The sequence below is a fragment of the Nitrosospira sp. Nsp18 genome, assembly GCF_900103145.1.
Lineage (GTDB): Bacteria > Pseudomonadota > Gammaproteobacteria > Burkholderiales > Nitrosomonadaceae > Nitrosospira.
In genome coordinates, this window is record NZ_FMWY01000004.1 from 57,672 (window position 1) to 115,342 (window position 57,671).

At 53.3% G+C, this 57,671-nt stretch carries 47 protein-coding genes and 2 pseudogenes (2 of these 49 cut by a window edge); 27 read left to right on the forward strand and 22 right to left on the reverse strand.

Features of this window, described 5'->3' with window-relative positions; all coding sequences use genetic code 11:
• From BLS94_RS02835 to hpnA, 4 genes are all read left to right on the forward strand, one after another.
• Positions 1 to 475, forward strand: the 3' portion of a protein-coding gene (locus BLS94_RS02835) for a protein-L-isoaspartate O-methyltransferase family protein (RefSeq protein ID WP_090957691.1). The gene continues 191 nt to the left of window position 1, outside the view; the window shows 475 of its 666 coding nt (coding positions 192-666); the start codon falls outside the window, past its left edge; the stop codon is at positions 473 to 475.
• A 111-nt stretch (positions 476 to 586) separates the two neighbouring features.
• Positions 587 to 1,948, forward strand: a complete 1,362-nt coding sequence (locus tag BLS94_RS02840; protein ID WP_072767255.1) for a TolC family outer membrane protein — start codon at positions 587 to 589, stop codon at positions 1,946 to 1,948.
• Between the two features lie 404 nt (positions 1,949 to 2,352).
• On the forward strand, positions 2,353 to 3,999 hold the full coding sequence (locus BLS94_RS02850; RefSeq protein ID WP_090957693.1) for a MutS-related protein: 1,647 nt from the start codon (positions 2,353 to 2,355) through the stop codon (positions 3,997 to 3,999).
• A gap of 215 nt (positions 4,000 to 4,214) precedes the next feature.
• Complete coding sequence (gene hpnA / locus BLS94_RS02855; RefSeq protein WP_176767771.1) at positions 4,215 to 5,207, forward strand: hopanoid-associated sugar epimerase; 993 nt, start codon at positions 4,215 to 4,217, stop codon at positions 5,205 to 5,207.
• A gap of 161 nt (positions 5,208 to 5,368) precedes the next feature.
• Here the strand turns inward: hpnA and BLS94_RS14775 are convergent, their stop codons facing one another.
• From BLS94_RS14775 to BLS94_RS02915, 12 genes are all read right to left on the reverse strand, one after another.
• A complete protein-coding gene (locus tag BLS94_RS14775) occupies positions 5,369 to 5,512 on the reverse strand; it encodes a hypothetical protein (protein WP_218124726.1) in 144 nt (47 codons plus the stop codon).
• Positions 5,513 to 5,550: 38 nt separating this feature from the next.
• On the reverse strand, positions 5,551 to 5,862 hold the full coding sequence (locus BLS94_RS02865) for a hypothetical protein (protein ID WP_090957695.1): 312 nt from the start codon (positions 5,860 to 5,862) through the stop codon (positions 5,551 to 5,553).
• Between the two features lie 100 nt (positions 5,863 to 5,962).
• Entirely contained in the window at positions 5,963 to 7,264 is a 1,302-nt protein-coding gene (locus BLS94_RS02870) for a c-type cytochrome (RefSeq protein ID WP_090957696.1), read from the reverse strand.
• A complete protein-coding gene (locus tag BLS94_RS02875; protein WP_256325259.1) occupies positions 7,261 to 7,992 on the reverse strand; it encodes a c-type cytochrome in 732 nt (243 codons plus the stop codon). Before BLS94_RS02875 ends, BLS94_RS02870 begins: the two co-directional genes overlap by 4 nt.
• 79 nt (positions 7,993 to 8,071) lie before the next feature.
• Positions 8,072 to 8,383 (reverse strand): metal-sensitive transcriptional regulator, encoded by a 312-nt coding sequence (locus BLS94_RS02880; RefSeq protein ID WP_072767250.1) that lies wholly within the window; start codon positions 8,381 to 8,383, stop codon positions 8,072 to 8,074.
• Positions 8,367 to 8,576 (reverse strand): heavy-metal-associated domain-containing protein, encoded by a 210-nt coding sequence (locus BLS94_RS02885; protein WP_072767249.1) that lies wholly within the window; start codon positions 8,574 to 8,576, stop codon positions 8,367 to 8,369. The genes BLS94_RS02880 and BLS94_RS02885 overlap by 17 nt, the downstream gene beginning before the upstream one ends.
• A gap of 51 nt (positions 8,577 to 8,627) precedes the next feature.
• The gene (locus BLS94_RS02890) at positions 8,628 to 11,027 is read right to left on the reverse strand and encodes a heavy metal translocating P-type ATPase (protein ID WP_090957697.1); all 2,400 of its coding nucleotides are present in this window, start codon (positions 11,025 to 11,027) and stop codon (positions 8,628 to 8,630) included.
• Between the two features lie 56 nt (positions 11,028 to 11,083).
• Positions 11,084 to 12,169, reverse strand: coding sequence for an urease accessory protein UreH domain-containing protein (locus BLS94_RS02895; RefSeq protein WP_090957698.1), 1,086 nt, complete (start codon positions 12,167 to 12,169; stop codon positions 11,084 to 11,086).
• A gap of 432 nt (positions 12,170 to 12,601) precedes the next feature.
• Positions 12,602 to 14,131, reverse strand: coding sequence for a lysine--tRNA ligase (gene lysS, locus BLS94_RS02900; protein ID WP_090957699.1), 1,530 nt, complete (start codon positions 14,129 to 14,131; stop codon positions 12,602 to 12,604).
• Between the two features lie 12 nt (positions 14,132 to 14,143).
• Positions 14,144 to 15,248 (reverse strand): peptide chain release factor 2 gene (gene prfB / locus BLS94_RS02905; protein WP_143021637.1). Its coding sequence is split into 2 segments (ribosomal slippage): positions 14,144 to 15,166 and positions 15,168 to 15,248, totalling 1,104 coding nucleotides; the frame shifts between segments, so codons are not numbered across the junction.
• Between the two features lie 169 nt (positions 15,249 to 15,417).
• Positions 15,418 to 16,272 (reverse strand): S-formylglutathione hydrolase, encoded by an 855-nt coding sequence (gene fghA / locus BLS94_RS02910; protein WP_176767776.1) that lies wholly within the window; start codon positions 16,270 to 16,272, stop codon positions 15,418 to 15,420.
• A 58-nt stretch (positions 16,273 to 16,330) separates the two neighbouring features.
• Positions 16,331 to 17,455, reverse strand: coding sequence for an S-(hydroxymethyl)glutathione dehydrogenase/class III alcohol dehydrogenase (locus BLS94_RS02915; RefSeq protein ID WP_090957701.1), 1,125 nt, complete (start codon positions 17,453 to 17,455; stop codon positions 16,331 to 16,333).
• Between the two features lie 242 nt (positions 17,456 to 17,697).
• Between BLS94_RS02915 and BLS94_RS02920 the strand changes: the two genes are divergently transcribed.
• Positions 17,698 to 18,207: a DUF1269 domain-containing protein gene (locus BLS94_RS02920; protein ID WP_090957702.1), complete on the forward strand. Its 510-nt coding sequence runs from the start codon at positions 17,698 to 17,700 to the stop codon at positions 18,205 to 18,207.
• A gap of 31 nt (positions 18,208 to 18,238) precedes the next feature.
• Here BLS94_RS02920 and BLS94_RS02925 read toward each other — a convergent pair whose 3' ends face one another.
• Positions 18,239 to 19,327 (reverse strand): FAD-dependent oxidoreductase, encoded by a 1,089-nt coding sequence (locus BLS94_RS02925; RefSeq protein WP_256325260.1) that lies wholly within the window; start codon positions 19,325 to 19,327, stop codon positions 18,239 to 18,241.
• 119 nt (positions 19,328 to 19,446) lie between these two features.
• On the opposite strand from BLS94_RS02925, the gene BLS94_RS02930 reads away from it, so the two are divergent.
• From BLS94_RS02930 to BLS94_RS02950, 5 genes are all read left to right on the forward strand, one after another.
• Positions 19,447 to 19,839 carry a gamma-butyrobetaine hydroxylase family protein gene (locus tag BLS94_RS02930; protein ID WP_072767240.1) on the forward strand — a complete coding sequence of 131 codons (393 nt, stop codon included), beginning with the start codon at positions 19,447 to 19,449 and terminating at the stop codon, positions 19,837 to 19,839.
• A 170-nt stretch (positions 19,840 to 20,009) separates the two neighbouring features.
• The gene (gene ubiE, locus BLS94_RS02935) at positions 20,010 to 20,744 is read left to right on the forward strand and encodes a bifunctional demethylmenaquinone methyltransferase/2-methoxy-6-polyprenyl-1,4-benzoquinol methylase UbiE (protein WP_072767239.1); all 735 of its coding nucleotides are present in this window, start codon (positions 20,010 to 20,012) and stop codon (positions 20,742 to 20,744) included.
• A 416-nt stretch (positions 20,745 to 21,160) separates the two neighbouring features.
• Positions 21,161 to 22,078, forward strand: coding sequence for a PfkB family carbohydrate kinase (locus BLS94_RS02940; protein WP_090957704.1), 918 nt, complete (start codon positions 21,161 to 21,163; stop codon positions 22,076 to 22,078).
• On the forward strand, positions 22,075 to 24,237 hold the full coding sequence (locus tag BLS94_RS02945) for an HAD-IIB family hydrolase (protein WP_090957705.1): 2,163 nt from the start codon (positions 22,075 to 22,077) through the stop codon (positions 24,235 to 24,237). The genes BLS94_RS02940 and BLS94_RS02945 overlap by 4 nt, the downstream gene beginning before the upstream one ends.
• Positions 24,227 to 26,617 (forward strand): sucrose synthase, encoded by a 2,391-nt coding sequence (locus tag BLS94_RS02950; RefSeq protein ID WP_090957706.1) that lies wholly within the window; start codon positions 24,227 to 24,229, stop codon positions 26,615 to 26,617. The genes BLS94_RS02945 and BLS94_RS02950 overlap by 11 nt, the downstream gene beginning before the upstream one ends.
• A gap of 337 nt (positions 26,618 to 26,954) precedes the next feature.
• On the opposite strand, the gene BLS94_RS14465 is transcribed toward BLS94_RS02950, so the two are convergent.
• The gene (locus tag BLS94_RS14465) at positions 26,955 to 27,140 is read right to left on the reverse strand and encodes a hypothetical protein (RefSeq protein ID WP_143021638.1); all 186 of its coding nucleotides are present in this window, start codon (positions 27,138 to 27,140) and stop codon (positions 26,955 to 26,957) included.
• 310 nt (positions 27,141 to 27,450) lie between these two features.
• On the opposite strand from BLS94_RS14465, the gene BLS94_RS02960 reads away from it, so the two are divergent.
• From BLS94_RS02960 to BLS94_RS02975, 4 genes and pseudogenes are all read left to right on the forward strand, one after another.
• On the forward strand, positions 27,451 to 27,906 hold the full coding sequence (locus tag BLS94_RS02960; RefSeq protein ID WP_072767318.1) for a hypothetical protein: 456 nt from the start codon (positions 27,451 to 27,453) through the stop codon (positions 27,904 to 27,906).
• Between the two features lie 117 nt (positions 27,907 to 28,023).
• The gene (locus BLS94_RS02965) at positions 28,024 to 28,413 is read left to right on the forward strand and encodes a RidA family protein (protein ID WP_072767234.1); all 390 of its coding nucleotides are present in this window, start codon (positions 28,024 to 28,026) and stop codon (positions 28,411 to 28,413) included.
• A 113-nt stretch (positions 28,414 to 28,526) separates the two neighbouring features.
• Positions 28,527 to 28,913, forward strand: a complete 387-nt coding sequence (locus BLS94_RS02970; protein WP_072767233.1) for an alpha/beta fold hydrolase domain-containing protein — start codon at positions 28,527 to 28,529, stop codon at positions 28,911 to 28,913.
• Positions 28,914 to 29,709: 796 nt separating this feature from the next.
• Positions 29,710 to 30,485, forward strand: a pseudogene (locus BLS94_RS02975) (SDR family oxidoreductase).
• Between the two features lie 63 nt (positions 30,486 to 30,548).
• Here the strand turns inward: BLS94_RS02975 and BLS94_RS02980 are convergent.
• The 4 genes from BLS94_RS02980 to BLS94_RS02995 all read right to left on the reverse strand — a co-directional run bounded on the left by BLS94_RS02980 (position 30,549) and on the right by BLS94_RS02995 (position 34,499).
• Entirely contained in the window at positions 30,549 to 31,799 is a 1,251-nt protein-coding gene (locus tag BLS94_RS02980) for a YfiM family lipoprotein (RefSeq protein WP_072767232.1), read from the reverse strand.
• 140 nt (positions 31,800 to 31,939) lie between these two features.
• A complete protein-coding gene (locus BLS94_RS02985) occupies positions 31,940 to 32,488 on the reverse strand; it encodes a Slp family lipoprotein (protein WP_072767317.1) in 549 nt (182 codons plus the stop codon).
• Positions 32,489 to 32,732: 244 nt separating this feature from the next.
• Positions 32,733 to 33,716 (reverse strand): alpha/beta fold hydrolase, encoded by a 984-nt coding sequence (locus BLS94_RS02990; RefSeq protein ID WP_218124727.1) that lies wholly within the window; start codon positions 33,714 to 33,716, stop codon positions 32,733 to 32,735.
• Between the two features lie 66 nt (positions 33,717 to 33,782).
• Complete coding sequence (locus BLS94_RS02995) at positions 33,783 to 34,499, reverse strand: DUF3047 domain-containing protein (RefSeq protein ID WP_256325261.1); 717 nt, start codon at positions 34,497 to 34,499, stop codon at positions 33,783 to 33,785.
• Between the two features lie 728 nt (positions 34,500 to 35,227).
• Here BLS94_RS02995 and ovoA point away from each other — a divergent pair.
• From ovoA to BLS94_RS03040, 9 genes are all read left to right on the forward strand, one after another.
• Positions 35,228 to 37,339, forward strand: coding sequence for a 5-histidylcysteine sulfoxide synthase (gene ovoA / locus BLS94_RS03000; protein WP_256325268.1), 2,112 nt, complete (start codon positions 35,228 to 35,230; stop codon positions 37,337 to 37,339).
• On the forward strand, positions 37,336 to 38,565 hold the full coding sequence (locus tag BLS94_RS03005) for a MalY/PatB family protein (RefSeq protein ID WP_256325262.1): 1,230 nt from the start codon (positions 37,336 to 37,338) through the stop codon (positions 38,563 to 38,565). Before ovoA ends, BLS94_RS03005 begins: the two co-directional genes overlap by 4 nt.
• Positions 38,566 to 38,805: 240 nt before the next feature.
• Entirely contained in the window at positions 38,806 to 39,735 is a 930-nt protein-coding gene (locus tag BLS94_RS03010; protein ID WP_256325263.1) for a DMT family transporter, read from the forward strand.
• A 288-nt stretch (positions 39,736 to 40,023) separates the two neighbouring features.
• Entirely contained in the window at positions 40,024 to 42,333 is a 2,310-nt protein-coding gene (locus BLS94_RS03015) for a cyanophycin metabolism-associated ABC transporter (protein WP_090957743.1), read from the forward strand.
• A complete protein-coding gene (locus BLS94_RS03020; protein ID WP_072767230.1) occupies positions 42,330 to 42,803 on the forward strand; it encodes a cyanophycin metabolism-associated DUF1854 family protein in 474 nt (157 codons plus the stop codon). The genes BLS94_RS03015 and BLS94_RS03020 overlap by 4 nt, the downstream gene beginning before the upstream one ends.
• A 24-nt stretch (positions 42,804 to 42,827) precedes the next feature.
• The gene (locus BLS94_RS03025; RefSeq protein WP_090957709.1) at positions 42,828 to 43,028 is read left to right on the forward strand and encodes a hypothetical protein; all 201 of its coding nucleotides are present in this window, start codon (positions 42,828 to 42,830) and stop codon (positions 43,026 to 43,028) included.
• 652 nt (positions 43,029 to 43,680) lie between these two features.
• Complete coding sequence (cphA, locus tag BLS94_RS03030; protein ID WP_090957710.1) at positions 43,681 to 45,915, forward strand: cyanophycin synthetase; 2,235 nt, start codon at positions 43,681 to 43,683, stop codon at positions 45,913 to 45,915.
• Positions 45,916 to 45,981: 66 nt separating this feature from the next.
• Positions 45,982 to 48,549, forward strand: coding sequence for a cyanophycin synthetase (cphA, locus tag BLS94_RS03035; protein ID WP_090957744.1), 2,568 nt, complete (start codon positions 45,982 to 45,984; stop codon positions 48,547 to 48,549).
• Positions 48,550 to 48,824: 275 nt separating this feature from the next.
• Positions 48,825 to 49,046, forward strand: coding sequence for a dodecin family protein (locus tag BLS94_RS03040; RefSeq protein ID WP_090957711.1), 222 nt, complete (start codon positions 48,825 to 48,827; stop codon positions 49,044 to 49,046).
• Positions 49,047 to 49,143: 97 nt separating this feature from the next.
• On the opposite strand, the gene clpA is transcribed toward BLS94_RS03040, so the two are convergent.
• Positions 49,144 to 51,402: an ATP-dependent Clp protease ATP-binding subunit ClpA gene (gene clpA / locus BLS94_RS03045; RefSeq protein WP_072767225.1), complete on the reverse strand. Its 2,259-nt coding sequence runs from the start codon at positions 51,400 to 51,402 to the stop codon at positions 49,144 to 49,146.
• A gap of 1 nt (position 51,403) precedes the next feature.
• Positions 51,404 to 51,713: pseudogene (gene clpS, locus BLS94_RS03050) on the reverse strand (ATP-dependent Clp protease adapter ClpS).
• A 291-nt stretch (positions 51,714 to 52,004) separates the two neighbouring features.
• On the opposite strand from clpS, the gene BLS94_RS03055 reads away from it, so the two are divergent.
• Positions 52,005 to 52,208, forward strand: coding sequence for a cold-shock protein (locus BLS94_RS03055; RefSeq protein WP_004174375.1), 204 nt, complete (start codon positions 52,005 to 52,007; stop codon positions 52,206 to 52,208).
• A gap of 110 nt (positions 52,209 to 52,318) precedes the next feature.
• Here BLS94_RS03055 and icd read toward each other — a convergent pair whose 3' ends face one another.
• A complete protein-coding gene (gene icd / locus BLS94_RS03060) occupies positions 52,319 to 53,572 on the reverse strand; it encodes an NADP-dependent isocitrate dehydrogenase (RefSeq protein ID WP_072767223.1) in 1,254 nt (417 codons plus the stop codon).
• 462 nt (positions 53,573 to 54,034) lie between these two features.
• Here icd and BLS94_RS03065 point away from each other — a divergent pair, with 462 nt between their 5' ends.
• Together BLS94_RS03065 and mnmA are read left to right on the forward strand one after the other, a co-directional pair.
• Positions 54,035 to 54,499: an NUDIX hydrolase gene (locus BLS94_RS03065; RefSeq protein WP_072767222.1), complete on the forward strand. Its 465-nt coding sequence runs from the start codon at positions 54,035 to 54,037 to the stop codon at positions 54,497 to 54,499.
• A 9-nt stretch (positions 54,500 to 54,508) separates the two neighbouring features.
• Positions 54,509 to 55,609 carry a tRNA 2-thiouridine(34) synthase MnmA gene (gene mnmA / locus BLS94_RS03070; RefSeq protein WP_090957712.1) on the forward strand — a complete coding sequence of 367 codons (1,101 nt, stop codon included), beginning with the start codon at positions 54,509 to 54,511 and terminating at the stop codon, positions 55,607 to 55,609.
• Between the two features lie 18 nt (positions 55,610 to 55,627).
• On the opposite strand, the gene BLS94_RS03075 is transcribed toward mnmA, so the two are convergent.
• On the reverse strand, positions 55,628 to 56,236 hold the full coding sequence (locus tag BLS94_RS03075) for a glutathione S-transferase (protein ID WP_090957713.1): 609 nt from the start codon (positions 56,234 to 56,236) through the stop codon (positions 55,628 to 55,630).
• A gap of 285 nt (positions 56,237 to 56,521) precedes the next feature.
• Here BLS94_RS03075 and purB point away from each other — a divergent pair, with 285 nt between their 5' ends.
• A protein-coding gene (purB, locus tag BLS94_RS03080; protein ID WP_090957714.1) for an adenylosuccinate lyase crosses the window boundary here: on the forward strand, positions 56,522 to 57,671 show its 5' portion. 236 nt of this gene lie beyond the right edge of the window; only the first 1,150 of its 1,386 coding nucleotides appear in the window; its start codon is at positions 56,522 to 56,524; the stop codon falls past the right edge of the window.

The following is a 57,671-nucleotide window of genomic DNA, read 5'->3' on the forward strand; positions in this document are numbered from 1 at the left end:
AATGGAAGCGCGGATTTTGCAGGAATTGCAAGTAAAAAAAACCGACAGGATTTTGGAGGTAGGCAGTGGCAGTGGATACTTGACCGCATTGCTGGCAACCAAGGGCGAATTTGTTTGCAGCGTGGAAATTGTGCCGGAACTGAAAGCCATGGCGGAAAAAAATCTCCAGGCGCACGGAATAGCCAATGTAATCCTGGAGAATGGAGATGCCGCCCGCGGCTGGCCCCGGCATGGGCCTTACGACGTGATCGTACTGACGGGATCGACTCCGGTTTTACCGGAGGCTTTCCAAAAAAGCCTCAAAACCGGTGGACGCCTGTTCGCGGTGACAGGCGATGCTCCGGTCATGCAAGCTGTGCTCGTCACTTGTGTGGTTCAAAAGGAAAAAGCGGGCGTATATAATACAGTCGGTTTGTTTGAAACCTGTATTTCCCCGCTCAGAAACGCGATGCAGCCTGAGAGATTTACATTTTGATCTTACGGCCCAATCCATGAATTACAAGTCCGCCTGGCTGATCTAGCTCAACCGCGTTCAATCGGTCGATAGCTCTTTTTTCGTCCAAGAGTTAGACAATCTGGAATCAAAGTGAAAATTCGGCAATACATTTATGCATTACTGATTGCAGGAGCAGCTTTACATACTCCAATCCACGCGGCCGACCTGATGGAAACCTATCGTCAAGCGCTGGAAGAGGACGCGCTATATAGCGCCGCGCGTGCTGCCCACATGGCGGCGCAGGAAAGGCTGCCGCAGGGTCGAGCCGGACTGCTTCCCACTCTCTCGCTTGCGTTTGTGAAGCGGAGGCAATTCATAGATATAGGCAACGTCAGCAGTATCGCGCCTGTCGGGACGGTTGGAACGGTGAGGCCGTCTGAAGTGATTATCGATAACCAGAGCCTGACTATCACGGCAACCCAGCCAATTTATCGCAAGGAAAATTTCGTAATCTATGAACAGTCCAAGCTTCAGGTTGCTCAGGCGGACTCACAGTTCATCATTGCAGCACAGGATCTGATCCTCCGGGTCGCCCAGGCATATTTGGACATCCTCACCGCCCAAGTGAATCTGGAGGTGGCAGAGGCCCAGAAGAAAGCGATCTCGGAGCAGCTTGAGCAGGCCAAGCGCAACTTTCAGGTGGGTACGACGACTATCGTCGATACTTACGAAGCCCAGGCCCGTTTCGATCTGACTACATCTCAGGAAATCGCTGCAAAGAACCAGTTGGAGGTGGCGCAGCGCACTCTGCAACAGATTATCGGACGTATGCCCGATGAACTCGTGCGCCCGAAAGACACTACTTTCGAGTTGCTCAACCTGAAGTACGCAAACATGCAGGATTGGATTACCGTAGCTGAACAGAATAACCTTGCGCTGAAAGTACAGCAATCGGTATATGAAATCGCAAAACAGGACGTGGAACGAGCCAAGGCAGGGCATTATCCCACGCTGGACCTGGTCGCCATATACAGCGACCAGAAAGGTGTGGGCGGTACAATCACCGGCCGGCCAATTGACCTGACCTCAAAAGAAATAGGGATTCAAGTCAGCTTTCCGTTGTTTCAGGGTTTCGCTGTGCAATCGCGGGTGCGTGAAGCCCTGGCTATCCAGGAAAGAGTGTTCCAGGAACTGAACAATACCCGACGCAACAGCGTTCTGCAGGTGAGCCAGCAGTACCTGAACGTTACCAACGGTATTGCCCAGGTAAAAGCGCTAAAGCAGGCGCTGCTATCCAGCCGGAGTCAGCTGGACTCCACCAAGCTCGGGCAGGAGGTTGGCGTGAGAACGGAGGTGGACGTATTAAATGCTCAGCAGCTATATTATTCGGCCCGCCGGGATCTCGCCCAGGCGAGAAATAACTTTCTCATGTCGAAATTGAGATTGGAGGCCGAGGCAGGAGAATTGGACGAGGATGACTTGAGGGAGGTAAACCAGGCATTATTGCAATAACCTCTTCAAACCCCTTTTTAAATGAGGTTCTTGAGCGCAGGACCCCTCACGGCGTTGACGCGCAAGTGGTTGAGTGTTAGATTTTCTCAAAAGGAGAGGTTGCAAGTCGTTTTTGGTTTATTGATGGATCATTGCATTGTTCTGATGCCTGAACCGGCTACCCACCAGGAACTGCATTTTTGGTTGAGGCATGGCAGTACCATGCCTTGTGGCGGTAAGCTTGCAGCAATGAACGCAGGAAAACTCCAGCTCGAATTCTCCGTAACATATCATCAACCCATTATTTTGCCTGGGCATATCGGCCTAATTCAAGCGGAACGGACGTGATCTTCCACAACGCCCGTTGTCGCGCCGTTGTACCTTCAAATTGAATATACGTAGCGTGATGGCTACCGAGGCCAACCATGAGCGAGCCAGCCGTATCTGATACATACCGGGGTCAGCCGTCTATCCTTTCGACTGGCGACAGGCCCTCGGGCATTCGAGACGCCCGCCCGACGGAAGCCGTCAAAGGCGTGCTGGATGCAAAAACTTTTGGCGCAATCGAAACGGACCAATTATTCGATTCCCTTAACCATGCTGTCACCCATGCCGGGCAATCTGTGCTTTACCGGTCCCTGGCTCAGCCGGGGACGGATGCCGAAGTGATACGCGGGAAACACGAGGCATTGCGCGAACTGGAATCGGATCCCAGCCTTTACAAAGCCTTGCGGCATTTCGTGGAGACCATGGCGGGAGGAGAACAATGTCTTTATCAATTGCTATACGGTACGTTTACCGGTGGGCTCGCCATCGCTAATTCCGGAGCCGGTAAAGATGAGATGGAATTTAGCGGTTACGGTTATCATCAATTCGTTGATGGTACCGCTTTTGTCATCGATATGGTCGATGCAATGCAAACCCTGCCACAGCCGAAGAGCGCGTATCTGCAGGGCTTATTCGATGCGATTCGCGATTTTGGAAACACGCGCACTTATTCCCTGATGCGCGGACCGGTCTATTCTGTGGACGGGAAGTTCAAGACCAGGGACGAAAAACCACCTTATCTGCCAATCCTGCGCTTTAGGCCTTCGATGATTAAACCCCTTCCGATGTTCGGGGCGTTGGGTGCGATAGGCGCAGCGCTTTATTTCTTTCAGAGCTTGCTGGCCGGCTTTGGCATTTCTTACCTAAGCTACGGAATACTTGTGCTGGCGGTACCGGTGCTGCCGGTCCTCCTGATAGCCATTGCCGCGTCCGATCGCGATTCAGTCATATATCCGCTGCGCAAGCTGTTCAAGAACAGCGCCGAGTTGGCGCGTATGCTGGAGACGCTGGGGCTGATCGATGAACTCTTGGCATTTCATCATTATTCGCACACGTTTGGCGGGAAGATGGTGCTGCCGGAGATATTGGAACGCGAACGCCATTTCCTTAGTGTTACCGAAGCCAGAAACCCGTTACTTGCCAAAGCGAATCCCGACTATGTGCCAAACGACATTCTACTGAACGATACCGGACGGCTACTGGTAATCACAGGGCCGAATAGTGGCGGTAAGACCGCTTACTGTAAAACAGTGGTCCAGATTCAGCTACTGGGGCAGATCGGTTGTTACATTCCTGCAGCAGCGGCGCAGATGGTACTGGCGGAACATATTTTTTACCAAGTGCCAGATCCGGGCCGTCTGGATGAGGGCATAGGACGCTTTGGCCATGAACTGAAGCGTACGCGCGAGATTTTCTTCAGCGCCACGCCCGACAGCCTCGTCGTGCTCGATGAGCTGTCGGAAGGGACGACGTTCGAAGAGAAAATGGAGCTTTCCGAGTATGTCCTCGCTGGTTTTTACAAACTTGGAGCAAGCACACTGCTTGTCACGCATAACCATGAATTATGCGACCGCTTGCAGGAAAGGGGAATGGGCCGCTACCTTCAAGGAGAGTTTCTTCCTGAAGGGCCCACCTATCGTTTGATTCCGGGTGTATCCACTGTAAGCCATGCCGACCGCGTGGCCGCTGCCCTAGGTTTCAGCAAGGAAGATGTGGAGAAACACCTTACGACCCGGCGTATATGAGCGCAAGGCAAAGGACTGTTTTTGTGTTAGATGTGTTGATGCAGATATGTGAGTGTGCTTTGATCTTTTCGTTGCGTTATCTATTTTTGAGTTACACCTTCAATCGCCCGATCTGAATTCGATATGGGGTGTAAAAGCTGTGGAGCTACCGCAACAATGCAGTTTCGAACGTTGTTTATAAATTTTGGACCAACTGCGCTGACTGGGTGTCAGCCATGCTGAAGTCATTGGTTACAGGCGCGAATGGATTCGTGGGTTCGGCAGTTGCGCGCTGTTTGCTTAACGCAGGCCACGAGGTGCGGTGCCTGGTCAGGCCGGGAAGTGATCGTAGAAATCTCTATCAACTACCTGTTGAGATCTCGGAAGGTGATCTGCGCTCTGCCCCATCACTAAAACGTGCGGTCGCAGGTTGTGATAATTTATTTCATGTTGCCGCCGATTATCGGCTCTGGGTTCCGAATCCTGAAACCATGTACGACATCAACGTGAAGGGAACTCAGGCGCTGATACTGGCTGCTGCTGAAGCGGGAATGAGACGCATGGTATACACCAGCAGCGTGGCGACCCTGGGAACGAGCCAGGATGGCGTCCCTGCAAACGAGGACACGCCCTCGAGCCTCCTGGCCATGAATGGGCACTACAAGCGATCCAAATTCATGGCGGAACAGGTCGTTCAGCGGATGACCGATGAGCATAAACTGCATTTACTCATAGTGAATCCGTCTACGCCGATGGGGCCGCGCGACATAAGGCCCACGCCGACAGGGCGTATAGTCGTTGACACGTTGCGCGGCCGTATGCCGGCCTATGTGAATACCGGCTTGAACGTCGCTCATGCCGATGACATTGCACGGGGCCACCTGCTGGCCTATGCGCATGGAAAACCCGGAGAGCGTTATATCCTGGGAGGCGAAAACATGACCTTGCTGCAAATATTGCAAGCAATAGACAAGATTAGCGGAAAGCGGAAAAAGCGAGTCAGCCTTCCCGTCAAACTGATTCTCCCCGCTGCCTGGTTAATGGAAAAAATGGCAATGGTCACGAATGTTGAGCCGCGCGCGACAGTGGACAGCCTGCGAATGGCCAAACAAAAGATGTTTTACTCCAGCGACAAGGCCATACGTGAATTGGGTTACCAGTACCGGCCGGCGGCGGAAGCGCTTGAAGATGCGATGAATTGGTTTCTGGCCAATGGTTATTGCGGATAGATCTTTTCAGGCATTGCAAGCTCCTCGGTACAAGTCAGTCGAATAATGCACGAATCATTATCTTCCGAGCCAAAACGCTGCATGGCTTCGGTGCCACCGAACCCTGGTTGTTTGCAGAGATGCTGCCACCATGAGCAGCACTCTGCAGGGTAAAGACAGGTTCAAAATGTGGTGGCGCTGGCGCCTTGCCCATCTGCTAAAGGTTTGCCATTGCTGGCTTTCGTCTTAGTCTTGCTTTTGAACTTGAGCGGGGTGAAGCGGGCGGCGGTTACCTCCTGTTCCGGTAGCTCAACGAATACGGTCACCACCGATTCTGGTGAAACGACGAAGTCCCCCGTTCCTTTCAATATATTATTACCCGCCGGTTCCAGCTTGACCGAGATCTTGTTTTCGTCTTGCCGGTTTGAACGGTTGCCTTGCCTGCACCCCCTTCGGTGCTGAGATTACGGTCGGCATGATCCATTACATAGAGTACGATTTCCTTATCCTTGGCGACAAGCTCCAGATGATACGGACCGGCCATGCGCGTTTGCCCGCCGTGAGCCGACTCCTTGAAATCGAAATATTCCTCGGTATGGGCGCCGGCAGGTAAGGCAATAGCAAAAGCAAAAGCAAAAGCAGATCCAAACAGAATGGTAGATATGAACTTATTCATCTTGATTCTCCTTGATAATTGAAATAAGTCGTTAATGTCCATCACTGATGCTCTGTAGCGCCAACGTATTACGGATAATAAATGCTGCCGACACGATTCTTCATTGCGCACCCTTCCTGCTCCGGTCAACCTGAGCCGCCGTAACCAGGGTGCCCCGATTACCCCATGCGTTGCGGATATATGACAAGACCAGCGCAACCTCCTCATCACGCAGGATTTGCGCAAACGGTGGCATGCCATAAGGTCGCGGATTGCTTGCGATGACGGGTGCGTAGCCACCATTGAGAATGCTGCGAATTGCATTAATCGGGGAGGCCAGTGTGATGCCGCGGTTTCCCGCCAGCGCCGGATAAGTGCCGGGGGCGCCCTGCCCCAAATTTCCATGACAATCCTGACAGTGCGTCTCGTAGATCTCGCCGCCTTGGCGGAGCAGCGTGTCGACTTCTTCCGTCAGCGCAGGGGCTATGCCTCTGGAGCGGGGACCGGTCTCAGGTAGCGACTTCAGGTAGGTCGCCATGGCATAGGCGTCCTCCTTCGTCAGATATTGAAGACTTTGGCTGATGACATCCGCCATCGGCCCTGTTGTGATTGCGCGGCTAGACGAACCTGTCCTCAGTAATTCAACGATGTCCTCGACCGCCCAGTCGGAAGTGCTGGCCTCCTGGAGAGATGTCAGAGAGGGCGCGTACCAGTTCGAGCCCATGAGCTGTCCTCCTCCGAATAGTTCGCCCGTGCTTGCGCCGAACGGGTTCCGGGTTGTATGGCAAGCATTGCAGTGGCCGAGTCCTTGCACCAGATAGGCGCCCCGGTTCCATTCATCGCTCTTTGCGTTATCAGCCCGATAAACGCCTTGCTCGAAATAAATGGCGCGCCAGATATAAATGAGTGGACGGAGGTTGAAAGGAAAACGGATCTGGTTCGGCCGATTGCGCTGCTGAGCAGGTGGAAGCGATTGAAGATAGGCAAAGATCGCATTGGAGTCCTCACGCGTGATCTTCGTATATTCCGTATAGGGAAAGGCGGGGTATAAAGGGCTGCCGTCGCGTGCCTTGCCATCGTGGAGCGCTCGCCAGAAGTTCTCCTCATTCCAGAGGCCAATACCCGTTTCCGGATCGGGGGTAATATTAGGCGTGATGAAGGTCCCGATAGACGTATCGAGGACATGTCCCCCCGCATAGGGTCGCCCACCCTGTGCCGTGTGGCAACCCATGCAATTGCCGGCCTGCGCGAGATAGGCGCCTCGCGCCTGCTGTTGCTGTTGTGCTTGCCGCCCGGTAATGCCATCTGTTTTTGCCGGTGGCGATTCCACGCCGGCAAAAACAGAGGAGGAGCTTACCGGTACCATGAAAATGCCGAGGCCTGTTAGCCCGGCAAGCGCCGCAGCCAATAGGATAAGTTTCATTGCAACCCTCCTGGTTGGAGGACGATGCTGCTGCAACGCTCAGCCAGTTTACCAGGGAGAGTTGCCGCCGGGTTTGCGCGCGTTGAGAGGGCTTCGGAAACGGGTTGCGCGGCCAGCCACGCCGCAATGGCGCTCGCCTCGTTGGTCGTGAGCTGTTTTGCGATTTCGGACATGCAGTCGGGCGTTTCCCCGCGCATTGCTCCTCCATTCTGCCAGTTACCGAACTGGGCGATGATATAGACGCGCGGCAGGCCCAGCAGGCCGGGAATAAAAGGCTCCGTGCCCATCAGGTCTTTGCCGTGGCAATCGGTGCATGCGGGAATCTTACGGCCGGGGTCGCCCTGAGTAATAAGCCTGCGGGCGAGTTCAACTTCATCGGGCGATGACTTTAATGGTTCGGGCGGGGGGAAAGCCTGTTTCAACGAAGCGAAATAGGCGGCCATATCGCGCAAGTATTGATCGGGCAAACCTTCAAGCAGCAAGGCCATGGGGCGGTAGTGGCGCCGCTCGTCACGGAAATTGCGCAGCTGGTTGAACAGATAGCCTTCCGGCTTGCCAGCAATACGCGGGTAGTATGCATCTCTGCCCTGTTTATCCTCTTTGCCATGACAGGCAGTGCAGGCCTTTACCCGCTCCGCCATGGTGTCGGGTACATCAACCGGGGAAACCCTGGTGGCTATTGCGTGGTCGGCAAAAAACAAAAAAGCGATCAGGACAACTTGTATCATTGCGTTCTCTACCCGTTTGTTTGGTTCGTTTAACCGGATGCACCGTAAGATCAACTGAAATTCCGCAGCTTTGCTGCCACTACCGCGCAAATTTCCGCACTACCGCCATCAGCTCATCAATTGCCTCATCGCCCTGACCTGATTTGATGGCGCCTTGCATGCATCCATGCGTATGGTTTTCCAATAACAGCATGGCCACCGCGTCAAGTGCGGATTGCAGCGCAGAGACCTGGTTCAGGATGTCAACGCAATAACGATCTTCCGATATCATTTTGTTGACACCCCGTACCTGTCCCTCGATGCGGTTGAGCCGCTTTATCAGTGCTTCCTTGTCCGGTTGCACCACCGTCTGCGGTGCATGGCATGGCTTCTTGCTAGGTAATGACTTCAAAGCCGGCGTCCTCGATAGCGTTCTTGAACTGGTTGGGTTTAGTAGTGGCAGCGTCATACTGGATGGTCACCTGTTTCTGTTCGAGAGAAACATCCGCACTGTCCACGCCAGGAATTTTCTCCAGCACGCTCTTCACACTATTGACGCAGCCCATGCAGGTCATTCCCTCGACTTTTATGACTTCCGTTTGCATTTTCGTACTCCTTCCGGTTAAGTGAATGCGTTAAGTGAATCGATCAGCTGCTCAAGCGCCGGCTCGCCACCGTTTCAACAACAGCGAATTGCCTACGACCGATACCGAGCTCATTGCCATTGCTGCACCTGCGACCACGGGATTAAGCAATCCTATCGCCGCCAGCGGTATCCCCAGCACGTTATAGATGAAGGCGAAGAACAAGTTCTGGCGGATCTTCCCCAGCGTTGCGCGTGAAAGCGAGATAGCATCCGCCACACTCATCAAATCATTGCGCATAAGTGTGATGTCGGCGGCCTCGATCGCCACGTCGGAGCCCGCTCCGATAGCGAAGCTCACGTCGGCCGCGGCCAGCGCCGGTGCATCATTGATGCCATCGCCTACCATGCCGGTAAATTTACCGTTTGCCTTCATTTTGCCCACTTCGGCAGCTTTATCCTGAGGCAGCACCTCAGCACGATAAGTGGTAATGCCTGCTTGCCCGGCAATGGCGGCTGCGGTGGCGGAATTGTCGCCGGTGAGCATCACGACTTCGATACCCATCGACTGTAGCCGCGCTACCGCTTGTGCGGAACTGTGCCTCAGCCGGTCGGCGATGGCGAGATGGCCGAGAACTTCGGGCGCCGTGCTGTTTGCACTGGTTACCAGGGCCACGCCTACGACAGTTTTACCCTCGGCCTGAAGAATGGCCATCGAATTTTCATCGACCCGCGCGCCATGTTCGCGCAGAAATCGGGGCGAGCCGAGAAGATACTCGATTCCATCGATGCAGCCAGTGATACCGCTGCCGGTGACGGCCCTGAAATCGCTCACTGTTTGTGGCTGGATACCCAGGCTACTGGCATGCTCCATCACTGCTTTTGCCAGAGGATGCTCCGATCCCTGCTCCAGCGTCGCGGCAATCTGCATCAGATCGTGTTCCATAACCGTTCCTGCCGGAACAATATCCGTCACTGCGGGCGCGCCCTCGGTGAGCGTGCCGGTTTTGTCCACGATCAGAACCTGAATTTTTTCGGCCTGTTCCAGTGCAGCAGCGTTTTTCACCAGCACGCCGGCTTGGGCCCCGCGTCCCGCACCCACCATGATTGCGGTTGGCGTAGCCAACCCCAATGCGCAGGGGCAGGCAATAACCAGCACCGCTACGGCATTAATGAGAGCCGGCACAAAATCCGCGGCCAGCCACCAGTTGAGGACCAGGGTCAGCGCGCTGAGAGTGACCACCACCGGCACAAACACGCCTGAAATCGTATCGGCCAATCGCTGGATGGGCGCCTTGGAACCTTGCGCTTCTTCAACGAGACGGATAATGGCTGCAAGTTGGGTATGAGCGCCGACACCGGTCGCGCGACATTTAAGCAGCCCCTGCTGATTCATGGTGGCCGCGTAGACCATCGCGCCAGTTCGTTTTGTAACGGGCAGGCTTTCGCCGGTCAACATCGCCTCGTTCACGCTGGAGGCGCCTTCAATGACGACGCCATCCACCGGCATATTCTCGCCCGGGCGAACGATAAACACCTCTCCCGGCTTAAGGCTGCTTGCGTCCACTTCCACGATCTCGCCGTTGCGCTCCACCCGAGCAATCTTTGGCTGCAGCCTGATAAGTTCCTCAATAGCCGCCGAAGTCTTGCCCTTGGCGCGGGCTTCCATCAGTTTACCCAATAGAACCAACGTGATGATGACCGCGCTTGCCTCGAAATAGACGTGCTGATCCAGGCTCAGCACCACTACCACTACGCTGAAAAAGTATGCTGCGCTAGTGCCCAGCGCGATAAGCACATCCATGTTGGCTCCGCCGCCGCGTAACGCATTCCATGCCGCGGTATAGAAGCGCTTGCCCACCCAGAACTGTACCGGCGTTGCCAGCACCCATTGCAGCCAGCGCGGCAGTTCTGCACCGCTTTCCCAGAGCATCGGCGCCATCTGCAGCAATAGCGGCAGGCTGAGCGCAGCTGCAATCCAGAACATGCGAAGCTCCGCGTTGTAAGCGACAAGCCTGCGCGCTTTCTCCTCGGCGCGACTGGCTTCGCTGATTTCGCTGGCGCCGTAGCCCGCCCGGGCAATTGCGGCAATCAGGTCATCCACTGCTATCGCGCCGGGGCTGAAGCCGGCGTGGGCAATCTCTGTAGCGAGATTGACGGTAGCGGTGACGCCCGGCAGTTTATTCAGCGCTTTTTCGATACGGCCGCTGCACGCGGCGCAGGTCATTCCCGTGATTTGCAGTTGCACCGATTGTGGAACCACGTGAAACCCGGCTTTCTCAATCGAACGGACCAGATCTTCAGGCTGGGTCGTGGCCGCATCAAACTCAACCCGCGCTTTTTCGTTCGCAAAATTAACTGCAGCACGTACGCCTGGAAGCTTATTAAGGTTTTTTTCAATACGGGCCGCACAGGCGGTGCAGGTCATGCCTTCGATCGGCAATTCTATTTGCTTAAGCGCTAGAGAATGCATGGATGCCTCGCGTCGCAAGATTCATTGATAAACTCGACAAATGTAAATGTATTCGCTCAGCGCTGCGTGGGCGCGTCGCTCGGCTCGAGGTGATTGTCTGCTGGCTTTACCTGCTGCCAACGGGACGAAAGCGAGTTAAAGTCATAACCGGACCCCGTCAGCTTGAGTCCTCGATCCGCCATCATCACACCCATGGCGATAACCAGAATTGCGGAAGCAAGCACCAGCTGGCGCATGATGCTGCGGGACACGCTGCTGGCGACCAGGCCGAAGCTCAGGAGCGGCAACAGCGTGCCCAGGCCGAAGAAGAACAGCATGGTAGCGCCTTCCTGGGGACTGCCAGTACCTGCTGCCATGATGTACATGGCTTGCAGAGGACCGCAACCCAGCATGAATCCATTCAACAGCCCGATTACGAGAGGGCTGCGCTGGCTTCGTAGTTCATTCGCGACACCTTTGGTCACAAAATGAGGCAGGCGCAGGGTAAAGCCGCGCAGCGCAGCAAACACATCCAGCATTTTCAGACCATAGATGATTACAAAGAGGCTGGCTGCGATACTGATGATGCCCCGCATGTAAGGAGTAAAAGTCACGACCGAGCCCAGCAAGCCTAAAGTGCCGCCAATGGCCGCGTAAGAGGCTGTCTTGCCGGTTGCGTACATCAAGTGGCGCATCGCGGTGGAAGCTACGGATTGAGGAACACCTGAGGTCGCGTAGCCGACCACAAAGCCGCCGCACATGCCAACGCAATGGAACCCCGTAAAAAAACCGATGGAAAATAACATGGCATGTCCGAGATTGGGGTTCATCTCTCCCACTAGCCCCGGTATCATGCTTTTGCCCCAAAAGGTAACGCCACCGACCATCAGCAGGAAGAACAGTAAAATCAGTCCGTTTCGCAGATGCTGGCCTGAAGCGTCGGCGATGGCGCTTTCAAACTCATAACCTTTTTCTTCGATTGCATTGCGAATGTCGATTTCCTTGATGCGCTTGCCGTCGAACTCGACATCGACAGTCTGCTTTACGTAATCCGCTTTTACCTTCTGCACACCGGGAAGACGATTCACTGCATGCTCGATGGTTTCTTCGCACCCCGAGCAATGCATGCCTTTGACTTTCAGATGAGAGGCTTTATTCGTCATCGTCGCACCTCTGGTTTCACAGCAGATGTCTACAATGCAATTCCACTGCTTTGCCTATCTACTACGGCTTTATTTTCTGTTTTTCCCGGCTTCAATTGCGTGACGTAGTGTTCGCTGCGGCAGGAAATCCAATGTTTATTTAGACCACCTGTTTGAATGTCTACGATAAAATCGTATACCACATGGGGGTATATGTCAATACCTGGGTAGGGTATATTGCAGGTGCGACCAAGCTGGGCGCGTTTATACAGCCCCGCTTGGTCGCACCGGGTTCACTGGAGATAAAGGGGTAAAGGTAGCGCCGGTTGCTATGCTTGAAGAACCCCTGGATAAGCCAGGATTGCTGACCAGGGTTTGCGGAGAATTAGAGATTCCTGATGGCATTCGACAGGAGCAGTCGACTTGCCTTCAAGACCTGGCCTTTCATCCAGGTCAATCTTGCCGTCGTAATTGCGGAAACAGAATCACGTCGCGAATACTCGGGCTATCGGTGAAGAGCATTACCAGGCGGTCTATACCGATACCCTCGCCCGCAGTCGGGGGCAGGCCGTACTCGAGCGCGCGAATAAAGTCAGCGTCATAATACATGGCCTCGGCATCTCCCGCTTCTCTTGCATCGGCTTGTTCGAGAAAGCGCGCCGCCTGGTCCTCCGGGTCGTTCAATTCCGAAAATCCATTGGCGATTTCGCGGCCGGCAATGTACAGTTCGAACCGGTCGGTTATCGCGGGATTTGCATCGTTGCGCCGTGCCAGCGGTGAAACCTCGGCTGGATAGTCAACGACGAAGGTCGGCTCCAGCAGTAAATGCTCGGTGGTTTCGTCAAATAACGCAAGCTGTAGCCCGCCAATGCCATCCGTGGGTTTGCAGGCGATTCCGAGCGCTTTGAGTTTTTCGATCAGGAACGATCGATCGCCGAGTTGCACATCGGTATATTCCGGATGAAATTTTCGGATTGCCTGGGTAATGGTAAGCCGCGCGAACGGTTGTGCAAGGTCAATTTCACGCCCCTGGTAAATGACTTTGGTTGTTTCCAGCACCTTTATCGCGATTTCCCGCAGCATGCTTTCCGTGAAATCCATCAGGTATGTGTAGTCCTGATAAGCCTCGTAAAATTCCAGCATGGTGAATTCGGGGTTATGCCGAGTCGAAATCCCTTCGTTTCTGAAGCTTCGATTGATTTCAAATACCCGTTCCATGCCGCCGATAACCAGGCGCTTCAGATAAAGCTCCGGTGCGATGCGGAGATACAACTGCATATCCAGCGCGTTGTGGTGAGTGATAAAAGGCCGTGCCGCAGCGCCGCCGGGAATCGGGTGCATCATTGGCGTCTCCACTTCCAGATAGCCATGCCTGACCAAAAACTCGCGTATGGACTGGATGACCCGGGATCGTGTAATAAATACGCTCCGGCTTTTTTCGTTGGTGATGAGGTCGAGGTAGCGCTGGCGATATCTTTGCTCCTGATCGGCCAGGCCGTGAAATTTTTCCGGTAGAGGGCGCAGTGATTTCGTGAGCAGCCGCAGCTTCGTGACGCGAACGGAAAGCTCGCCGGTTCTGGTTCTGAACAGCGTCCCTTGAGCGCCCAATATATCGCCGAGGTCATAGTGCTTGAATGCGTCGTGCGCCTCGATGCCGGCAACGTCGCGGGCAATATAAAGCTGGATGCGTCCATTCATGTCCTGGATGGTGGCGAAGCTCGCCTTGCCCATCACGCGTTTTAATACCATGCGCCCCGCGACGTTTACGATCTTTGGCTCTGCTTCCAGCATTTCGTTGGAATGGCCGCCATATTGCCGGTGCAGATCGGACGAAAAATCGTCGCGACGAAAATTGTTCGGGAAGGCGTTACCTGTTGTGCGCAGCAGATCCAGCTTGGCGCGGCGTTCCTCGACCAGTTTGGCCTCCGCGTTAAGCGAATCGATGGGTTCGCCCGGACTTTCCTCTAAAGCGTCATTCGCCACTGTCGGTTCTCCTTATATGCCTTGTTTCAAGCTGGCTTCAATGAAATCATCCAGTCCGCCGTCCAGTACGGCCTGCGTGTTGCCACTTTCGATATTAGTCCGCAAATCCTTGATACGAGACTGATCCAGCACATAAGAGCGGATCTGGTGTCCCCAGCCGATATCGGTCTTGCTGTCTTCTATCGCCTGCTTCTCGTCATGCCGCTTACGCAGTTCCGCCTCGTACAGGCGCGATTTCAGCATGGCCATCGCGTCCGCGCGATTGCGGTGCTGCGAGCGGCCGCTCTGGCACTGCACCACTATACCTGTGGGGTTGTGGGTTATCCGAATGGCCGAGTCCGTTTTATTGATGTGCTGCCCGCCCGCTCCGGACGCGCGGAAGGTGTCGACGCGTAAATCAGCAGGATTGATTTCTACTTCGATGGTCTCATCCACCTCAGGATAAACGAACACGCTGGCAAAGGACGTATGGCGTCGATTACCCGAATCAAACGGAGATTTTCGCACCAGCCGGTGAACGCCTGTTTCTGTGCGAAGATAGCCATAGGCGTAATCGCCTGAAATTTTGAGACTTGCGCTCTTGATACCCGCGACCTCGCCCGGCGACTCCTCCATCACCTCCACACTATAATTGCGGTGCTCGCAATAGCGCAGGTACATGCGTTCCAGCATTGCCGCCCAGTCCTGCGCTTCGGTACCGCCGGAGCCGGCCTGAATATCCACGAAGCAATTATTGTGGTCCATCGGGTTGGAAAACATGCGACGGAATTCCATTTCCACCACGGTCTTTTCCAATCGGCCGATATCCTGCTTGATACTATGCAACGTAGCGTCGTCATTCTCTTCCTTTGCCATCTGGAACAGATCTCGGGCATCATGTAACTGCCGTCCGACTGTTTCCAGATTGACGACAACCCCTTCCAGCATTTTTTTCTCACGCCCCAATTCCTGGGCGCGCTTGTTGTCGTCCCAGATCGCCGGGTCTTCGGTCAGACGGGTGAGTTCGTTTAGCCGTGTTTGTTTGTTATCGAAGTCAAAGATACCTCCGCAATGCTGCTGTCCGGCTGTCGAGATCTACGAGCTGATGGGCAATGTCGTTAAGCTGTTCCGCTTCCATAGGAGCCTTTAAAGGTGCAAAAGATCAAGAATTATACAGGAAGCGAGAATCTCGTCCGTGACTTGACCACATATGGATGAGAGTAATAACGTACGCAGATATCTAAAATAAACGAAGGAAGCCGCTTGACGATGGCGAACTCGGTCCCGTTAATCCATCAGTTACTCCATCAACTACTCAGCGCTTGCGCATGAAAGTGCAGATGACTTTCGATAAATGTGCTGATAAAGAAGTAGCTGTGATCGTACCCTGCACGCATATTGATCCGTGCGGGGTAGTGGGCTGCTTCACAGGCGGCAATGAAGCGCTCGGTTTTCAGTTGCTCAGCCAGGAATTCATCCGCATTGCCCTGGTCGACCAATATCGGCAGATGTTCCGATGCGCGCGAGGCTGCAATCAGTAGCGTAGCGTCATACGCCCACCAGTTTTTTATATCGTCACCCAGGTAATGGCTGAACGCTTTTTTCCCCCAGGGACTGGTGGTCGGGTTGACCACAGGTGAAAAAGCCGACACCGACCGGTAGCGTACAGGATTTCGCAGTGCGATCATGAGCGCGCCATGGCCTCCCATGGAATGTCCGCAGATAGAGCGTCGGTCGTTAATTGGAAAATGCTGCTCGACCAGGGCCGGTAGCTCATCCACGATATAGTCGTACATGCGGTAATGGCGGCTCCAGGGCTCCTCGGTTGCGTTCACGTAAAAACCGGCGCCCAGCCCCAGGTCGTATGCATCTGCAACATCCGCCACGCCCTCACCCCGGGGGCTGGTATCCGGCATGACAAGCGCAATCCCGAGTTCCGCTGCGGCCCGTTGGGCCCCGGCTTTCGTGGCAAAATTTTCGTCGGTGCAGGTCAATCCCGATAACCAGTAAACGGCCGGCACTTGGCTGCGATTGTCCAGCGGGGGAGATATCTGGGGCGGAAGATAAATAGAAAAATTCATATCGCAATTCAACGACTTTGAAGCGTGTCTGTAACGCTCTTGCGACCCATCGTATGAACGGTGCGACGAGAGAAGTTCCAATTCGGACATATTCCTATCCTCAAAAGCAATTTTCAGCCCCAGCGTAAAATACCTGATTTTATTTATTGAAATGAATAATCGTGCGAATGGATTTACCCTCGTGCATGAGGTCGAACGCTTTATTGATATCTTCCAGGCCCATGGTGTGAGTGATAAAAGTATCGAGCTCAAATTCTCCATCGAGATAGCGCTGGACATAGCCAGGAAGTTCGGTACGGCCTTTTACTCCGCCAAATGCCGAGCCGCGCCATATACGTCCCGTTACCAGTTGAAAAGGGCGCGTACAGATCTCTTCGCCCGCGCCTGCGACACCTATTATCACGGACTCCCCCCACCCTTTATGACAGCATTCAAGGGCAGAGCGCATCAGCTTGACGTTACCGACGCATTCGAACGAAAAATCCACGCCTCCGCCAGTCATATCGATAATCACGTCTTGAATCGGCTTATTGTAGTCCTTGGGATTCACCACATCGGAGGCACCCAGTTGACGTGCTATTTCAAATTTGTCGGGGTTGATGTCGATTGCAATGATACGCCCGGCCCGGGCCATAGCTGCCCCGATAGTCACGGCCAGACCAATGCCACCCAGGCCGAAAACCGCCACGGTATCGCCTGCCTTCACCTTCGCGGTCTTGGCAACAGCGCCCAGACCCGTCGTCACACCGCAACCGAGAAGGCATACCTTCTCCAGCGGCGCCTCCTTACTGATTTTTGCCAATGAAATTTCAGGTATTACCGTATATTCTGAAAAGGTCGAGGTGCCCATGTAATGATAAATGGGTTTTCCGCCCTTAAAAAAACGTGTCGTACCGTCGGGCATAAGCCCTTGTCCCTGGGTGGCCCGGATAGCCTGGCACAGGTTGGTTTTCCCCGATTTGCAAAACTTGCACTCGCCGCATTCGGGGGTGTAGAGCGGAATTACATGATCTCCCACCGCAACGCTGGTGACACCCTCGCCGAGAGCCTCGACGATGCCGCCGCCCTCATGACCGAGAATGGCCGGAAACTTTCCCTCGGGATCTTTCCCCGACAGGGTGAATGCATCTGTATGACAAACGCCAGTGGCCACGATGCGAACGAGTACTTCGCCTTTTCGTGGCGGTAGCAAGTCAAGTTCCTCGATAGTTAACGGCTGGCCCGGTCCCCATGCAACCGCTGCACGTGTTTTGATTGTTTCCATGTAATTCGCTCCGTTTTCGTTACTTTGATCAGCATGGCTAGTATGCTCAGGAATCCGTCAGTTTTCAAATTCCGTTACCGCTTTGTAGCGGTGGTTGCGTCTCGCTTGAGAATCCCTGCGATGGTTTGCTTTTTCATCTGAGCCGTCCTATGATGAAATCGATCCGGTAAGTTGGGCTGGTTTGGATCTCTGCCATTTCCGCCCTAAATTATTTACCTGTGAACAATTTTTAGGAGATCATGATGCGACGAATCTACTTTCTTGTTCCCGATTTAGCCACGACCAAACGTATCGTCGATGAGCTACTCCTTTCGCGAATCGAGGAGCGACACATTCACGTGCTGGCAAAGCGCGGCACTCCTCTGGAAGAGCTACCCGAAGCCAGTTTGCTTCAGAAGAGCGATTTTGTGCCCGCAGTGGAGCGGGGGCTCGCAGTGGGCGGAACGGCAGGTGCGCTCGCCGGACTGGTCGCCATCGCGCTTCCCCCTGCCTCAACGGTCATTGCGGGCGGCATTCTGTTGGGGAGCACTCTTGCAGGGGCGGGAGTAGGTGCGTGGGCGGGCAGTATGATAGGCGTGAGCACGGCCAATTCCAGGGTCAAGCAATTTGAGGAGGCAATTGAGGCCGGTCAGTTTCTCGTTCTGGCCGACGTGCCAAAGAAACGCGTTGCCGAGATCGAGGCACGGATAAAAACGCACTTGCCTGACGTGACTGTAGAAGGGACGGAACCCATAATACCCGCATTTCCTTAACCTGCCTTGCAGGACAGCTAGAGGGTAGCCGTTACTGGAACTGCCGCATGAAACGCCGGTCGATCTGATTTTTTAACCACCAGAAAAAAGCGGAATGCGCTGCCCAACGGCTGTAAGAAGCAATGGCACGTCCATCCGCAGTGCCGATGAGGCTGAGGCTGTGCCGTTGAGGTTTATAATCCTTGAGCAGACTGCCGCCCAGACAGGCTCGAAGATTGTACTCCAGCGGTTTCGCCATACGCACCGCAAATACACCGGACTTGGGTAATTTCTGACTTTCGATGGAGGCTGCATCCCCTGCAGCAAAAATCCAGGGATAATTTATTGCCTGAAGAGTAGGCTTGACTCTAATAAAGCCTTCACGCGTGATATCCAGACCGCTCTCCCCGAGCCAACCTGGGGGGGCAATCTGCGTAACCCAGAAAACGAAGTCCGAGGCCAGGCGCCTTCCGTCATCAAGACGCACACTATGTGGCATAACCTCGACCACCTTGGCCTCAGTTATCACAACCACGTTTCGTTCCAGTAACAGGTTGCGAGCAATGTGTTGAGCGCATGAATTGTGCTCCGGCAGCAAGCGTGCCCCGCTGTGAATGATTGTGAACTCCGCGTGTTGCAGCCGGGAACGCATGGCTAGCGCCAGTTCTACGCCGCCTGCGCCGCCACCCGCGAGAATGATTTGCAGCTGGCCTGTGCTATTTTCGGCCGCGGCCAGAGTGCTTGCCCAGCCTTCCAGCAGGCGTGGCACGGGCTTCGCTGGGATCGCCCATGATTTCGCGCCCTCTACGTTGTCCATATCAGGTATGCCGCCGACATTAATGGAGACAAGGTCGGCAGCCAGGGGCGCAGCACCGCTGTCGAGCAGCACCTGTTTTTGCTTCAGATTCATGCCACGCACTTTTGCATGGATGAACTGAACATTGGCGAGTTTGCATAGATGTCGTAGATTGATAAGCAGTGCTGCTTGCTGGTAGAAGCCGCTGATATGCCCGGGCAACATTCCCGAGTATGCAGCGCACTCAAAATCGCTCACCATGGTCATACACACGTCGTGTAAAGGATTTTTGCAGAGTTTTCGCAGCAATAAGACATGCGTGTGGCCTCCACCGATAAGTATCAATTCACGAGGACGAGTGCCATTTGACGAGTTGGCTATAATGGTTGAAATCCCCGTATCAACGTTTTAGTTTTGTCCACGCTGGTTTATCATTCACCGTTGCAAACCGGAGGAGAAGCACAATGGCAGGGCTAAGTAAAGAAACTCCCAGTCCTAGCGAAATAAAACTTCATCGAAAGTCCAGAATACTGGAGATTTCTTTCAGTGATGGCAAAATTTTCCAGTTTCCCTGTGAATTTTTGCGGGTCTATTCGCCTTCCGCGGAAGTGCGCGGCCACAGCCCTGGCCAGGAAGTGCTGCAAACCGGTAAGAAAGAGGTGAATATCAACGATATCAAGCCCGTGGGAAATTATGCAATCCAGCTTAATTTTTCGGATGGCCATAATACCGGCCTTTATTCCTGGGATTTACTTTATGACTATGGATTGCACCACGATGAAATGTGGCAGCGGTACCTTCATCGCATGCAAGCGGCAGGGGCGAGCCGGGAACCGATGGTGGCCAGCAAGCATTGAACCGCAATCAGCAACCGAATCCGCTGAAGAACTTCCTGGTTTCGCGGCTCGGAGCCGGTTCAGCTACCAGCCCAGCCCCAACTATCCGTCCCAACCCGGTGTATGCGCAAGGTTCTACAGCAACCTTATCTTGCTGTAGTATGTGCCCTTCATTTAATAACTGATCATCCATGACAAAAACGACCCATTTCGGCTTTAATACCGTAGCTGAAGCAGAGAAAGCCCGCAAGGTAGCCGGGGTATTCGATTCGGTTGCCGAGCGCTACAACCTGATGAATGACGTCATGTCCGCGGGCATGCACCGATTGTGGAAGCGATTCGCAGTGGAAACCAGCGGAGTCAAAAAAGGAGACCGGGTACTTGATATTGCCGGCGGCACCGCCGACTTGAGCGCGTTGTTTTTGGAGCAAGTGGGCAGCAATGGCGAGGTCTGGCTCACCGATATCAACAACGCTATGCTCACGATAGGTCGCGACCGATTACTCGATGAAGGTGCGGCTGTCTCGGTAGCGCAGTGCGATGCAGAAAAACTGCCGTTCCCAAGCAACTATTTTGATTGTGTCAGTGTTGCCTTCGGGCTCAGAAACATGACCCATAAGGATGTGGCATTGAAAGAAATGCTGCGCGTACTCCGGCCGGGCGGACGGGTTATCGTCCTTGAATTCTCCAAGGTATGGAAACCATTGCAAAGCTTTTATGATCTTTACTCATTCAAGGTACTTCCTGCGATGGGCGGGCTCATCGCCAGAGACCCGGATAGCTATCGCTATCTAGCCGAATCCATTCGTGTGCATCCCTCGCAGGAGGAATTGAAACAATTGATGCAAAACGCTGGATTCGAACGAGTGGAGTACTTCAATCTGTCAGCGAGCGTGGTTGCGCTTCATCGCGGCTACAAGTTCTAAGGTCTGGAGATTTTAAGGCCAACACACGTCGGCGATTGGAGGAGAAACAAACTGTCGTATGTATGATAGCGTACAGAAAAACTCCACGCAGCATGTCAGTATCACTCATCTTTCCGGTTCTCGACCCGAGGGATAAAGGCCCGCTTATCCCCGCAGAAAATGAGCTGCGGACCTCGTCTATGCAACCTGATTAGATACCGATAAGACATAATAAGGCAAGTTCTGGCCTCGAGCATGAGCATCGTGCCTGTGTCAAGAAGCGCTTTAACCAACCGATGATAAGCAGTTGCTGTCCCTCATCATCGATATTGAAGAAGACTGCCTTCACGAAAGTCTCACAGATGCGTTGGTTATGGCCCAATTTATGTTTGAATCAAGGTTGAATTGGAGGTTCAATCCTTCGCAAGGTAAAAACAATGACCGGCAGTCGTCATGTCGTGCTTCTGTTTGGTGAAATTCTGGTAGACCGGTTTCCCGACAGGGAGGTATTGGGTGGTGCGCCCTACAATGTTGCCCGGCACTTGCGTGCGTTCGGCTGCGCCCCTGTCCTGGTTACGCGTATAGGGCAGGACGCCGCGGGTGCTCGCCTGTTACAGACCTTGGAAAGCTCAGGATTGGCCACACACGGCGTTCAACTCGATACCATCTATCCGACCGGCATGGTGGATATTAATTTTACTTCTGAAGGTCACCGGTTCGATATTATTCCCGATCAAGCCTACGATCATATTCATCCCCGGTTATCGCGAATGGCTGCCCTTGCCGCGAATCCGGAATTTGTCTATTTCGGAACATTGGCGCAGCGTGCCGGCTCGCATCGAGCCCTGCGTCATTTATTGCGTGCTGCGGGCGGTCAGCGTTTTTTTGATGTCAATTTGCGCGATCCATGGGTTTATGTAGACCGCATACGATGGTCATTGCAGCACGCCGATATCGTCAAGGCTAATGACAGCGAACTTGAAAGAATGGCTCAGTTACTGCATATTGAGGAAATATTCGCCGAGGCTCAGGCCAAGGCGCTGATCCAGCGCTATCAGCTGCGCGGCATGCTTATAACTCGTGGTGAAGCGGGGGCCTGGTGGCTGGCAGATTCCGCGGAACCGGTAGCGGTGGTATCCGATCCCATCACGGATATCCGCGATACGGTCGGCGCGGGCGATGCGTTCTCGGCCGTTTTTATACTCGGCCTGCTGAACGGCTGGGCCATACCCCTCACCTTGCAACGGGCACATCATTTTGCCGGTGCAATTTGCCGGATACGTGGCGGACTTCCGGAACACAACGATTTCTACGAACCCTTCACCAGTGATTGGCATATGAATCCCTCTGAATGAAAGATTTATATATCCTGATGCTAAGCCTGCACGGATTGATCCGGGGGAGCGACCTGGAACTGGGGTGCGATGCGGATACCGGCGGGCAGGTGCTATATGTGGTAGAGCTGGCCCGCGCATTGGCGCGCCAGCACGAGGTCGTCAAAGTCGATCTACTGACCCGAAGGATAGAAGATTCCTCTGTATCCGCTGACTATGCTCGTCCGGAAGAGATGCTCGGCGACAATGCACGAATTATTCGTCTTCCTTGCGGGCCGCGCCGATATATGCGCAAGGAGAGTCTTTGGCCCTATCTCGATCAACTAGTAGATCGTGCGCTGCTTTTTCTGCGCGAGCAGAAACGTTTACCCGATGTCATACATAGCCATTATGCCGACGCAGGATATGTCGGGATGCAGCTTTCTCAGCTTCTCGGTATCCCGCAAATCCATACCGGGCACTCGCTTGGGCGAAGCAAACAGCAGCGCCTGCTTGCACAAGGGCGTAAACCACAGGCATTGGAGCGTCAATTCAGCTTCTACCGCCGAATAGCGACCGAGGAAGCCATACTTCAGCATGCGAGCCTGATCATAACAAGCACACCTCAGGAGAGTGACGAGCAATACGGACTGTATACCAACTATCACCGTGAGCGTGCGGTGGTTATTCCCCCCGGGACTGATATCTCGCGCTTTTCTCCGCCCAGTCGCCGGATAGCGCCGGAGCCGGAGGCCGCGAGGCTCATCGACCGTTTTCTGGTGCACCCGCGCAAGCCTTTGGTACTCACGATTTGCCGCCCCGAAATGCGAAAGAATCTCGGTGCTTTGATCGCCGCATTCGGCAGTTCACCTAAATTGCATGAGCACGCAAACCTGGCCATCATCGCGGGTAATCGCGAGGACATCCGTAAGCTTGACGTCGCGCAGGTTGAGGTAATGACCGATCTACTGCTCGATATCGATCTTTACGATTTATGGGGCAAAGTGGCGCTACCCAAACAGCACAAGCCGGCGGATATCGCGGGGTTCTACCGGCTTGCAGCCCGACGCCGGGGCATATTTGTCAATCCTGCGCTCACCGAACCGTTCGGTCTTACCTTGATCGAGGCGGCCGCCAGCGGGCTTCCCATTGTTGCTACAGAAGATGGCGGGCCACGCGATATCGTGGCGCACTGCAAAAATGGGGTGCTGGTGAATCCCACGGATATCAAGGTCATAGCGGAGGCGATTGAATACGGATTAGCTGATTCGACCCGTTGGCGGCGCTGGGCGCGCAATGGTATTGCAGGGGTCAGGAATTACTACACCTGGGATGCCCACGTCAGGAAATACCTGCGCGTTTTGTTCCGTCTGTTGCATCAGGAGCGTAAGCAGATCCGGCGCACCATGGCGATATATCAGAGGCCGCAGCGGCATCCGTTACCGCTGATATCGCATATGCTTATTAGCGATATCGACAATACCCTGCTGGGTGATCGTGCCGCCTTGCGCCGTTTTCTGGCTATCATGCGGGCGACTCCGCCCAATTTAGGCTTTGGAGTCGCCACAGGGCGCACGCTGGAAAGTACACTCAAAATACTGAAGGAGTGGGGCGTTCCCTTACCTGATGTGCTTATTACGGCGGTCGGTAGCGAGATCAATTATGGTCCTGAACTCCGCCCGGATATAGGATGGCAAAATTTTATCAAGCACCTTTGGCGCCGCGATGCGATTAAAAGCGCGCTTGGCGGAGTGCCGGGTCTCACATTGCAAGCGGAAGAAAATCAGCGCGAATTCAAGCTTAGCTACAATGTAGATCCCGAAAAAATGCCACCAATAGCTAAAATACGGGCGCTATTACGCGAGCAAAAATTGTCCGCACATTTGGTCTATTCGCGCCAGGCCTATCTCGACATTTTGCCTCTACGCGGTTCCAAAGGAGGAGCAATACGTTATCTTGCCTATAAGTGGGGGCTGCCGTTGCGTTCCTTTTTAGTCGCAGGTGATTCAGGCAACGATAGAGAAATGCTGATCGGTGACACACTTGGCGTGATCGTTGCCAATCATAGTCCCGAATTGGCGAGTCTAAGGGGAAATGAACAAATTTATTTTGCCCGTGCAGGCTACGCGGACGGCATCGCCGAAGGCATGGCACATTACGAGTTTGGCACTTCCATCATGGAGACCGCGAATGATACCTAAATTTAATGTCTGGGCTGCGGATCATCGTAGCGATTTGTACGCATTGTTACGTAGATGGTTCGAACTGGAACGTCCGCTTTTGCTGCGCTCGGACCTTCGGGCAGCTTTTGATGCATTAAGCACAGAGCTTCCCCAGTCTCTTGTTGAGACTCCGCTACATGAAGTTGTCGATCTCCTGCAAGAAGCGGTGTGCCGGCCTCCGCTGATCTATATGGCGTTACGCGAAGGCGCGGGGAGTTGGCACTTTATGAGTATCCATCAGCAGCAGCTTATACCTGAGCCTGTCAGCGTGTCCGATTATCTGGCTTTCAAGGAAATGCTGGTGCGCCCGGATAGCGCTCATGAACCGGTATTGGAGCTGGATTTTGCGCCATTTAATCGCGGTTTCTCGCGGCTCAAGGAAATTCGATCAATCGGTCAAGGAGTAATTTTTCTCAACAAGCAACTGGCGGGCACGCTGTTCACCCATGCCGGCATGGGTTCGGTCAAGCTGTTGAATTTTTTAACAGTGCATTCCATGGACGGGCATCAATTGATGCTCAACGGCAACTTTGCCGATGTGGCTGCGTTACGTGCCGGTTTGCGCCGCGCGCTTGGGTTGCTTGACAAATATCCAGGTGATACGCCCTGGATGATGCTTGCGGAGTCACTGAGCGGATTGGGCTTTGCACCCGGTTGGGGCGATTGCGCTACGCGGGTGAGCGATACCATGAGTCTGTTGGTAGATATTCTCGAAGCGCCTTCAGCACAAATACTCGAGAATTTTCTGGCGCGAATTCCCATGATATCAAAATTGCTGGTCCTGTCGCCCCATGGCTATTTCGGGCAGGATAATGTGTTGGGATTGCCGGATACGGGCGGTCAGGTGGTTTACATCCTGGATCAGGTAAGGGCTCTGGAACGGGACATGAGCGAGCGCCTGCTCCTTCAAGGAATAACGGCCCAACCGAAAATTCTGATAGGCACACGCCTGATCCCCGAGGCGGGGGATACCTTATGCAACCAGCCGTTGGAAAAAATCCACGGTACCCAGAACTCATGGATTGTGCGTGTACCATTTCGTAAACCCAACGGCGAAGTTGTCCGTTCCTGGATATCGCGTTTCGAGATATGGCCTTATCTGGAGAATTTCGCGCATGATATTGAACGCGAAGCGCTGGCGCAACTGAGCGGCCGCCCGGACCTGGTAATCGGCAATTATTCAGATGGAAACCTGATAGCCTCACTGATTTCCAAACGAATCGGTGTAACACAGTGCAATATCGCTCACGCGCTGGAGCAGAGCAAATACCTGCATTCAGCCTTGCACTGGCGCGAGAATGAAGCCCAATATCATTTTAATTGCCAATACACCGCTGATCTCATCGCAATGAATAGCGCCGATTTTATTATTACGAGTACCTATCAGGAAATTGCAGGTACTTCTCATACCGTGGGCCAATATGAGACCTATCAGAACTACACGATGCCCGGCTTGTATCGAGTGCTGAACGGCATAGATCTTTTTGACCCCAAGTTCAATATTGTCTCCCCCGGTGCTGATGCCGAGGTGTATTTCTCCTATCTCGACGGGGAGCGCCGCCTGAAAACGCTATTGCCCGACATTGAACGTCTCTTATATGGAGACGATCCCGGCGTGCCCTGGCGCGGCCATTTTATCGATCCTGCCAAGCCCCTGATTTTTACAATGGCTCGCCTCGATTTGGTCAAGAATTTGACCGGATTGGCGGCATGGTTTGCCCAGTGTGCGCGCTTATCGGATGCGGCCAATCTACTTGTAATCGGTGGGCATATCGACCCTGCCGCTTCGACCGATGGTGAGGAACGCGCCGAGATTGACCACATGCACGCCATCATGAATGAATATAAGCTGGAAGGACGTATGCGTTGGCTCGGCACTCGCCTGGAAAAGAATCTTGCGGGTGAATTGTATCGGCATGTGGCTGATAAGCGCGGCATTTTTGTCCAGCCAGCCCGATTCGAGGCGTTTGGGCTGACTATCATCGAGGCTATGGCTTCCGGCCTTCCCGTATTCGCTACCTGTTATGGCGGTCCGCGAGAGATCATCCAGCATGGAATATCGGGCTATCATTTCGACCCTAACGATGGTTCTGCTGCGGCCGCAGCCATGGCTGATTTTTTCACTCGCTCAGCCGCCGATCCCAATTTTTGGGATAATATTTCCCAAATGGCTTTAAAACGGGTCGAATCACGTTATACATGGCGTTTGTACGCAGAACGAATGATGACTTTATCGCGTATTTACGGTTTCTGGAAATTTGTCAGCAATCTGGAGCATGAAGAAACTGTACGTTATCTCGATATGTTCTACCATTTGCAATTTCGTCCCATGGCACAGGCACTGCTCCCTCATCAATAAATAATATAGAGTCTTTGCGTCAACACATTCCTGGCTTTGATGCGGCGCCAGGAATAGAATCTGCGGCGGAAAGCATCAATCGCGATCCGGCGTCCGATGTTCGCGATATGTAGCCAGCCTTGTAACCGCAGACGGGATTTCCTTGTTGTCGACTTTCTTTGTTGATAGAATAAATTCGATTATCTTGAATCCGGCGGCTTGACGGAATGGATGAGTGGTTTTTGGAGCAAAGAAATGCGCAACGACACGGGGTGCCACCGCGCAGGGCGGAGCAGTGCCTTCCGCAGGAAGTTCTGCTCCGAAGCAGGATGCGGCGCCCTGCGCACGTAAAACGCGATCACGGTATTCCCCTACGCTGCTCGATCCCCGCTTCGCGCGGCCCCTCTTGCGACACTTCGCGGCGCCATTCCATTCCAGGAAGTTGCAACGCAGCATTGTGTCGCAAAAACTGTTCAATCCGTTCCGTAGCGAGTTCACTGGGAGAGTGAAGCTCAAAGGGTACAAAAAACTCCTTTTCGGTCATCGCGCTTAGCTGGCAAATGAGCTGAAAAATGAGTGGCCAATGCCGTATTCAAGTCATAAACGTGGGTCTATTCAAGCTGGCGCGATAATAGGAGGGGGATCTTGAACGCGTCAGGCAGCAAGACATAGAAAAGTTTATGGAAATAGGGCGCCGCTTTTAGGTACACTTCATAAAAGTTGGATATATGCTCTCGGTTATTTAGCAGTGGCTCGTTCGGCACGTTCAAGTGGCGCGAGTTGCAATACTGTTTTATTGCCGGGTGGCATTTTTTTTGTTCTACGGCTGGAAAAAATTTAGCTCAGGAGTACTCATGAACAAAAAATTTACAGGTATTGCATTTGTCGCATTTATCTTGTCATGGCCAGTCTCTGCCTCGTTATCGCAGCCAAAGCCACAGACACAGCCACAGGCCCAGCAGCAATCACAGCTACCACCGCTAGCCCATGGCGATGGCTGGCGCCTCGTCCGGTCACTCGAGCTGGGAAAATCGGGAAACTATATTCATATGGTCCTGATTGATAGCAACCGCGATATGGACAAGGCTGTTTATGGCGCAGCACTTAGCAAGATATGCCGGTCCGAGCCTGACTTTTGCAGAGTGAGGTTCTGGAACCAGGAGCGCCATGTGTCTCAATCAATTTCTTTTAAAGATTCCGAGTTCAAGGCGCTGAGGGCGGAGTATATTTTTAACCGCGCCGGAGGCGTTCAGCAGTTGCTATATGCCTGCACTGTTGTGTCAGACAAGAGTCAATGTTTTTCCAATTAATGCCTGCAGAGTTGGGCTAGTGGATATCGGACGCTATCGGGGCGCTTTTGATGTACTTTCTTTCGGGCCGTAATGCAGTAACTGAGCATTTGCGGCTACGATAATTGGGGGAGTTTTATGCCACGCCAATTAATAAGTTCAGGTTCCACGTTTGAGCAGGAGATTGGTTATTCGAGAGCCGTGGTTGACGGCGACTGGATTTTTGTCTCCGGCACAACCGGATTCGACTATGCCAGGATGACCATTTCCGATGATCTGCTGGAACAGGCTGAGCAGTGTTTCAAGAATATCGAGGCAGCCCTGGGCGAAGCGGGAGCAAGTATGAGAGATATTGTCCGGGTAACCTATGTATTACCTCATGCAGCAGACTTCCCTAAGTGCTGGCCGACCTTTCGCAAGCATCTCGGGCAGATCAGGCCCGCGGCGATGATGATCTCGGCCGGCTTGTCCGATCCGCGCATGCGTATTGAAATACAGGTAACGGCCCGTCGCGGCTCGGGTACCTGAGATATTGCCAACGGTTGTAGGTGGCAGGTGTAAGTGGTCAATCGATGATGATGAAATGCAATTTGAGCTTGCATAGAGGTCCGGTAACAATAAATACTCCAGGGAGGTAATGAATGGCTTCAACGAATAAAGTTTTTATCAGCTTTGCGCTCAGGGATATCAAGGCGCACGACCGGCTCCTTGAGCAATTGAAAAAGGAGCAGACAACCTATTCTTTTGTGGAAATGCCCATCAAGCAATCATGGGAGCCATCCTGGAAGGAAGAGTGCCGTAAGATCGTGACCGATTGTGACGGAGTAATTGGCCTCATTACGAAAAACGTTATCAGGGCTGATGGTCAGCAATGGGAGTTGCGGTGCGCCTACGAGGGGAGGGTGCCCGTGCTGCTCATTCACGGCGACGATGATAAACTACCGGCAAAATTGCCTGAGCCAGTGGGCGAGCGGGAGATCGACGCTTGGACTTGGCCCATCATTTCAACATTCCTCAACAGGCTGTAAGCGCTATACCGCGTAGCCAGCCATAGCGAGTATGGGGCGGCATACAACAGTTCAGGCACTGCAAGCGAATCCATGGTTTTATTGCTCTCACCCGTGCATTGATTCATGTTGAAGCGTTTCTCCGCCCCTGCTAATAGTTGGCTATCGCACGTCGATGCGGGGAATACACCCCGAGCATTACTTCTTCATCATCTTTTCCCCCGAAAATTCAGGCTCAAGCGCAAACCTGATCGCCAGGCCGACTATTTAGCTACGCAACCGGACAAGTGTACAGTGGTACAGTTGCCTCGGGCAGGGAAGGACAACTCTAGCAGCCCTGCCGGACTTAAATGAAACCGGCTGCAAAAATTTTAGGATCATGGCCGGTCCATATTCCGCCGATTTTCGCTGATGTAACAACTATCGGCACTCGAAACCGCCCTCATCCAGTCACTTTTTCGCCTCGCATCTTCAAGTCCGGTAAGCTTCCGGATTTTTGCCTAAAATCTTCCCTACATTGGTGGCAATTCTTGCCATTCCGCGTTTTTGTGTCAATTTGCTGTCTCGTATTACAAAAACTGTGATCTGTGCCCTATTAGACTATTACACACCTGCCTCTAATGTGCCTTAACGCACGGATGGGATAAATGAAAAGCGAAATCATATGTTCGCGCATTGGGACAATTAGTGCTCGGTTTCGTGGCTCCGGTCTGATCGTCGGACTGGCTAGAATCTCTGATAGGAAACCACCTCAGCAGTTTTCATAGGAGAACAGGTATGAAACCAGAAGACGACGCCAGCGGGGCTGGAGAGACGAATGCCGTGGCAAGGCCGGCGGTCATGCCGCCAACAAACTGGCGCCGTGAGGAAGGCGCTCGTGACCGGCGGCGATTCCGGCATTGGCCGCGCTGCCGTCATCGCCTTTGCGCGTGAGGGCGCTGATGTCGCGATCAACTATCTCCCTGTTGAGGAGTCCGACGCTCGGGAGGTCGTGGAACTGATCCGGGCGGAAGGGCGAAAGGCGGTCGCGATCCCCGGCGATATCCGGGACGAGAATTTCTGCTCCAGGCTTGTCGCCAATGCCGTCCGGGAACTGAACGGACTGGACATCCTCGTCAACAATGCCGCAATGCGGGCCGCGCAACCGTCGATCGTCGATCTCACGAGCGAGCAGTTCGACTCGATATTCAAATGCAACGTCTATTCGATGTTCTGGATCACCAGGGCCACCATGCCGCACCTCAAGCCCGGCGCGGCAATTATCAATACGAGTTTGGTCGAGGCTTACACTCCATCCGAGGCGTTTCTCGATTACGCGCAGACGAAGGCGTGCATCGTTGCTTTCACAAAATCGCTGGCGAAGCAGGTAGCCGAGCAGGGTATACGGGTAAACGCGGTGGCGCCGGACCATTCTGGACCCCGATGCAAACGACTGGATGGGCAGATCTCAGCAGGTTCGGCAATGAGACCCCGCTTGGGCGTCCCGGCCAGCCGGCGGAGCTAGGTCCTCTGTACGTCTTCCTTGCGTCGCAGGAATCAAGCTACGCAACTGGACAGGTGTACGGCGCCTCCGGCGGAGAAGGACAACCCTAGCACCGGACATTATCGCCAGCTGGCGCTTTCCATAAATATCACGTATGGTAATTCCCGAAATTCTTATTGCAGCACGCGCAAAGCTGCGACACGTTGCTCGATCTTCTGCATCATTCTCTGGTAGGCCGGTGCATCAATTCCGCCGAAGCGTTGCTTGAACTCCATCTCAGACATGAATTCAGGCAAATCCGACCACAGAGGCATAAGATCCGCATCCTTGAGCCCTGAAACAACCTGACGTTGGAGCTGCTGTGCGGAAGCTTCGCTTATCACAGCCTTTTCCCCAAATTTCGTGCCTGCACGGTCCGCGGCAATATCGTTGAACGAGAAGCCGCTGCCATGCACAGAATCCTCGATCTCCTTATACAGCCCGATTGCGTCGGATAACATGGTGTCGGCATAGGCAGCAATAGCGGCAGAGGCCATGAAGTGTTTTGCAAAGTCATCACGTCCGTCGAGCGTAATGCTCTGAGGAACAGACCGAGGCCAGTTCGGTGCTTCTGGAAGAATCCGTTTCAAAGAGACGCCCAGTACGTGAAATGCCACGACCAGAATGACCGCGCGATTTTCCGCCAACGCGTCTCCGTTTACCGAGCGAGCCGCGGCAACGCGGACGAGTGGAGGCAGGATTTGGGATAGAGGCATTACTGCTTCATTGCATACGCTATTCGCGGCCAGGAGGGATTGATAATGAAGCAGGCGCTCGCGCTCCTGCTTATCAATGATCGAAGCCCGCATACCCTTGGAAAAACCGCCCGCCCAACGATAAACGATACCCAACTCGTTGCGCGATAACTTGACCCATTTCAGCAAGTCGAGCCCAGCTTTATATTCTGCGCTTTGCCGCAGCCAGTCCACGAACTGAAGCGCGAGTATCTGCGTAAGCACATCAGGCAGCATGAGTTTCCCTATCTGCACCGACTGGAGTTGCGGTTTTCCATCTTCCTCCATCACAGATGCCGCAAGATTTATATAGCCGTTAATTGGAATTATAGCCATAGGAAGGCTTAGCCGGATGACCGCGTTGCCGTCGGCGAGGATTACCTGCGCGCTGCCTTTTCCAAAACGATGTGCCAGGTAATTTGCAGCAAGATCAACATCAGAGGACGCTATGTTTGCGGCTGCAAGCATACCTGGTCTCACCCAGTAACGATGCGCGTCGATGATCTGTTTGGCGCGGCCTATATGCTCTGGCGTAAGAATGACCTGGCGGTCTATACGAGGATGATCTTCGATGGCGAGCGAGAACGCGGCTGCCAGTGCCAAAAGGACAATGGCCAGCAAGCTTATCGAAATAAGGAGAAGTTTGTGCATCAGGCAGGGGTTATATTTCGAGAGCTATCACTGAAATGCAAAGTCGAGCATCCAGGGCGAATGCCACCTATGTAGCGGTGCGGAAAACCGAAAATGGTAGCGCCTGAATGGCTTCAGGACTCGACTATCAAGTCCATATCTTACCAATATGGTCTATAGTACCCGCCCCAATAAAATGGGCTGCCATAATATCCATATCCGAAATATGGGTTAAAACCATAACCACCCATGCCTCTATAACCATACCCGTAAGGATCGTTTTGATATACCGGCCATAGATAAAGAGCTCGAGAAGTCAGCAATGGCAGCAGCACAGTTTTTTTCCCTATCATACGCTGGATATCGCCCTCAAGTTTTCCCGCCACCGTGATTTCCCGATCTTTTGCATAAACAGCGGGGTCAAGGAACTCGGTGCTTTTAATGACAAAACGCCCTTCTGCCGATTTGTTTAGCTGGGGCCGGCCGTAATAATTAAGGGGATAGGACAATACCTGTACAAGAGTGAAATTTTCTTCATTGTCTACATCGATTATGACCCCGCCCCAGCGGACGGATGTATCCTTGTACTGGTTTAGGTCCCGGTTTGCCTGGGGATAGGTAATATCTGCAACGGGCACATTCCTGACCGCGGACGGCAGCCCGACGCATGCGCTCAACAACATACAGAAGGATAATAGATATAATTTCATGGCCTTGTTCCCTTCAATTATAAAAGCACTTTCCGGAATGCGCGGTGACATCCACTTGGCGCCCCAAAATTTCTCCGAATATCGTTTACAGCATAGTTGAAAACTGGAAGAGTAATATTGACTTCACGAAAAATTCCCTAGCAGGTTGTTGGATTTGAAGAATCGCAGCGAAAATGAACCAGCTGGACGCCGTTGCAGCCGGTTTCTTTCAAGTCCCACAGGCTGCAACGAAGCGAGGGCTCTCTTAACGAAGCGGTGTGTTCATGTCTTCACCCTTTAAAAAGTCCACGAGCGCCTGGTTAACTTCCGCAGGCGCCTCATTTTGGACCCAATGGCTCGCATCCGGGATTCGATAAATCCGGAGGCGGGGCGCAACATCGCTGAGCCCATCCAGTAATTCAAGTCCCAGTGCGGGGTCAAGCTCTCCCCAGATCACCAGGGTTTCCGCGTTGATACGCCCATCTTGCGCGAACTTGCGCAAACCTCCAGGCACGTTTGCCCGGTAGTAATTAAGTGCGGCGGTAAGCGCCCCCGGCTGTGAGAGCGCTTCGATATAATGCTCGATATCCCGTTCGCCGAAAGTTCCTTTTCGTGCCGGGCGCAGTTGGAACATATCGCGTATTGCCTGATGGTTATTGGCTGAAAGCATAAGCTCGGGTAAGCGTGGCAGTAAAAAAAAGAGCACATACCAGCTCCTGAGCATTTGTGGCAGATGTCGCACTTTTTCGAGATAAATTTTCGGGTGGGGCGCATTAAGGATAACAAGCTTGTCCACCAGCTCGGGGTATCGGTCTGCGAACGACCACGCGATAATACCGCCCCAGTCGTGCCCGACGATATGGGCTCGGGGGTAGCCGGTTGCATGCACCAGAGCAGCGATGTCTGCAACAAGGCGATCTAATTTATAAGCATCTCGCTCCGCCGGACGTCCTGAAAGATTATATCCCCGCATATCCGGCACCAGTACCGAAAAGCCCGCGGCAGCCAGGACCGGGATCTGCTGCAGCCAGGAGCGCCAATTTTCGGGGAAGCCATGGAGCAAAATGACTGCCGGCCCCTTTCCGGCGGCGACAACATGAAGATCTATGCCATCGCCCGCCATGCGTTCGTGACGAAGCTCTATTTCTTCCATGGAGTAGCCTCGATCAAGTTCGGCGTAGGTTGGCGATGAAACGCAACATATCCCAATGACGATGACAGTGACGATGACGTTGGCGCGCGGTAGCATTCACAATAACAATAGGAACAGACAAGAAAAGAGGCGCAATTTCACAATATCGATAAGCATCGATTTTTATTTCGAGCTAAACCAGATGTCTCCATACCAGGCGGTTGCAATTGTGCCTGTATTGTCCGTGTCGGTCATGATTGCCACGGCATCCACGGGGCCAGGCTCTTCGCCAAAAGCCTGTCGGTAATCGGAAAGAACATCGCGGCGCTCCTCAACCCATCGGCCGGCCCGCTTAGAGCCCGATTCTACTGCGATCATGTATGCATTACCCGTAAACGCGTTAGGCCAGCTACTACCGACCGGCCGCTTGCTTGACCATACATAGTTAATGGCGCGGGTCCGCCAAAACGTCATGCCGCCGGAAAAGATGACATAGACGCGTGCTGGGTAATCGTCGCCCGCACGAGTGCGCTCATCCGCCCCCGCCAGTATGTCGCCGATCTGCCATGTCCAGTTAAGGATGGGCGTCTTGCCGAGTTCGATGCTCATCTCGCGATAAAGCCCGGAAGCGGTGGCACTGCTCTGCGCTTGCAGGGCAGTTCGCCCGTTTTCATTCGTCACGGCATAACGGGTCAGACCTGAAAATATTTTCGGTTTCCAGCCTGTCAGGTCACCGCGCGAGAAACGCGCGATATCCACCCGTTCATTCCCTGCCAATGACGGGATCGGCAAAAATGCGAATACCGAAGCCAGCATAGCCATTTGAATATATTTAAGCGTCTTCTCGAAAATGGGTGTGAACCTGCGATGAATTATGATCGTACCCCCTATCAACAACATCGATTTTTCCGCATAGCGCGTAAGGGTTTACTTATCGTTGAGCCTGGTCCAGCCCTTGACATCACCCAGCCGGACAGGGGTTGAGCGCTGATAACGAGAAGCTCACATTGCAACCAGGTTAACCTGCTTGAACGTCAAGGGCGTTCATTTTTTTTCTTATTTGCGCTACTCTCTCGCCTCACGCACATCCTTCGCCTCTCCCTCGCAGCTATACATGCTGGAATCCAGCTCCAAAAGATGGGAATGGGGGTAAGGGGAAAGCGGGTTAAGGAACTCATTCCCGTCATCGGAATCGAATTCGAAGATAATTAACTGTTCAACGGTTGGTCAGAAATGGTGCATTGCTTGACTCGCTGGTTACCTTCTGGTTGATTCAGCTGGTTAAGTCTTGGTCCTCCAGTTCGGGATACGCTGATTTTCCTTCAGGTGATCTAATCTATCCGTGCTGTAGCGAACCGAACAAAAAGATGAGGCCGAAGAGTGGAAAAAAGTGGTGGAAAAAATCTCTGTGGATCATGTCGCCAATGGAAAATGAGTAAAAAAATGAGCGGCTGAGTGGGCGGATTCAGGTTTAAAGCAATGTCGCGGCCATGTATCCAGGTGTACACTTTCTGGTTTGTTCTTTACTATATTGAGGCAATTCATACCCGAGGTTGAATATGAATCTGAACGCAAAAAAAGGCATAATGCCCGTCCAGTCCGCTTCTGAAGTTCCAAAATTACGCATGATGCCAAAATTGCTTTTCCCGAGAACGCCCGTTCTTTCTGGCGATAATGTCGCTGCAAAACGTGAGGAGATACGCGAATATTTTCACGCCACGCTCGATCGCTACGAGCAGCTTTTTGAGACATTGCAGGGCGATGAAGCCTATTTCAAAAAACCGATTCCGTTGCGTCATCCGCTAGTCTTCTACCTGGGCCATACGTCTACTTTTTTTACAAACAAGCTGCTGCTCGCGGGACTTATTACGCAACGGATCAATCCCAGGTTGGAATCCATGTTCGCGGTCGGCGTCGACGAAATGAGTTGGGATGACCTGAATACGGCCCATTACGACTGGCCGTCCGTCGAAGAAGTTCGAGCTTACCGCCATACGGTGCGTAATGTCGTGGACCGGCTTATAAGGGACACGCCGCTTAGCTTGCCAATAGGCTGGGATAACCCCTGGTGGACCATTATGATGTGCATCGAGCACGAGCTCATCCATCTTGAGACGTCATCCGTACTCATCCGTCAGCATGCAATTGAACATGTCAAGCCTCATCCAGCATGGGAACCTTGCCGGAAGTCCGGCACGGCGCCCCAAAACCGGCTCATCAATGTGACTTCGGGCACCGTGCGTCTCGGTAAAGACAAAGCCGATCCCACCTATGGATGGGATAATGAGTATGGCAGTCATGTAGCGGAAGTTGCGGCTTTTAAAGCAGGGAAATATTTGGTAAGCAACCAGGAGTTCCTTGCCTTCGTCCAGGCAAACGGCTACGGCACCGAAAGTTTCTGGGAAGAAGAAGGCCGTGCCTGGCGATGTCATGCTCGCGCGGAATACCCCCTTTTCTGGATCAGGCAAGGCGCCGAGTGGCGATTGCGCCTGATGACCGAAGAGATACCCATGCCTTGGGATTGGCCGGCTGAAGTGAATTATCATGAAGCAAAGGCGTTTTGTAACTGGAAAGCGGCAACAAGCGGTCAACCGTACCGGTTGCCGACGGAAGATGAATGGTATCGCCTTTACGATATGGCAGGGGTATCCGAACTTCTACCTGCTGAACCTGCGCCGGCCAATATTCATCTCGATCATTTTGCATCCGCTCACCCGGTCAATGAATTTCCTCAGGGAGATTTCTACGATATTGTCGGTAACGTCTGGCAATGGACTGAAACCCCCATCTATCCATTTGAAGGTTTTGATATTCATCCGCATTACGATGATTTCACCACGCCCACATTCGATGGGCGGCACAATCTCATGAAGGGCGGCTCCTGGATTTCATGTGGGGATGAATCGCGGAAGAGCGCTCGCTATGCGTTTCGGCGTCATTTTTTTCAGCATGCCGGATTTCGCTACGTGGTTAGCGATGCGCCTGCCGTGCAGCATGACTCTCACTATGAAACCGACAAGCTCCTCTCCGAGTATGCGGAATTTCATTATGGCGATACCTACTTCGGGGTGCCTAATTTTTCGAAGGCACTTGCCAAGCTGGCTATTGCCGCCATGGGTAATAAACCGTCCCGCAAAGCACTCGACCTCGGCTGCGCTTCCGGACGTTCGACTTTTGAGCTGGCGCGGCACTTCGATGAGGTAACCGGTATCGATTTCTCCGCCCGCTTCATCGGACAAGGCGTCCAGCTTGCTGCGCAGGGTATGTTGCGCTATACGCTAACGGATGAGGGCGATCTCGTTCTCTATAGAGAGCGTACGCTGACTGGCCTTGGCCTGGATGACATGAAGCATAAGGTGACGTTCTACCAGGGCGACGCCTGTAACCTCAAGCCTATCTTTACCGGTTACGATCTCATCCTTGCAGCCAACCTCATCGATCGTCTTTACGATCCGGCCAAACTGCTCACAACCATTCACACACGGCTCAACCCAAGGGGTCTTTTGCTGATCGCTTCGCCGTATACCTGGCTGGAGGAACATACCAAGCGGGATGCATGGATTGGGGGATTCAAGCGGGATGGTGAAAGTTTTACCACGCTTGACGGTCTGAAAAAGATCCTGGGCAGCCATTTCAAACTGATTCAAGATCCACAGGACGTACCATTCGTAATTCGGGAAACCCGGCGGAAATTCCAGCATACGGTCTCGCAAGCGACGATCTGGGAGAGAATTGATTGAGCGGCAGCAATATTCCCGCCCCTGATTTCGATATTGAAATAGAAAGGGGCGGTACCGCCAGTTTGAAATATGAAGCACGCCAGAGTATGTTTGGTGCAGCGGACGTCGTTCCCCTATGGGTGGCGGATATGGATTTCGCAGCACCGGCGGCAGTGACCCAGGCCCTTTCGCGGCGTGCCGTCCACCCCATATACGGCTATACCGTCTACCCGGAAAGCCTGTATGAATCCTTGATAGGCTGGTTGAAGCAACGTCATGGTTGGGAAGTACGCCGCGACTGGATCATGATGTGTCCCGGTGTGGTCCCCTCGCTACATGCAGCTGTAATGGCTTTCGCCTCGGCGGGCGAGTCGGTTATCGTGCAACCGCCGGTTTATTTTCCTTTTTTTTCGGCGGTTACCGGCACCGGCCGACAACTGATACATAATCCGTTGCGCCTCAGGAACGGTCGCTACGACATCGACTATGACCACCTGGAGCAATGCGCGGAGAAAGCCCGCCTGTTGTTGATATGCTCCCCACATAATCCGGTCGGCAGGGTATGGAGCAGGCAGGAACTGCAGCGAATTCTGCAAATTGCCGAGAAATACGATCTGGTGATATTCTCGGATGAGATTCACGCCGATTTGGTCTATCCTGGAAATCAGCACCATACGCTGTCGATGCTGGCGGAAGCGGCACCCGGAAAAGGGAACAATATTGTGACTGCTACCGCGCCCAGCAAGACATTCAACATCCCCGGGATGAATCTTTCCGCGCTTGTTGTGCCCGATCCGCAGCGCCGCAAGGAACTCACGCAAATATTCGATACGATGCACGTTAGTGCATCCAATCCTTTCAGTATCACTGCTTTCGAGGCTGCCTATCGAGAAGGCGGGGCATGGCTGGACGCGTTACTTGTTTATCTTCAGGAAACCCGCGATTTCGTCGCGGCATATCTGGCAAAGCATCTTCCGGAAATTCGTCTCATCAGACCGGAGGGAACGTATCTACTCTGGCTCGATTGTCGTGCACTAATGGCTGCATTGGATATAGACAATGCACAGCTCAGGCATTTCTTCGTGCACGAAGCTGGCGTGGGCATGAGTCCCGGTACGCTTTTCGGCGAGGCCGGAAGCGGCTTCATGCGCATGAATATTGGCGCCCCGCGCCGCATCATTGAAGCAGCCCTTGAAAATATCAGGAAAGCACGACATAGCGTTGAGCCTGGATCGGTTCCAGCCTGACGCATTTCTAGAAATCCGTATTTTCAATACCGCAGCATTTACGCTACGACCCTTACCCAGCATCCCTCATAGCCATGCGAATGCAGGGTGCGCGCTTGTATCAGAAGTTTGCGGGAAGCTCCCCCTTGCTGGTACAGCCTTCTACTTCCGTTAGTATTTGACAGAAGCGTTGCGCTGTTCCATTAGAGTTATAGGTTTTATTGCCGTGCTCCGGCTATAGTTTTTTATTTGGGATATATCTTGCCGACAGTAGTAGTTAATACCGCGAATCCGGCAGCAAACATCCGTAGCGGCTGGATCGCGGCTTTCTTAAGCATGTGCATCTGGACCGGCTTCATCCTGGTTACGCGTTTGGGCGGCACCGGCACGCTGACAAGCTGGGACATCGCGGCGCTGCGTTTTGGTGTCGGCGCCTCCATCGCGGTCTTTTTTTTGCCACGGATTCTGCTGCCGCCATTCAAGGTGATCGTGCTGTTCTCGCTGTTCGGCGGCATAGGTTATGCTGTTGTTGTGTACGCTGCGTTCCGTATGACGCCGGCTGCTCATGCTTCTGTGCTATTGCCCGGCGCTTTGCCTTTTTTGACGGCGATCATTGCATGGTTATGGCTTGGATTGAGACCATTGAGAAAACGCCATATCGCGCTGGTCATTGTCTTTTCGGGGATCGTATTGATTGCCGTAGACTCGTTTTCTCGCGGGCCGAAACTCACCCATACTCAAATTCTTGGCGACCTGCTTTTACTATGCGGTTCATCATCCTGGGCCGTCTTCACGCTGCTGCTCAGCCGCTATCCGATAAGGCCTCTTGCCGCGACGGTGGCGACTACGCTGGGTAGCGCGTTAGTCTACCTGCCCATCTGGTGGTTGTTCCTGCCCAGTACGCTTGAGCAAGCACCTGTCGGCGAAATCGCCGTTCAGGCAATATATCAGGGCGTAGTAGTGGTGTTTCTGGCAATGCTGCTTTATACCTTCGCGGTAAGCCGCCTCGGTTCCCAAACAGTGGCTTTGCTGATGGCTTTTGTGCCTGTCGTATCGGCGCTGGCTGCTGTGCCTCTTCTGGGCGAGCCTCTGTCCCTGCTGGCGCTTGCGGGATTAGCTGCGGTCACCGCTGGTGCCATCCTTGGAGCACGGGAGAATCATGAAACAGAACCAGGATTTGAATGTAGGTAACATAACAACTTCGATAAGGCATAATCCGCTTGATCCCAACGAAGCTGATCCCAACCAAGGGCCTCCAGTCCATCAGGATCCCCCGTAGGGGATCGGAAATCGTCACCGATTGAATGGAATAAAGGCCGATGTTGAGGAACTGTATTGGCGACAGCAACGGGAGCGCTGCGTATCGCCCATAAAAACGATGAGCAAGGTTGCGTAGCGGCAACCCTGTTTTTTGAGTAAAGAAAATTTTTGGTCCATTACACCAGATTGACGACGCCACACTCCAAGTCTTTGCCGATTTTGCCTGGTGGCCACTTACCCGGCACGCCGCCGCTCACCCTGCCGTCCGCCTGGATTACAAGCGTTGAATCACAGCTTTACCAGGAAGAAAATGTCCTGGCCTGGCTTGAAACGGATCTTGATACCCAACTGTATTTTGTATCCGGCCTGGTCGTTGTTACCAATAAACGCCTGTTGGCTACATCAGGCAGGGATACAACCTGGCAGGAATGGCCTTATCGCCCCGGCCTGACGCTGGCGCGCTACGATCATGCCGGTATTGGCAGCCTTGAGCTTCTTGACGAGAATTCACTGCTTGCTCACTGGCGCTACACGCTTGGAGCGGATACTGCAGCCGGACGTTTGATCGAGAGCTTCAACCTGCAACTCAACCATCAACTTACCGGCGAGGTACCGTCGGTACCTGCTCAGGCTTTCTGCTCAAAATGCCTGAGGGCGCTTGATACACCCCTATTGCCGGGGCAGGAAGAGTGCGAGGTCTGCAGCAGGGAAACCGAAACGCCGCCGTCGACCTGGACACTGTTCCGCTTGTGGCGCTTTGCCAAACCTTATAAAGGGCGATTGCTTGCCGGGTTCTTGCTGACGTTGGGCAGCACCGCTGCAACGATGGTGCCGCCCTACCTGACCATGCCGCTAATGGATAATATTCTGATTCCCTATCAGAACGGCAAGCCCATCGATATTGATCTTGTCATATTTTATCTGGCCGGCCTGCTGGGCGCCGCAGTTCTGGCATGGGTATTGGGCTGGTCGCGAACGTATATGCTGGCGCTCGTTTCAGAGCGTATCGGCGCCGACCTGCGCACTGCCACCTACGAGCATCTCCTCAAACTCTCGCATGCCTACTTCGGCGGAAAGCGTACTGGCGATCTGATGGCGCGCATTGGCTCGGAGACCGATCGCCTCAACGTTTTCATGTCGCTACACCTGCTTGATTTTTTTACCGACGTATTGATGATCGGCATGACTGTGGCCGTCCTGGTTTCAATCAACCCCTGGCTGGCGCTGGTAACGCTAATGCCTCTGCCGATTATCGCCTGGCTGATCCATTTGGTGCGTGACAGGCTGCGCACGGGATTCGAAAAAGTCGACCGCGCCTGGGCCGAGGTCACGAGTGTGCTTGCCGATACCATTCCCGGCGTACGCGTCGTGAAGGCGTTTGCGCAGGAGAAACGCGAAGCGGCACGCTTCCGCTCGGCAAACGATCGTAATCTGGAGGTCAACGACAGGGTCAACAAGGTCTGGTCATTGTTCACGCCGACCGTGACGCTATTAACCGAAGTCGGTCTGCTCGTGGTGTGGGTGTTCGGCATCTGGCAGATATCCAGGGACGAAATCACGGTGGGCGTGCTTACCGCTTTTCTTGCCTACATCAGCCGTTTCTATATGCGGCTGGACTCGATGAGCCGTATTGTCTCGTTTACGCAGAAAGCAGCGGCCGGCACCAAGCGTATCTTCGAAATCCTCGATCATATTTCCAGCGTGCCCGACCCTGCGCATCCCGTACATCTGCCTATCGTCGAGGGTCGTATCGAGTTATGCAACGTCGGATTCCGTTATGGCACCCGCACTGTGACACATGACATCAGCCTCACCATCGCGCCGGGCGAAATGATCGGCCTCGTGGGGCACAGCGGCTCAGGCAAGAGCACGCTTGTCAATCTGATCTGTCGATTTTACGATGTTACCGAAGGCGCAATTTTGCTCGACGGTGTAGATATTCGCTCCTTGCCGGTCGCCGAATACCGCCGGCACATCGGACTCGTGCTTCAAGAGCCGTTCCTGTTTTTTGGAACCATCGCCGAGAATATTGCCTACGGCAAACCGGACGCTGGCCTGGAGGAGGTGGTTGCCGCAGCCCGCGCAGCGCATGCCCATGAGTTCATCCTGCGCCTGCCGCATGGCTACGATTCCCTGGTCGGCGAGCGAGGCCAGACTCTCTCAGGGGGAGAGCGGCAGCGCATCTCGATTGCTCGTGCCCTGCTCATCGATCCGCGTATTCTGATTCTCGACGAGGCCACTTCTTCTGTCGATACAACAACCGAGAAAGAAATCCAGAAAGCGCTCGAAAATCTGGTGCGGGGCCGCACGACTATTGCGATTGCCCATCGTCTCTCTACGCTACGCGATGCTAACCGGCTCATCGTGCTTGACCGCGGCAGCATCGTCGAGGTCGGCAGCCACGACGAACTTATGTCACGAAAAGGCCATTACTACGGCCTCTACGAGGCTCAGGCGCGCAACATCGATACCGAGGATGACTTGCGCAGGCCGAATGTCGACCGCAAAGCTGAGGGTGGCCGAGAATGAGCGGCAAACCTGATTATCTGTTAAGCCGTAACACGTTCGGGCGGCTGGTGTTTGTCGCGAACGATGGGAAGGTGCAGGAAGGCGTAGTCCCAGTACGAGCGTTCCCTATTACCGCGCCCGAGCGAGACATCGCCCTGATCGATTCGCATGGCCGCGAACTCGCCTGGATTGAAAAATTAAGCGATGTGCCGGACGAGATGCGTAAACTCGTGGAAGCGGATCTTGCCGCGCGGGAGTTCATGCCGGAAATCAAGCTCATACACGAGGTTTCGAGTTTTGCTACGCCGAGTACCTGGTATGTGGAAACGGATCGGGGCAAAACCGCTTTCATCCTCAAGGGTGAGGAATACATTCGCAGGCTCAAGCCACCTTCTCTGCTGATTATGGACAGTCAGGGCATCCATTTTCTGATCCGCGACCGTTTCGCTCTGGACCATCACAGCCGCAAGATTCTGGACCGCTTCCTTTAGCCCAGGCTACGAAGGAGATGTGTCATGAAAATGCTGATGCAGTTTGGAACCATTCGCCCCAGCATGTTTGAACTGAGATTTCCCATTGATTTCCCATGGGGGCATCTCGGTTCATCCGTCGATTTTACGTCGTTGTTCTTTTCATGTTGCCCCGTTTCGGCCGGGCAGGCTCTTTATGGAATTGTCGCTGACAGGAGACATGCGATATTTTTATTTCATCAATAGGTTAGTATCAATTTGAATATAAACCGTCGGTAAATAGTGACGCCAATCTTTCCTTTGGCGACAGCAACATATTGTTTAATAAGATTAATTAAAACTGGTATGATGATTGCTCTATTCTTTGTCGGTTTCCGGCCTGTAGCAGCCAATAATCGCGGAATAATCAGGTGTCAAAAACGATAGGTAAATTGACGAGACTTTTTCACTTTAGAAGTGCCGATCACAAAACGAACATAGCAAAATCGAGTGCTCCAAAACGTTTGTCAGGCCGATACGCCACGAGATAGCGGCATCAGCTACCAATAACCTGAGTCATCAAACAGGACAGCCTGCTACCGTACAGGCTGCCTTGAGCTGAGCGAGAGCGTCGGGATAAACGACCGATGATCTGAAACCTTTTTGCAGCAGACTGTTGTTGAATCTAAGTCCGGCAGTTGACCGTCCATTCTCCAGCCCATTTTCAAACTGAGCGCTAGCGCTATAACCGAAAAGAATTTTTTGTACCCTGTGAGCTTCACCTTGTGAGCATACTCCAACCATTCTAACTGCCGGATTTAGCCCGAAGCACGCAGCAGAGCTGACTGCTTAGCTGTAAACCGATTCCCGTCAGCAGCGTTAGTCCAGTTTTAACTTACTCTTTCGAGAACCCTATTTTATGCTGGCGTACGCGGATACAAATACCGATTGTGCAAACAGGGATATCAAATTTCTTGAGGTTCACCACCTGAACGGGCCTAACATCTGGACGCTTCGCCCGGTGCTGGAAGCCATTGTTGATATCGGAGATCTCGAGGATTTTCCGTCAAATACCATCCCCGGTTTTTACGAACGCCTCTATTCCTGGCTCCCTTCGCTGATTGAGCACCGCTGCAGCTATGGAGAGCGCGGTGGATTTCTGCGCCGACTGAAGGACGGTACCTGGGCAGGCCACATTCTCGAGCATATTACGCTTGAACTGCAAAACCTGGCGGGTATGCCCGGCGGCTTTGGCAGAGCCAGAGAGACTTCATTGCGCGGCGTTTATAAGGTGGCTGTCAGTGCGTGGCATGAGAATATCGCGCGTAGCGCGCTGTCAGAGGCACGTGAATTGGTATTGGCGGCCATGGGATATCTGCAACCCGCGAACCCGCCCTATAACGTCAAGGATTCCATCGAGCGCCTGAGCAACATGGTGGATTCACTCTGGCTGGGCCCATCGACCGCCTGTATCGTCGAGGCCGCCGCCATCCGCAATATTCCCGCCATCCGCCTTCTGGCCAAGGGCAACCTCGTGCAACTCGGCTATGGTGCTCGAAGCCAGCGTATATGGACAGCCGAGACCGACCTCACTCCGGCCATTGCCGAAAGCATCTCGCGGGATAAGGACCTGACCAAGGTGTTGCTTCAATCCTGCGGTGTTTCAGTCCCTGACGGCCGTAGTGTTCATAGTGCGGAAGACGCATGGGCAGCCGCACAGGACATAGGTCTGCCGGTCGTGGTCAAGCCCAGTGACGGCAACCATGGACGTGGTGTCTTTATTGAGCTTAGCAGGCAGGAAGAAGTCGAGTCCGCTTATCGCGCTGCTTCGGAAGAAGGTGACGGCGTATTGGTCGAACGTTATGTTCCGGGTACGGAACACCGCTTGCTGGTGGTTGGCGGACGCCTGGTGGCCGCTAGCCGAGGTGATTCGGTCTCAGTGACCGGCGACGGTAAATCAACCATTGGCGAGCTGATAGACCACCAGATCAATTCAGATCCGCGCCGGGGGACAAGCGAGGACCATCCCTTGAATCCTGTCAGCATCGATGGCGTAACGACAATGGAAATTGCGCGCCAGGGCTTCACCATCAATTCAATGCCACAGGCCGGTCTCGAAGTTCTGATTCAGCGTAACGGTAATCACGCTTTTGATGTTACTGACGAAGTACATCCCAGCATCGCTGCGGCTGCTTCACTTGCGGCCCGCATTGTCGGGCTGGATATTGCCGGCATCGATCTCGTTGCCAGGGATATTTCCCGACCCCTCGCCGAACAGGGAGGGGCGATTGTCGAGGTCAATGCCGGACCTGGTTTGCTGATGCACATCAAACCCGTCATTGGCACGCCGCGTCCCGTTGGCGAAGCTATTGTCGACCATCTCTTCCCTAACCAGGGAGACGGCCGGGTTCCGGTCGTAGGTATTACTGGCAGCTATGGTAAAACTACAGTAGCGCACCTTGTCGCTCATCTACTCGCCTTGTCTGGCAAACATACGGGACTGGCATGCAGCGATGGGTTTTATCTCGACCGCAGGCAAGTCTACAAGGGCGATCACGCCAGATGGAAGACGGCTAACAACATCCTGATGAATCGTTCGATAGAAGCTGCGGTTTTTGAAAACGGCAGCGATAGCATTCTGGGTGAGGGCTTGGCCTACGATGGATGTCATGTGGGCGTCATTACCAATGTCGAGCTACAGCGGCACTATGGACGGCACTATATCGAAACCGCCAGGCAGGTTTTCGATATACTGCGCACTCAAGTAGATGTGGTGTTGCCCACGGGTGCGGCGATTCTCAACGCCAGGGAGGCAATACTGGTTGAAATGGCTGCGCTGTGCAACGGCGAGGTCATTTACTTCAGCCTCGATCCTGAATTACCCGTAATCAGAAAGCACTGTTTAGCCGCTGCGGCGGAGATAAAAGGCACACAGGGTAAGCGGGCGGTGATAGTTCGAGATGGGAAAATTCTGCTCGTTACCGGTTCCAGTGAGTTGTCGCTGGGAAAAGTAGCGGACATTCCGCTTACCCGGGGTGGTTATGCCGTTCTGGAGGTAGAAAATGTTCTGGCTGCAGTGGGCGCTGCCTGGGCGCTCGGTATCGAGCCCGCTCTCATACGTGCCGGGATTGAAAATTTCGCTGCCGCTCAATAAAACATGGAAATCAGATGCATATCCGCAACGCATCCGGATGAGCAAGAAGCACCAGGAGAACTTTCAATGAAAGTATCGTCTATCCGCGCATTGCGTGGGCCTAATTTGTGGAGTCGCCACACAGCCATAGAAGCAATAGTTTCTTGCGGTGAAACTGAATCTCTCGTGGAAAACAGAGACTTCCTGATCCGGTTGCGTGACCGATTTCCGCAAATCGATTTGCTCCAACCAGTATTCCTGGCTGAAGCGGGAATCATGGCGCATGCGCTTGGGCGCGCTGCGCTCGGCCTGCAAGCACAGGCCGGCTGTCCGGTGACCTTCAGTAAGACTACTCGCACGCTGGAAGCCCGCATTTATCAAGTCATTGTCGAGTACAGCGAAGAATCGGTAGGCAGGCTTGCTCTCGAATTTGCGCAAACCTTATGTCATGCCGCGATTGAGGATACTTTCTTCGACGTCGCCAATGCCGTTAATCGCCTTCATGAATTGTATGAAGAGATACGTTTCGGGCCGAGTACGGGCGCGATCGTCCGTGCGGCTGTTGCACGCGGTATTCCTTTTCGCCGGCTGACCGATGGCAGTATGGTCCAGTTTGGCTGGGGCAGCCGCCAGCGCCGTATCCAGGCTGCGGAGACGGGCCGGACCAGCCTCGTGGCGGAATCCATTGCACAGGATAAGGAGCTGACCAGAACGTTGCTGAGCAGTGCCGGTATTCCGATCGCGGCAGGCAGACCGGTAGCGAATGCGGAAGATGCCTGGGTGGCTGCTTGTGAAATAGGCGGCCCGGTTGTCGTCAAGCCGCGGGATGGCAATCAGGGCAGGGGAGTAGGCGTGAACCTGACCAGCCGGGAGCAGGTGGACGCTGCCTACGCGGTAGCGGCTGAGATCAGCGGTGAAGTCCTGGTTGAGCGTTGCATTCCCGGTAATGATTACCGCATGCTGGTGGTCGGCAATAAGTTGATTGCGGCTGCGCGGCGTGATCCGCCCCAGGTTGTCGGCGACGGCATGCACAGCATCAGTCAATTGGTTGAGCAGATAAATAGTGATCCGCGACGTGGTGAAGGTCATGCGAACGCACTGACAAAAATTCATTTTGACGAAATTACGGTTGCCCAACTGGCTACCAAGGGTATGGCTCCGGAATCCGTGCCTTCCAGAGGCGAACGCGTTGTGCTGCGCAATAACGCCAACCTTTCCACCGGGGGAACGGCCACCGATGTCACCGATGATGTTCATCCCGAGCTTGCGGCGCGCGTGGAAGCCGCTGCTCGAATGGTAGGTCTTGATATTTGTGGCGTGGATATTGTCTGCGATAGTGTGTCGAATCCGCTGGAAGAGCACGGCGCGGTTGTCGAGATCAATGCCGTGCCAGGCCTTCGCATGCATTTGCAACCTTCATTCGGTACAGGGCGTGCTATAGGGGAGGCGATTATTGCCAATATGTTCAAAGACGGGGATGACGCGCGCATCCCCGTTGTGGCGGTAACGGGAACCAACGGCAAGACCACCACCGTCCGCCTGATTGCCAATATCCTCGAATGCCAGGGCATGCGCGTCGGCATGACCAGTACTGACGGTGTTTATGTTGAAGGTCAGCGCATCGATACGGGCGACTGCAGTGGCCCTAAGAGTGCAAAGAAAGTTCTTCTTCACCCCGATGTCGATGCGGCGGTATTCGAGACGGCGCGGGGCGGCCTGCTGCGTGAGGGGCTGGGCTTCGATCGTTGTCATGTGGCTGTGGTGACCAATATCGGTGGAGGCGATCATCTTGGCCTTTCCCACGTCAACACGGTGGAGGATTTAACTGCCGTCAAACGCATCGTCGTTCAAAATGTTACACCAGGTACCGGCGTCGCCGTGCTCAACGCGGCTGATCCCTTGGTGGCAAGCATGGCGGTCCACTGCCCGGGTTCGGTCACATTTTTCGCCCGTGATCCCCGCAATCCCGTGATAGTGAAACATCGGGCGCAAGGCAAGCGTGTCATTTATCTCGACGGGGGTTCTATCGTCGCTTCGGAAGCGGGTGCTGAGCACCGCCTGACGCTGGCGGGAATTCCTCTCACGCAGAACGGGGCCATCGCTTTCCAGATCGAAAACGCAATGGCCGCCACTGGAGCGGGCTGGGCGCTTGGCCTCGACTGGGAAGTCATACGTGTCGGTTTAGCCAGTTTTGTCAGCGACACGCAAACCGCACCGGGCCGTTTCAATCTCTTCAATCACCGGGGCGCCACGCTTATTGCTGACTACGGTCACAATGCGGATGCCATCCGGGCGCTTGTGCTCGCCATCGATAAGATGCCTGCCAAGAGACGCTCGGTCGTGATTAGCGGCGCGGGTGATCGTCGCGACGAGGATATTCGTCAACAGACCAAGATCCTCGGTGATGCTTTTGACGAGGTGGTGCTTTATCAGGACAAGTGTCAAAGAGGCCGCGCCGATGGGGAAGTGCTGAGCCTGTTGCGGCAAGGTCTGAAGAATGCGAAGCGGGCCCGCGACGTTAAGGAGATTCGCGGCGAGTTTGTGGCGATCGATACTGCCTTTGCCAACCTGAAAGCCGGAGAGTTATGCCTTATTCTCATCGACCAGGTGGATGAAGCACTCGGGTATATTACCCAGCGTGTGGTTGCCGGTTGACAAGCGGCGCTGGCGTAACCGATTGCGCTCGAGAGCAGAGCTACTGAGCCGCAGATATAATACTGTTATCAGCCTGTAACACGCCAACGCGCCCGTATAACTGATCAAATGCCACCGATCAGGGTCAGACAGGCGGGCAGTTGATATCGTCTCTCGGCAACTGAGTACAGATTGCAATCCGCCGAGGTTACCCATAAACTGAATTAGCGTTGAGATTGCTGCGCTGAGACCGCTCAGTAACTGTTTTTATTGCTCACCCCACAAGGAGAAAAATCATGTCAGGAGATAGTATCTATCGAATTACAGAGATAATCGGAACCAGCCAGACTTCTTGGGAGGATGCAGCCAGAAATGCCGTCGAGACGGCGTCAAAAACATTGCGAGACCTGAGGGTTGCAGAAATAGTAAAGCTGGATATGGTAATTGAGGATGGCAAGGTGGTTGCGTATCGCGCAAGAGTGAATCTGTCTTTCAAGTATGAAACCGAAAGCAAGTAATTGTTATTGGGCGAAGCCTGGATTACTCAGACATTCCCGATGCAAAAAAGGCGCTGATCGCGCCTTTTTTGTTTTAACTGCGTTGATGAGATCAAGCTTATACGGCAGAGGCGGCTTCTTCCTCAAACTGAAGTTTCACCTTGTTATCGGTACCGATATCCACCGTCACTTTGCCACCGTTGGCAAGCCGTCCGAATAATAGCTCATCCGCCAACGCGCTGCGAATAGTGTCCTGAATGAGCCGGGCCATGGGGCGGGCGCCCATGAGAGGATCAGCGCCGTTTTTGGCGAGGTATTCTCTCAGCGCATCGGTAAATATCGCTTCGACTTTCTTCTCGTGCAGCTGCGTTTCAAGCTGCATCAGGAATTTATCCACCACACGCAGAATCACGTCCCTATCCAGGGATGCGAAGGATATGATCGCATCCAGCCGGTTGCGGAACTCAGGCGTAAACATGCGTTTGATATCGGCCATCTCATCGCCTGCCTGCGCACCGGTGGTGAAGCCCATGGACGATTTGCTGAGCGCTTCGGCGCCCGCATTCGTGGTCATGATAATTACCACGTTGCGGAAATCCGCCTTGCGGCCATTATTGTCGGTCAACGTGCCGTGATCCATCACCTGCAGCAGGATATTAAAAATATCCGGATGCGCCTTCTCGATTTCATCCAGTAGCAGTACCGAGTATGGCTGCTTGATGATGGCCTCGGTAAGCAAACCGCCCTGGTCGAAACCCACATATCCGGGCGGCGCGCCGATCAGGCGTGAAACGGCATGCCGCTCCATGTATTCAGACATGTCGAAGCGGTGCAAATGAATGCCCAACGCATAAGCCAGCTGCCGCGCGACTTCGGTTTTGCCAACGCCGGTAGGGCCGGAAAAAAGAAATGAGCCAACGGGCTTTTGTGGATTGCCCAAGCCGCTTCTTGCCATCTTTATCGCCGCTGTCAGCGCATTGATGGCCTTGTCCTGACCAAATACCACCGCTTTCAGATCTCGATCCAGCACTTTTAGCGTGCTTCGGTCATCGCTGGAGACATTTTGTGCCGGGATGCGCGCGATTTTAGCAATGATACTTTCGATCTCATGTTTGCTGATTACCTTGCGCTGCTTCGACTTCGGCAAAATGCGCTGTGCTGCGCCGGCTTCGTCGATGACATCTATCGCCTTGTCCGGCAAATGCCGGTCGTTAATGAAGCGCGCCGATAATTCTGCTGCGGTGGTAAGCGCAATGGCCGTATATTTGACACCATGGTGCGCTTCATAGCGGGCTTTCAGGCCGCGTAATATCGAGACTGTTTCTTCCACGCTGGGTTCGAGTACGTCGATTTTCTGGAAGCGACGCGATAGGGCATGATCTTTTTCGAAAATTCCCCGATATTCGCTGTAAGTCGTCGCACCGATACATTTCAGCTGACCGGTATTAAGTATTGGTTTAAGAAGATTGGAAGCGTCCAGCGTACCGCCGGAAGCGGCCCCCGCACCGATCAACGTATGAATCTCATCAATGAAAAGAATGGCGTTGGAACTGTCGAGTAACTGTTTCAACACCGCCTTCAGGCGCTGTTCGAAGTCCCCCCGGTATTTCGTCCCGGCCAACAGTGCGCCCATATCCAGCGCATAAACCTGATGATGCGCAAGAATTTCCGGAACGTCATTTTCGATAATCCGCCTTGCAAGCCCCTCAGCGATAGCGGTCTTGCCGACGCCCGCTTCACCCACCAGCAACGGATTATTTTTGCGGCGGCGGCATAGCGTCTGTATCAGGCGTTCCAGCTCCCGCTCACGTCCAATCAACGGATCGATCTTGCCGGCCAGCGCGAGTGAGTTGAGATTTACCGCGTAACTTTCCAGTGCGCCGCCCGCACTCATTTCCTGCTCCGCATCGCCTTCGCTGTCGGATTTCGCGGGACTTCCCTGGGATACCTTGCTGATGCCATGAGAAATATAATTCACTACATCGAGACGGGTGATGCCTTTCTGATGAAGAAAATAAACTGCGTGGGAATCCTTCTCTCCAAATATCGCTACCAGCACGTTGGCGCCGGTGACTTCTTTTTTCCCGGAAGACTGGACATGCAGGATTGCGCGCTGGATCACACGCTGAAAACCTAGCGTTGGCTGTGTATCCACTTCGCCGCTGCCGCCCACGGTAGGTGTGTTCTCCGTAACGTGCTCTGTCAGCAGTCGACGCAAATCGTCCATATCCACCGAGCAGGCGCGCAGCACTTCCGCGGCGGTCGGATTGTCGAGCAGAGCCAATAACAAGTGCTCGACCGTTATGAACTCATGCCGCTTCTGTCGCGACTCGACAAACGCCATGTGTAAACTTACTTCCAACTCTTGGGCAATCATTTTACGTCTCCTCCATCACGCACCTTAGCGGATGTTGATGCTGCCTCGCAAATGCGACCACCTGCTCAACTTTGGTGGTAGCTACATCATTGGGATAAACTCCACATATTCCCGCTCCATCCATATGTACTTTGAGCATGATTTGGGTTGCCTGTTCTCGATTCTTTGAAAAAAAAAGTCTGCAACACGGCCACCACGAAATCCATAGGCGTGAAATCATCATTCAGTAAAATCACCTTGAACATTGGCGGTGGTTTGAGTTTACTCTTTTTAGCCTCCAGTACAACATCTCCATGATTCCCTGCTTTCATGTCTCCAGTCTCGCTATTCATCAGTTAGAGCGAAATGGGCAAGTCTCTGCCTCTTGATATAATATTTGACGATTACACCGAAATATTCAAGTACCTTCAGAAAATTATTCTATTGCATTTCTATAAAATAAGTAGATTGAGCACTTGACTTGAATACTAGAGTTGCGTAAAACTGCTCTTGGCGTTTGGCTTCAAGTTCTCTGCAGTACCGGTTACAGCCGTTTTGCGGTCTTGAAACTCAAACAGTGTTCGGGTTTCCGGCCCGGTTTTTTTATTATATAGGAAGCAAAAATGGCAACTGGTACAGTAAAGTGGTTCAACGACTCAAAAGGTTTTGGTTTCATTACACCGGATGATGGTAGCGAAGATCTATTCGCTCACTTCTCCGCGATCAATATGTCCGGATTCAAAACTCTTAAAGAAGGTCAAAAAGTAAGTTTTGAGGTTACTCAAGGTCCGAAGGGCAAACAAGCTTCAAATATTCAGTCTGCTTGACGTTTGACGATTCCAGACTGACGTGGTTAGCCGCGATCATGCTGTAATCCAATACAAAATTATATAAAGCCCCTTGCCGGAAATCGGCAAGGGGCTTTTTTAATCATGAGCTATGCCGGCATGTGCTCAATCAGCGCCCGTCCGAACCCCGAACACGAAACCTTCTGCGCATGATTCATCTGACGCGCAAAGTCATAAGTCACGATTTTATCCTGGATCGTTTTTTCAATCGCCTCGATAATCAGGTCCGCCGCCTCCATCCAGCCCATGTGCCTTAGCATCATCTCAGCGGATAGTATGATGGACCCCGGATTAACCTGATCCTTGCCAGCATATTTCGGCGCAGTGCCATGCGTTGCCTCGAAAATTGCAATCGAATCGCTGAGGTTCGCCCCGGGGGCTATGCCGATACCACCGACCTGCGCCGCCAACGCGTCAGAAATATAGTCGCCGTTCAGGTTCAGCGTGGCGATTACATCGTATTCCTCCGGACGCAGCAAAATCTGTTGCAAAAAAGCATCCGCGATCACGTCCTTGATTATGACGCCTCCCTTGTCCTCCGGCAGCTTCATCCACGGGCCGCCGTCGAGCAGGCGGGCGTTGAATTCTCTGGAAGCTAGTTCATAGCCCCAATTTTTGAAGGCGCCCTCGGTGTATTTCATTATATTACCCTTGTGCACCAGTGTCACAGAGGGGCGCTTGTTGTCGATTGCGTACTGTATTGCCTTGCGTACCAGTCGCTCGGTGCCCTCCCTGGAAACGGGCTTGATACCGATTCCCGATGTTTGGGGAAAGCGTATTTTGGTTACATCCATTTCCGCCGTTAAAAAATTAATTATCTTTTTCGCTTTTTCCGACTGGGCTTCCCATTCAATACCGGCATAAATGTCTTCCGAATTTTCACGGAAAATTATCATATCGGTTTTTTCAGGATTCTTTAACGGGCTGGGTACCCCCTGAAAATAGCGTACAGGACGCAGGCATAGATATAAATCAAGTTCCTGCCGCAAAGCGACGTTGATGGAGCGAATACCCCCGCCTACCGGAGTGGTTAGCGGTCCCTTGATGGAAACCACATATTCCGCCGCGGCTTGCAGTGTTTCCTCGGGCAGCCAGACGTTTTCACCATAAATACGAGTGGCTTTTTCGCCAGCATAAATCTCCATCCAGTTAATCTTGCGCTTGCCGCCATAAGCGCGACTCACCGCGGCATCCACCACGTCCTTCATTACCGGCGTTATATCCACGCCGATACCATCGCCTTCTATATAGGGAATAACGGGGTTATCCGGCACACTCAGGGAAAAATCAGCGTTTACGCAGATTTTTTTGCCTTCGGCTGGCGTCTTGATGTGCTGGTACATGGTTTCTCCAATATGAGTGTTTCGGTGGTCGTAGTGGTTAGCAGTGAGTCTGTCGTAAACGGTAAACAGTAAACTGGTCAAACCCCTACATTTTACCCGGGTTTGGAAGAGAAGCGCTAACATGCTTTGTTCCACCTGGAGCTGGAATCGAATTACCGGGCGAATGTGACAAAGCGTACGGATTGCAGCGCCGGATTGCCCGCGTTATCTCGGCTGGATATATTAACGACAGGGGTAGCTCGACTTTACGGAAAACGGTTTACCGGAAAAATCGGTTAACAGCTATATTTTTGAACCTGTACAAAAGAACCTATACAAAAGAACCTGTACAAAAAAAGCGAGGCTGGCCTCGGGGAGGAGCCTTATCCCACTTATTGTTTCTTTCCCGTCTGCAGGGCGCTAGAATGCCGGGTGCGATATCTCCTTGTACTCTATTTTTCCAATAAGCGAAGTTTAAAGATTATGATCTGGAAACCCAACGTCACGGTTGCAGCAGTCATCGAAAGAGAAGGAAAGTACCTGCTCGTCGAGGAACAAACTGGTGGCGGTTTACTGTTCAATCAGCCGGCGGGCCATCTGGAGCCGGGCGAATCGATCATTCACGGCGCAATTCGGGAAACCCTTGAGGAAACGGGCTACACTTTTGCCCCACAATCGGTACTGGGTATCTATCACTGGCACTCCGAGGCGGAGAATATTACCTTTATTCGGTTTGCTTTTAACGGTTCCGTCGTCGATTTTGATCCGGATCGAGCATTAGACACGGGTATAGTGCGCGCGGGGTGGTTCGGAATCGAGGAAATCCGCGAGACGACCTATTGCCATCGCAGTCCGTTAGTAATGAAATGCATCGAAGACCATGTAGCGGGAAAGCATTATCCACTGGAAATCCTTTCACACGCGTACGCGTCCGACTGCCGGGTTTAGGTTTAAACCATGAGCAAAACGCGCGTAGTAGTTGGTCTGTCTGGCGGGGTTGATTCATCTGTCGCCGCTTTGTTGTTGAAGCAACAGGGTTACGACGTAGTCGGCCTCTTCATGAAGAATTGGGAAGATGACGACACTGACCAATACTGCTCTTCCCGGCAGGATTTGATCGATGCCGCGTCGGTGGCGGATATCATCGGGATCCCGCTGGAAGCGGTAAATTTTTCGGTTGAGTATAAGGAGCGTGTATTCAGCCACTTTCTGGCGGAATACCAGGCCGGGAGAACGCCCAATCCGGATGTGTTATGTAACGCCGAGATCAAGTTCAAAGCATTTCTGGAACACGCTGCCGGGCTCGGCGCTAGCTTTATCGCTACCGGTCATTATGCCCAGGTGCAAAAAAAAAACGGTATGTTCCAGCTGTTGAAAGGTGAAGACGGAACCAAGGATCAGAGCTATTTTCTCTATCGTTTGAATCAAGCACAGTTATCCCGGACCTTATTTCCTATCGGCCATCTTTACAAGCGTGACGTACGCAGGATCGCCAGAGATTATAAGTTACCCAATTTTTCGAAAAAAGACAGTACCGGGATTTGTTTTATCGGTGAAAGGCCTTTCAGGGAGTTTCTCCATCGCTACCTGCCGCATGAACCGGGCGAGATAAAGACCCCGGCTGGAAACGTCGTGGGGGAGCACACCGGCTTGATGTACTACACCATCGGCCAGCGGCAGGGATTGGGCATTGGCGGGACAAGAGAGGGGGGTGGCGAACCCTGGTTCGTTTCGAACAAGGATAAAGCGCGGAATGTCCTGGTCGTGGTACAGGGCCACGATCATCCTGACTTATTCAAGTCCTCGCTTACCGCAGCCGAATTGACATGGATAAGTGGCCGTGCGCCCCATTGCAACTGGGTTTATGCGGCCAAGACCCGTTATCGCCAAGCTGATGCGCCCTGCGCAATCGCGTATGTCGATCACAGCAAATGCGAAATCGAATTTGCCCAGCCGCAGTGGGCTGTGACACCGGGGCAATCGGTTGTGGTTTACGAGAGCAAGGTATGTCTTGGGGGAGGGGTAATTACAGACGAACAGGCGAGGGAATGCGAGTAGCATTCCCTGAGCCATTCATCATGCTACCGGAACTGTCTCCATGAAGGCAGAGCGCTTTTCCAGCCTGTCGGAAAGATCGGCAAGATTGGGAAAGGTACCGCGCAAGTCAATTTGAGGAAATCGAAAAGCCAGGTATCCCAGGGCGCATCCTAATGCAATATCGCCCAACGTATAGACGTTGCCGTCACACCATTTTTTATCGCTCAGTTCGTGAGCAGCCGTTTCCAGGCCCCGCGTAACTTTTTGCTGCTGACGGGAAATCCACTCCACGCTTTGTTCCGCGTCTTTCCGTTTACGTTCGAGGAACATCGCGGCGGCAGCGTCGCAAATGCCGTCCGCTAGCGCCTCCCAGCGCTTGACCATGATTCTGCGCCGGTTGGATTCAGGAAGTAAACGGGATACTGGATTGACACTATCGAGATACTCGACAATCACGCGCGAGTCGAACAGGCTGGTGCCGTCGTCCATAATCAGCACCGGCACTTTTCCAAGCGGATTGTGATCCGATACGTGACTATCCGCGTTCCAGGGAGCTTCCAGCTCAAAAGTATAACCGATATGCTTTTCAGCCAGAACGATGCGCGTCTTGCGAACGTAAGGACTCGTGAGCGATCCGATAAGCTTCATGATCAGCCTTGAGGGGAATTATCAAAGGGCATTATATCGGCTTTCGGCAGCGCGGTGCATAGTCTGGGCTAGTGCCTATGCTAGCAGCCTGTCGGGCTTGAAGAATCGCAGTGAAAAAGTGATTGGGGGAGGACGGAATTTTGAGGATTTTGAAGGTTAATAGTTATTCTGGTGGCCGAAAAAGCGGCGAAATATGAGCCAGCCAGACGCTTTTGCAGCCGATTTCCTTTAAGGCCGACAGGCTGCTAGAATGCCCTACCGGTGACAATAACCCGGAATCAGAACATGAATTCATCTTTTCTCACCGCACTCTCCCCCCTTGATGGGCGTTATAGCGCAAAGGTCGCAGACCTGAGGCCGTACTTCAGCGAGTTCGCGCTGATCCGGTACCGTGTTCAGTTGGAAATAGAGTGGCTCAAGGCCTTGAGCAACGCAACAGGCATCGCCGAGGCCCCGCCATTTTCTCCCGCCACCGTTGCACAGCTCGATGCTCTCGCGACGAATTTTTCCGAGGCCGACGCGGAGTCGGTCAAATTTATCGAGGCAAGAACCAATCACGACGTTAAGGCGGTCGAGTACTGGCTCAGGGAGCATCTGATAAAGAATGCCGAGGCCGCGCATATCGCGCAATTCATCCATTTTGCGTGTACGTCGGAAGATATCAATAATCTTTCTCACGGATTGATGCTGATGCACAGCCGCGACAGGGTGATGCTGCCGGCATTGGAAAAAATCATCAGCAGGCTCATACAAATGGCGCATGCATTGGCTGATACGCCCATGCTCGCCCGAACGCATGGTCAGCCCGCCACCCCCACTACAGTTGGCAAGGAACTTGCCAATTTCGCATATCGCCTGCTGCGGGCGCGTAAACGGCTGGCGGGCGTGGCCATACTGGGAAAAATCAATGGCGCGGTAGGCAACTTCAACGCCCATCTCGCTTCATACCCCGCTTTCGGCTGGGAAAAATTCGCGCAGGAGTTTGTAGAAAAATTTGGCCTGAAATTTAATCCCTACACGACGCAGATCGAACCGCACGACGCAATGGCGGAGTTATTCGACGCCTATGCCCATGTCAATACAGTGCTGCTGGATTTTAATCGCGACATGTGGGGGTATATCTCTCTTGCCTACTTCAAGCAAAAAACCAGAGAAGGTGAAATTGGCTCCTCAACGATGCCGCACAAGGTTAATCCGATAGATTTCGAAAACTCCGAAGGCAATCTCGGCATCGCCAACGCCCTGTTGCGCCATTTGAGCGAGAAGCTTCCGATATCTCGCTGGCAGCGTGATCTAACGGACTCCACTGTGCTTCGCAACATGGGGGTGGCGTTGGGGCATGCATTGCTGGCATATGGCTCCTGCAGCAACGGATTGAGCAAGCTGGAAGTCAATCCGGAACGTTTGATGGAAGATCTGGAAAATGCCTGGGAAG

What these genes read in the sequence shown, in the direction of transcription:
- BLS94_RS02990 (WP_218124727.1), bottom strand. Translation starts at nt 33,716, where the DNA reads ATGCTACCGCGCGCCAACGTCATCGTCACTGTCATCGTCATTGGGATA.
- BLS94_RS03055 (WP_004174375.1), top strand. Translation starts at nt 52,005, where the DNA reads ATGGCAACTGGTACAGTAAAGTGGTTCAACGACTCAAAAGGTTTTGGT.
- BLS94_RS02895 (WP_090957698.1), bottom strand. Translation starts at nt 12,169, where the DNA reads ATGACGAATAAAGCCTCTCATCTGAAAGTCAAAGGCATGCATTGCTCG.
- BLS94_RS03020 (WP_072767230.1), top strand. Translation starts at nt 42,330, where the DNA reads ATGAGCGGCAAACCTGATTATCTGTTAAGCCGTAACACGTTCGGGCGG.
- BLS94_RS02930 (WP_072767240.1), top strand. Translation starts at nt 19,447, where the DNA reads ATGGCAGGGCTAAGTAAAGAAACTCCCAGTCCTAGCGAAATAAAACTT.
- BLS94_RS02970 (WP_072767233.1), top strand. Translation starts at nt 28,527, where the DNA reads ATGGCTTCAACGAATAAAGTTTTTATCAGCTTTGCGCTCAGGGATATC.
- BLS94_RS02985 (WP_072767317.1), bottom strand. Translation starts at nt 32,488, where the DNA reads ATGAAATTATATCTATTATCCTTCTGTATGTTGTTGAGCGCATGCGTC.
- BLS94_RS03025 (WP_090957709.1), top strand. Translation starts at nt 42,828, where the DNA reads ATGAAAATGCTGATGCAGTTTGGAACCATTCGCCCCAGCATGTTTGAA.
- ubiE (WP_072767239.1), top strand. Translation starts at nt 20,010, where the DNA reads ATGACAAAAACGACCCATTTCGGCTTTAATACCGTAGCTGAAGCAGAG.
- BLS94_RS02865 (WP_090957695.1), bottom strand. Translation starts at nt 5,862, where the DNA reads ATGAATAAGTTCATATCTACCATTCTGTTTGGATCTGCTTTTGCTTTT.
- BLS94_RS02875 (WP_256325259.1), bottom strand. Translation starts at nt 7,992, where the DNA reads ATGATACAAGTTGTCCTGATCGCTTTTTTGTTTTTTGCCGACCACGCA.
- BLS94_RS03065 (WP_072767222.1), top strand. Translation starts at nt 54,035, where the DNA reads ATGATCTGGAAACCCAACGTCACGGTTGCAGCAGTCATCGAAAGAGAA.
- BLS94_RS03075 (WP_090957713.1), bottom strand. Translation starts at nt 56,236, where the DNA reads ATGAAGCTTATCGGATCGCTCACGAGTCCTTACGTTCGCAAGACGCGC.
- BLS94_RS14465 (WP_143021638.1), bottom strand. Translation starts at nt 27,140, where the DNA reads ATGACCGAAAAGGAGTTTTTTGTACCCTTTGAGCTTCACTCTCCCAGT.
- BLS94_RS02965 (WP_072767234.1), top strand. Translation starts at nt 28,024, where the DNA reads ATGCCACGCCAATTAATAAGTTCAGGTTCCACGTTTGAGCAGGAGATT.
- BLS94_RS02960 (WP_072767318.1), top strand. Translation starts at nt 27,451, where the DNA reads ATGAACAAAAAATTTACAGGTATTGCATTTGTCGCATTTATCTTGTCA.
- BLS94_RS02885 (WP_072767249.1), bottom strand. Translation starts at nt 8,576, where the DNA reads ATGCAAACGGAAGTCATAAAAGTCGAGGGAATGACCTGCATGGGCTGC.
- BLS94_RS02890 (WP_090957697.1), bottom strand. Translation starts at nt 11,027, where the DNA reads ATGCATTCTCTAGCGCTTAAGCAAATAGAATTGCCGATCGAAGGCATG.
- hpnA (WP_176767771.1), top strand. Translation starts at nt 4,215, where the DNA reads ATGCTGAAGTCATTGGTTACAGGCGCGAATGGATTCGTGGGTTCGGCA.
- cphA (WP_090957710.1), top strand. Translation starts at nt 43,681, where the DNA reads ATGCTGGCGTACGCGGATACAAATACCGATTGTGCAAACAGGGATATC.
- BLS94_RS02870 (WP_090957696.1), bottom strand. Translation starts at nt 7,264, where the DNA reads ATGAAACTTATCCTATTGGCTGCGGCGCTTGCCGGGCTAACAGGCCTC.
- mnmA (WP_090957712.1), top strand. Translation starts at nt 54,509, where the DNA reads ATGAGCAAAACGCGCGTAGTAGTTGGTCTGTCTGGCGGGGTTGATTCA.
- clpA (WP_072767225.1), bottom strand. Translation starts at nt 51,402, where the DNA reads ATGATTGCCCAAGAGTTGGAAGTAAGTTTACACATGGCGTTTGTCGAG.
- BLS94_RS03040 (WP_090957711.1), top strand. Translation starts at nt 48,825, where the DNA reads ATGTCAGGAGATAGTATCTATCGAATTACAGAGATAATCGGAACCAGC.
- BLS94_RS02920 (WP_090957702.1), top strand. Translation starts at nt 17,698, where the DNA reads ATGCGACGAATCTACTTTCTTGTTCCCGATTTAGCCACGACCAAACGT.
- BLS94_RS02980 (WP_072767232.1), bottom strand. Translation starts at nt 31,799, where the DNA reads ATGCACAAACTTCTCCTTATTTCGATAAGCTTGCTGGCCATTGTCCTT.
- BLS94_RS02995 (WP_256325261.1), bottom strand. Translation starts at nt 34,499, where the DNA reads ATGTTGTTGATAGGGGGTACGATCATAATTCATCGCAGGTTCACACCC.
- icd (WP_072767223.1), bottom strand. Translation starts at nt 53,572, where the DNA reads ATGTACCAGCACATCAAGACGCCAGCCGAAGGCAAAAAAATCTGCGTA.
- BLS94_RS02850 (WP_090957693.1), top strand. Translation starts at nt 2,353, where the DNA reads ATGAGCGAGCCAGCCGTATCTGATACATACCGGGGTCAGCCGTCTATC.
- ovoA (WP_256325268.1), top strand. Translation starts at nt 35,228, where the DNA reads ATGCCAAAATTGCTTTTCCCGAGAACGCCCGTTCTTTCTGGCGATAAT.
- BLS94_RS02950 (WP_090957706.1), top strand. Translation starts at nt 24,227, where the DNA reads ATGATACCTAAATTTAATGTCTGGGCTGCGGATCATCGTAGCGATTTG.
- BLS94_RS02940 (WP_090957704.1), top strand. Translation starts at nt 21,161, where the DNA reads ATGACCGGCAGTCGTCATGTCGTGCTTCTGTTTGGTGAAATTCTGGTA.
- BLS94_RS02915 (WP_090957701.1), bottom strand. Translation starts at nt 17,455, where the DNA reads ATGGAAACAATCAAAACACGTGCAGCGGTTGCATGGGGACCGGGCCAG.
- BLS94_RS02945 (WP_090957705.1), top strand. Translation starts at nt 22,075, where the DNA reads ATGAAAGATTTATATATCCTGATGCTAAGCCTGCACGGATTGATCCGG.
- cphA (WP_090957744.1), top strand. Translation starts at nt 45,982, where the DNA reads ATGAAAGTATCGTCTATCCGCGCATTGCGTGGGCCTAATTTGTGGAGT.